This window comes from Flavobacterium magnesitis (assembly GCF_041729735.1).
GTDB lineage: Bacteria > Bacteroidota > Bacteroidia > Flavobacteriales > Flavobacteriaceae > Flavobacterium > Flavobacterium magnesitis.
In genome coordinates this window covers 115343-173013 of sequence record NZ_JBCFQK010000005.1, presented here as the reverse complement: position 1 = coordinate 173013, position 57671 = coordinate 115343, and the positions used below count along the sequence as shown (strand labels likewise).

Below are 57671 nucleotides of genomic sequence, written 5' to 3'. Positions count from 1 at the left end.
TTTCTGCCTTTGACAGCTTTGTGAAATTAAAGCTAAATGTGTTTCGTGTAAATTGGTGTAATTCGTGTGTAAAACATAAAAATGTTTTTGTTTATATAAAAAGTTGTAATTTGGAGTTAGAATTCCAAATCATATTCTTTTTAAATTAAACAATAAAGCTATGTATCATTCAAAAATTTCGGGCTTAGGTTTTTATGTGCCTTCCAATGTGGTTACTAATGACGATTTGTCAAAACTTATAGATACCAATGACGAATGGATTCAGGAAAGAACCGGAATTCAGGAACGCAGACATATCATTCCAGGAGAAGATACCACCACTTCCATGGGCGTGAAAGCAGCTAAAATTGCCATTGAACGTTCCGGGATTTCCAATGGCGATATCGATTTTATTGTTTTTGCTACCTTAAGTCCGGATTATTATTTTCCAGGTCCAGGGGTTTTGGTACAACGAGATTTGGGATTAAAAACCATAGGAGCATTAGATGTTAGAAATCAATGTTCGGGTTTTGTTTATGCACTTTCGGTAGCCGACCAGTACATTAAAACGGGAATGTATAAAAATATTTTAGTCATTGGTTCCGAAGTACAATCTTCAGGATTAGACATGACTACTCGCGGACGCGGGGTTTCGGTGATTTTTGGAGATGGAGCAGGAGCAGCAATTTTAAGTCGCGAAGAAGATTTATCGAAAGGAATTTTGTCAACACATTTGCATTCCGAAGGAATTCATGCTGAAGAATTGGTATTGACAGCTCCAGGGATGGGCGGCCGCTGGGTGAATGATATTTTAGCTGATAACGATCCTAATGACGAAAGTTATTTTCCACACATGAACGGGCAATTTGTATTTAAAAACGCTGTAGTTCGTTTTGCCGAAGTCATTAATGAAGGTTTAGAAGCTAATAATTTAAAAGTTTCCGATATTGACATGCTGATTCCGCATCAGGCTAATTTGAGAATTTCGCAGTATATCCAGAAGAAATTCGGTTTGAATGACGATCAGGTTTATAATAATGTTCAAAAATACGGTAATACAACTGCCGCTTCGATTCCTATTGCATTGACTGAAGCTTGGGAACTTGGCAAAATAAAATCAGGTGATACTGTTGTTTTGGCTGCTTTTGGTAGCGGATTTACCTGGGCAAGTGCTATTATTAAATGGTAGAAGATGGAAGTTGGAAGTAGGAAGATGGGAGTAGGAAGACAGAAAGCAGTTGATTTTTAGATAAAAAAGAAAGCCCCAATTTTGAAAATTTAAAATTGGGGTTTCTTAATTATTTAATGTTTTGGCTCATAAATTAATCTCAAGAAAGAGCTAAATCGTTCGTTTTCTCTACTAATAGGAATTCCCGTAACAATACCAACCAAAAGATGATCAGTGACTTCTACTCTCATTTGTGGTCTTATGGTCATTTCAAAATCATTGGATGTTACTTCTTTGTTGAATTCCAAACCAATAAAATTTCTAGTTCCTGGAATCATATAGTGAAAATTGCTGTTGATTTGCCATGATGTAGTGGTTGACTGATGATCGTCAAAGTGATGCTGGATAGCAGGGCCAGTGTACAAAAGGGTGTGGAAATTATTTCCCCAACGTTTTGCCACTACAAAGAAAGGATTATAAATGTTTCCAGTAAAAAGTTTACTACTGTTATAATTATTGAAGGCAGTTAATTCAAATTCATGAATATAACCTATTGCCATGGATGTTTTTAGTTTTTCGGATACAAAAAAGGAATATTGAGTGGCCAGTTTTAGGCCATTAAGTTTACTGCTTGGTACGTTTGTTGAATTAGCCGAAGGATAAAAAGTAAAAGGAAGTTCTACTTCTAATCCCAGTCGATCGATGGGTGCCCATTCATATTCTACTAAGGCTAAATATTCGTCATAAGTGTTATTATCAGTAAGTCCAAGACCAACATTCCATTCTCTTTCCCCTTTTCGGGCACCAAGATCTCGTATTAAATCAATATATAAGGGTTCGGCATGTAAAACTTTGACTAGTTCGTGTTTGTTTTCTACTTCTTGAATATAAAGACTGTCAAGAGTAGCTTTTTTTGACTCCCTTTCTGTTTGAGCGTTAGTATTGAAAATAATTAAGAGTAGGGCTAATAGTGAAAAAAAAGCCGTTTTTAAAGTGTTGTTTGTCATTTTAATTGGTTTTATTTTGTTGAATATTATACCAATATTGATGATGATTTAGTTCTAATCACTATGGTACAAAAAATGCTTTGTTTTCTAAAAAAAGAAAACAAAATCGCATAAAAACATGAAAAAACAAATTAAATTTCGGGTGGAGGAGAGTAAATTTCGAAATAAGGTTTCAGTACAAGGGTCTCGTTATAATTTATGTTACCTGAATTGGAATCGTAGATTTCTTCGTTGTTATTTATTTTAAAACTGGGTAGAATATAAAAAGCACTGGAGATTGTTTTTTTTAAAATGTGGTTGTTTTCGGTATCAGTATCTTCGTTTTCAGGTATTGCATTTTCAAACTTAAAAACTTTTTCGACAATAATTTCGATAAGACTTTCTTGGTCGTTAAAACTTAAATCCTCAGGAACATAACTTGGACGAATGTCACTAGTATCCACACTACAATTCAGTAGGTAGAGTGCCATAAAAGCACAAAATAAACGAAGTCCTTTCTTGTTTCTGATTGTGTTTAACATAGCACAAAAGTAATATTTTTTCATTCAATAGGCGTTTTGTTAGCGTTTTATTATCATAATAATTAAATATGATATAATGTGTAATTTGCTATACCAAAATTCACGAATTAGAATTATATTTGCCCACCTAAAAACAACATAATGACATTATCACAAACGCTTACGCCATCTATAAAAAACGCAATTCAGGTTTTATTTGATATTTCGATTGATAAAGTTGAATTTCAGGCAACACGTAAAGAATTTGAAGGCGATATTACGATGGTAATTTTCCCTTTGTTAAAAATCACAAAGAGTAATCCGGTTGAGTTAGGAAATAAAATAGGAAACTATTTGGTTGAAAATGTAGTTGAGGTAAGTGGTTTTAATGTGGTTTCAGGTTTTCTGAATATTGTTATTTCTGATGCTTATTATTTGAATTTCTTCAACGGAATTAAAGATAATGAGCAATATGGTTTTGTGACTCCAAATCCAGAAGACAAGGCGGTAATGGTAGAATATTCTTCGCCTAACACGAATAAACCTTTACATTTAGGTCATGTTCGTAATAATTTATTGGGTTATTCGGTAGCTGAAATTATCAAAGCTTCGGGTAAAAAAGTCTATAAAACTCAAATCATTAACGATAGAGGAATTCATATTTGTAAGTCGATGTTGGCTTGGCAAAAATTTGGAAAAGACCAATCACCGGAATCAACGGGATTAAAAGGAGATAAATTAGTTGGAAATTTTTATGTGGCTTTTGATAAGGCTTACAAAGAAGAAATCAACCAATTAATCACTCAGGGAAAAACGGAAGAAGAAGCTAAAAAACAAGCGCCAATTATACTTGAAGCCCAGGAAATGTTGTTAAAATGGGAAGCAGGGGATGAAGAGGTTATAGCGCTTTGGAAAAAAATGAACCAATGGGTTTATGATGGATTTGCTGCCACTTATAAAAGTATGGGCGTTGATTTTGATAGCTATTACTACGAAAGCAACACCTATTTGTTAGGGAAAGATGTAGTCCAAATGGGATTAGAGAAAGGAATCTTCGAAAAAGATCCTGACGGTTCAGTTTGGATTGATTTGACAGATGAAGGTTTAGATCGAAAAATTGTATTGCGTTCTGACGGAACTGCAGTATATATGACGCAAGATATTGGAACAGCAATTCAGCGAGTGAAAGATTACCCGGATGTAGGCGGAATGGTTTACACCGTAGGAAATGAACAAGATTATCACTTTAAAGTTTTGTTCTTAATTTTGAAAAAGCTAGGATTTGACTGGTCTGAAAATTTATTTCATTTGTCTTACGGAATGGTAGATTTGCCTTCTGGAAAAATGAAATCTCGTGAAGGAACTGTAGTTGATGCTGATGATTTGATGCAGGATATGACCGATACGGCTCAAAAAATCTCAGAAGAATTAGGGAAATTAGGCGGTTATTCAGACGAAGAGAAAACTAAATTGTACAAAACTATTGGTCTTGGAGCCTTGAAATACTACATTTTGAAAGTAGATCCTAAAAAACGTATTTTGTTTAATCCAGAAGAATCAGTAGATTTTGCTGGAAATACAGGACCGTTTATTCAATATACTTATGCCCGAATCCAATCGATTATAAGAAAAGCGGATTTTGATTTTTCGAATGTTTCAACAGTAACGACTTTGCACGAAAAAGAAAAAGAATTATTGAAACAATTAGAGTTGTTTCCAGAAGTAATTCAAAACGCAGCACAAAATCATAGTCCGGCTTTATTGGCTAATTATACTTATGATTTGGTAAAAGAATACAATTCCTTCTATCAGGCTGTACCAATTCTAGGGGAAGCCGATTTAGACATTAAAATATTCAGAGTGCAACTGTCCAAAAAAGTAGCCGATACTATTGCTGCTTCGTTTAAATTGTTAGGAATTAATGTTCCTGAGCGAATGTAAATTGCGGTTTACAACTTATAGTGAGCACCTTAGAAAAGCGTTGAAAGTTCGTGATAACGAATAGGTATCGACCTTTTCTATGGTGTTTAAATTGTTGTTGATTCTAAAGTTTTGATTGATATTGTTTTTGGTATCAAAAATATTTTGAACCGATACGCCTACTGTCAAGACATTGTTTTTATTGAACTTAAAACTTTTACTTCCTGATACATTAATTTGAAAATAATTAGTCAAATTTGAGGAATTGGGCAAATCGTAAGCAATTTCAGGTTTGTCCAATGTAGGAAAAATAGCTGTTGTGCTGAGTGGTAAAGTATTCGGTTTCCCAGAAAAAAAAGTACTGCCAAGTGCTAATTTCATTTGGTTATAGTCATAAATCAATGCTGTGGTCAAGTTGTGATTAATTTCAAAGTTACTCGGAAAAATGCTAGGATTAAACGATTCAAATTCGTAATCGTTTCTTAAAACGGAATAACTCATCCAAGTTGTAAAATGATGAATTCGCTTTTGAACCAATAATTCGGTGCCTAAAACGGTATAATTTCCATTAATTCTCAAAAACTCTAATTGGTTTTGAAATCCTTGACTTTTGCTAGTGATTCCCGATACTTGCTTGTAAAAATTATCTAAAATAACCAACCATTGATTTTTTTTAAAAGTAAATCCAACAGACCATTGATTGCTAAACATGACAGGAATATCCGCATCATTGGCCAACACCCATCGGCGTTTTTCGATACCTAAAAAATCTTGTTGTAAATCAATTACTTGGGAACTTAACTGGCTTTTTCTTTCTCCTTGAATTTCTGTCGAAAATGAATCTGAAAAGTTGTAGTGAAATTGCAGCCTAGGTTCCACGCTGTTTTTAGACAATGAAGCCATGTAATTATTGCGAACTCCAAGAGTAGTTTTGATTTTATTATTGTTTGATTGGTACGAAAGCTCACCAATCAAGGCATGCGAAATGAGTACTTCTTTTACACTTCTAAAAAAAGCAGGAATATTAATTTGGTCAAAATTTCGAATCCCAATTTCATTAAACTGATAACCTGACTGAAATTTTAGAGTATTGCTGATGGTATTGTAGTTTTTAATTCGAATTCCAGTATCAACAATCGTATTTTCTTGATTTAGATTTCTATTATTTGTAATAGATTCGTTGGTGGAATTGATATTGTAAACAGAAGCATAAGCCTCTAACTCGGTTCTAAAATTGGAGTTCCAATAGCTGTTGACGCTAAGTGCTCCTGCATAAGTGGCTTGTTTTAAACTACTATTTTTGGTCACAAGAATGTCGTTTTCGGTTTTAAACTCGTTCAATTCGAGTGAATTAGAAATGGCAATCAAGGATAGATTTGCTTGCGTTTTAGAATTTATTTTTTGTGTAATCTGAGCAGTAGCGTCATAAAAATAAAAATTTTCTTTGTTATTATAATCCACTATTTCATTGTTGGTTACATTCGAAATAGCCGTGTTTTGAAATATTTTTTTGTAATAACTTTTATAAGTTGGCGATTGGAATGCGTCGGTATGCGAGCGTCGGGCACTGATTTCGACAGCTGTTTGAGGAGCTATTTTTATTTGGGTAAAAAAATCAGCACTAATTAAATTGGCACCAATGCTGGTGGGGTCTTTTTCGGAATCTCGGTTTTGAGTAGCGATATCGACTACGCTCGAAATGCCTTCTCCATAAAAAGCAGAACTTCCATTTTTAAATATCTTAATATTGTGAGCCAGATTAGGATTTAAGGCCGAAATTAATCCAAAAAAATGTGCTGTTTGAAACAAGCGAATACCATTCCATAAAAATAAATTTTGATCATGGGTTCCGCCTCTCACGTTGAGGTTGGATAAAGTTTCATCGGCACTAACGATTCCCGGAATTTGTTTTAAAGTTTCAAAGACATCAGGTTCTACTAAACCAGGCAACAGACCAAATTTTTTAGGTTTGATTTCTAAGCTCCCGTCTGTTTTTTTTGAAATTCCGTTGGTTAATATGTTTGCTGTTACGACTTCTTTTAACTCGTTGACTAAAGGATATAAGTAGATGATATTTAGTGGTTTTGCTGTTTCGTTTGTGTTAATTGTGATTCCTTTGCTGAGATAGTTTATGTGTGAAATTTCAATTTGAAAAACGGTTTTTGGGTCTATTTCAAATAGTCCTTTGGCATCACTGGTAATAGTATTTTTGCTGCCGTTAATTTTTATAGTTGCCGCTTCAATTGGTATTGTGTTTGTTGCATCTTTCAGTTGAAACCGAATTGTTGTTGTTTTGGATTTGTGACTAATAGCGATGTAATTGCTAGTGATAAATTCAAAATTTAACTCAGTTTCTTGGATTAAAAAATCGATTTTACTCTCAATTGTTTTTTCTTTTGCTGGCGATTGTACAGAGACTCCAGCAACATCTTTTTCGAGGTAGCTAAAATGAACTTGATGTTGTTTTTCTATTTTTTTTAATACGGTTTTCAAGTTTTCGAAAGCCGCTTTGTTTTGGGCTTTGGCATCAAAAAAAATAACTAACAGCAAAAAAAGTGCAGCAATCGATTTATTTACTTTCAAAAGATTCAATGAGTTGGTAGTTTTTATCGTCTTTTTTGTTGATGCTTACTCCATAAGTACTACTAATCATCTGGAGCGCCACTTTGATGTTGTTAGCAGGTATTTCTCCAGTAAATAATTGGTTGCTTATGTTGGTATTGTACGTAATTGTTATGTTGTATTGTCGTTCTACTTCTTGCAGTATGTCTTGTAAACGAGCTTGTTCAAAATGTAGTTTTTGGGTTAGCCAATAGGGTTGCTTTTGGTAGGTAGCTGTAGTAGTTACTTTTTGATTGTTTAGTATTGTTACTGATTGTCCTTTTGTTATTTTTTCGATTTTATCACTATAAGCAACAGCTACTTTTCCTTCAAAACAACTTACATCAAGTCTTTTGTTTCTGGATTTTACGTTAAATTGTGTTCCTAGAACCGATACGTTTCCTAATGCGGTGTGTACCGTAAATTTTTGTCCTTTAGCGACTTTAAAAAAAGCTTCTCCTTTTAAATCAAGATTTCTATTCGAATTCCAGTTCCATTTGGTGTAGGTAATTTGAGAACCAGCATTTAAAATTACTTGAGAATGATCGGGAAGAACAAAACGGGTTTGTTGGCCGTTAGTAGCAGTATATGTTACCGGATTGGTCGCATCATACGTCAACCAGATCCCTAATACTATTACTAAAACCGCAGCTATTTTTAAAAATAGGGCAAAAGGATTTTTGCTAACATTTTGCTGTTGGATTGGAATTACCGTTTCTTTAGCATCCAATATGCTTTGCAACATAGCCTCAGGATCGAAGCCTGTGGTTTGTAAATTTGCCGAATGCTTTTTTATTTTCTCAAGTACCAAGAAATCTTCTTCTAGCTTCAATTGTGCTAAATCTTCGTCAGCTATTGTACCGTCTAGCCATTTTGCTAATGTAAAGTTTTCTTTCATGTGCTTTGCTTTCTACTATAACAATTGAGAGTGTAATTACCCTACTTAAAATTTTTAAATTCTTTGCGTAATTCGGTTAATGCTAAATGAATGCGTTTTTCAACTGCTTTGACAGAGATGTTTAATATTTCGGCTATTTCGGTATATTTTTTTCCGTCAATTCGATGCATTAAAAAAGCAACTCGCTGGGTTTCATTAAGGCGTTCGATAGCGGTTAGTAATTGGTTTTTAAACTGCTCTTCTTCTAAAATATATTCAGGGTTTTTGTACTCTATTTCGGCATTTGAGTGTGTGTTGCTGTAATTTAATTTTACTTTTTCATGTGCTATCACATTAAGCGAAGCATTATTGACTAAGGTGTACAAATAAGATTTGGCTTTATCAATAGGCACATCAGCACAATTTTGCCAAAGTTTGATAAAAGCATCTTGTACCAAATCTTCTGCTTGCTCTGTTTGACCAAATTTGTATATTAAAAAATTGCGTAGCGAAACAACATGCTTTTTAAAAAAAGCTGAAAAAATAGATTCTTGACAAATTTCAGACATACTAAATCGAATAAAAATTAACGTAAGGGTAGGGTAAGCTGCTATTCATCTGTTTACTGTATATACAAATATACACGAATTCAAAAAAATAGTGCGAACAGTGGTGTGATTTTTTTGAAAATAAAGTCCTTGTATTAGGAACTTTTAGAGTGTATTTGAAAAAAAATGATTTTTGATTTTACGTTTAAGTTTGATGTAGCCTTTAGTAAAATAGACTAAATTTGTATGTTTAATGAAACGTAATTTACTTTGTAATTCCTTTTATATCATGAAAGTAAAACTTCTGTTTTTGGTTATTTTATCTTTTGCATTGTTGATTTGCTGTCAACGTGAAGAAGAAATAATAATTGGTGGTGCCAATGACCCAGCGCCTAATGCTTTGGTTGCTAATTCTCCCCTGACTCAACTTATTGCTAGAATGACTCAGGTTCCTACTTTTTTAGACAATGTTTTGGATGGAACGAGTTGTTTTGCAGTGCAATTGCCCGTTACTGTTATAGTAAATTCCCAAACAATTGTTGTCAATACTAGTAGTGATTATCAAACCGTACAAGATAAGAAGGATGTTTCCACTACTGATGATGATATAGTTAATTTTGTTTATCCCATAGCCATTGTGTTTAAAAATGGTACTGTAAAAAACATTAATACATCGCTTGAGTTTCAGAATGCGAAAAACAACTGTACTCCAGAATCGAATTTAGCCGAAATAAGTTGTGTAAGGATCGTGTATCCAATAACCTTGAACTTGTATGATGTGAATAATCAATTGGCCAGTACGCTTGTTTTACGAAATAGCAGTCAGTTTTTTAGTTTTGTAACTAATTTAAAAAAAACAGATCTTACTGAAATCACGTATCCTATAATGGGAGTTAATGCCCTAGGAAATTCAATTAGTATAGCTGACAATAACGCTTTGGAGAATTTTATCGAAAGTGCCATTCCACAATGCAATAGCGGTAGTACAGCTTCTTTTTTAGAAATATTAAAATCAGGTTCATGGCGTGTAGGTTATTTTTATGATGATGATGACGATGAAACCGATGAGTATGCAGGATATTCTTTTGTTTTTAATGCCAATAATACGACTTCTGTTATAAAAACGAATCAAAATTCAACGGGATCATGGTCTTACACAACAATTGCTTCTGGAGATTTTATAGACTTTTCTTTTATGGATGATGATTTGTCTGAATTAGAGGAAGATTGGAAAGTCATAGAATTTTCTAATAATTCTATTCGATTTAAAGAAAATACCGATGATGACGATCCGAGTTATTTGACTCTTTCAAAAAATTAACCCGTTATCAATAGCAATATTAAAGATACATTCTGCCCAAAGGCGATTGACTTTTATTAAGCAAGCTTTATCTCTAGGCTTGCTTTTTTTTGGCTTGTATTATTTAGAATTGATTGTTGGTTACAATAAAGTTTCCATTTTATTAGCTTGTCAAAGGAGTTTTTCAAAAGTCTTGCTTTTTTTTGGCTTGTATTATTTAGAATTGAATGTTGGTTACAATAAAGTTTCTATTTGATTAGCTTGTTATAGGAGTTTTTCAAAAGGCTTTTTTTTGACCCTTTGTTATGCTTTTTTTAAGCCAATGTATTCCTAATCAAAACAACAGTTTACATTTAAAATTACTTCATATTTATGCAATGAACGGAGTAGTTAAATCTTAATCGATTAATGAAAAATCATCTCGTATTGATTAAAATGTTTCTTCCAACTTTTGGAAACAAAAAAAACCGTGCTATTAAGCAACGGTTTTTTTAAGGTATAACATTAAGTTTTTGGCAGAAAATTTTAGTCTTCTAGATCACAAAAATCTTTAATTTTATCTTTTATTTTGTTAGCCAATGAGCGATTTCCATCAGGATCATTTGGGCTAATTTCAATGATACCATCTTTGTTCCCATCAACGGCACTGCTTAAATCAACGTTGGCAAGTACTGCGTTCAAATCAAAATCAAAGACCACATTTACTTTTGCATTTTCGGTTACTACTAGCTGTTGATTGGTGTCTTCGTAATCAATTTCAAAATCTTCTTCTACATTATGCCAAAAAATAAACGGAACAGCATTTATAGTTCCTTCCATTTTTATTGATTTGTTAAACATATCACTGGAACTATTGTTGCTTTTGTGTATTTTAAATTCAACTTCTTCATAAACTCCATTCGGAATATTTAGACCTACAATTTCTGTTGCTCCACCAAGAATACTCAATTCAAAAGGTCCTTTTAATTCGATGTCATCATCATCATCATAAAAACCATCTCCTGAAGAAAAGTCATCGTCCATTTCAAATTCGATTTCTTTGATGTTAATTTTAAAGGAAGTTACCTCTACAGTCGAGTTGTTTTTTGCAGTTGTTTTGGCAGTTTTTACACTATTGCTCCCATAGGTTGATTTAGCAATAAGTTTGACATTCTCTCCTTCATTTTTTGTGTCATCGTTGCTACAAGATACAGTGCATAAGGAAAGTCCTAAAATGGCGAGTAATAAATTTTTGTTTTTCATTTTTTTTAAATTTAAATAGTTATCGTTTGTTAATGAAACATTTTGAAAATCATTTACCCTACCAGATTTTTATTTTTTTTTAAATAATTAAGTTTTCTGTTTTTAATTAGTTGTAATTATGTGTTTTAGGGAATATAAAAAGCCAAATAAAATACTCAGTATTTATTTAGAATAAATAAAAATAGTTATATATTTGTTTCACTTTTAAGAATTGAATTAGCGTTTACGCTTTGGTGTTCCTATCAACAAAGTGTTCATGAACTTAATTACTTGGTTTTTTTATTTTTTTGTCAAAAAGAGGTTGGATTTTTCCAGCCTCTTTTTAGTTTGGGCTCGAATAGAAAAAAATAAGAGAAGTCTAAAAAACTTTGAACTTTAAACTTTTTAACTTTAACCGTTTATCTTATATTTGCAACTCCAAAAAAAACAATACTATGTTTGATAATTTAAGCGAAAAATTAGATAAAGCTTTTCATATACTAAAAGGTCACGGTAAAATTACCGAAGTAAATGTTGCCGATACTTTGAAAGAAGTGCGTCGTGCGCTGTTGGATGCCGATGTGAACTTTAAAATTGCCAAAGATTTTACTGCCAGAGTAAAAGACAAAGCCATAGGTCAGGACGTGTTAACTACTTTACAACCAGGACAGTTGTTAGTAAAGTTGGTTAAAGATGAGTTGACTGAATTAATGGGAGGTGATGTAGCAGGAATTAATTTGCAAGGAACTCCCTCTATAATTTTGATGTCTGGTTTACAAGGTTCTGGAAAAACTACTTTTTCTGGAAAATTGGCTAATTATCTTCAAACAAAAAAGAATAAAAAACCACTTTTGGTTGCCTGTGATATCTACCGTCCAGCGGCTATTCAGCAGTTGTATGTTGTAGGAGATGCTATTGGTGTTGAAGTATATTCAGAACCAGAGAATAAAAACCCAGTTGAAATTGCACAAAATGCAATTAAGCATGCTAAAGAAAATGGTTTTAATGTAGTAATTGTCGATACTGCGGGACGTTTAGCAGTGGATCAGGAAATGATGGACGAAATTGCTCGTGTTCACGCTGCAATTAAACCACAGGAAACCTTGTTTGTTGTGGATTCGATGACAGGACAAGATGCGGTAAATACTGCAAAAGCGTTTAACGATATCTTGAATTTTGATGGAGTTATTTTAACCAAATTAGATGGTGATACTCGTGGTGGAGCTGCTTTGTCTATTAAATCGGTGGTTAATAAACCAATTAAATTTGTAGGTACTGGTGAGAAAATGGAAGCTATTGATGTTTTCTATCCAGATCGTATGGCGGAACGTATCCTTGGAATGGGAGATGTTGTTTCGTTGGTAGAAAGAGCACAAGAGCAATTTAATGAAGAGGAAGCTAGAAAATTACAAAAGAAAATTGCTAAGAATGAATTTGGTTTTGATGATTTCTTAACTCAAATTCAACAAGTAAAGAAAATGGGTAACATGAAGGATTTGGTTGGGATGATACCAGGAGCTTCAAAAGCCATGAAAGATGTAGAAATCGAAGATGATGCTTTCAAGCATATTGAAGCTATCATATATTCGATGACTCCAATTGAGAGAAAAAAACCAGCTTTGATTGATGTAAAAAGAAAAGCAAGAATTGCTAAAGGTTCTGGAACTAAGATTGAGCAAGTAAATCAGTTGATGAAACAGTTTGACCAAATGAGTAAAATGATGAAAATGATGCAAGGGCCAGGTGGAAAGAACCTGATGAAAATGATGGGCGGAATGAAAGGAATGCCAGGAGGTATGCCGGGGATGAAGTAAAAAAGTATTCAGATTTTAGATTTCAGTGAGCAGTTTACAGAATTCAGATTTGAAATTACATCAAAAACAACAAACTAAAAACGATAAACAACAAACTGTTCTTATGCAAATATTAGACGGAAAAAAAACTTCGGAAGACATTAAAAAAGAAATTGCTGTCGAAGTACAACAAATGAAAGCCAATGGAGAAAAAGTTCCTCATTTAGCTGCAGTAATAGTGGGAAACAACGGAGCTAGCTTGACTTATGTAGGAAGTAAAGTGCGTTCTTGCGAGCAAATTGGTTTCGATTCTACTTTAGTGGCTTTGCCAGAAGAAACAACAGAAGGGGAATTATTAGCAAAAATCAAAGAATTGAATGAAGATGATAATTTAGATGGTTATATCGTTCAGTTGCCTTTGCCAAAACACATTGACGAAGAAAAAATATTAATGGCAATTGATCCCGATAAAGATGTTGATGGTTTTCACCCGGCTAATTTTGGAAAAATGGCTTTGGAAATGGAAACATTTTTACCAGCAACACCATTTGGAATCATGCAGTTGTTAGAAAGATACAAAGTAGAAACTTCAGGAAAACATACTGTAGTTATTGGACGTAGCCACATTGTGGGTCGACCAATGAGTATTTTAATGAGTCGCAAAGGATATCCTGGAGATTCAACAGTAACATTGACACACAGTAGAACTAAAAATTTAGAAGAATACACTAAAAATGCTGATATTATTATTACGGCTTTAGGAGTTCCAGAATTTTTAAAAGCCGATATGGTAAAAGAGGGGGTAGTTATTATTGATGTGGGAATTACTCGTGTGGATGATGCATCAAATCCTAAAGGTTATGTTATAAAAGGAGATGTTGATTTTGATGGAGTAAGCAAAAAATCATCTTTCATTACTCCCGTTCCAGGAGGAGTGGGGCCAATGACCATTGCTATGTTATTACAAAACACACTTTTGGCTAGAAAAATCAGAAGTAGAAAATAATACAATCAAAAATTGTGTAGAAAGCCTTAAACGAAAGTTTAGGGCTTTTTTTATGTCTGTCTCGTCTGAAAAAGTATGATTTTAATTTTTGGATTAAAATAATCCAATTTTTTTTCTCTTGATTTCCCCAGTAAATTATAGGTTTTTGTTCTTTTAAGTAAAAATAAGTAAGATTTTTTATCGAATCACTTGTTTCGTATTTACTTTTTTCATTCTTTTGTGTACTAGAAAACCAGTACACTAATAAAATATATGTTATGATAAGCATTCAACACTTAACGTTTCAGTATAAAAAGCAGGACGCTTTGTTTACTGATTTATCTTTTGAGCAGCACAATGGAAGTATTGTAGGGCTGCTGGGGAAAAATGGAGCTGGTAAATCAACTTTTTTGAAGTTAATTACAGGCTTACTAAAACCTCAAACTGGAGCATTGAATATTAATGGTTTTAAACCTTTTGATCGATTGCCTGATTTCTTGTCAGATACTTATATGGTTTCTGAGGAGTTTTCCTTTCCTTCCATTACTATTGGTTTGTATATAAAGGCAACAGCTCCTTTGTATCCCAAATTCGATTATGAAAAAATGAACCGCATTTTGCAAGAATTCGAATTAGACGCTAAAAAAAGTCTCAACGGACTTTCGCATGGACAACGCAAAAAGTTCCTGATTGCTTTTGCACTATCAACAAATTGCAGTTTATTAATTCTGGACGAACCCACAAATGGTTTGGACATTCCGTCTAAGAGTTTATTTCGAAAAATCTTAGTTAGTTCGGTTTCCGATGAACAGTTGGTTTTAATTTCAACGCATCAGGTAAAAGATATCGAAACTATAATTGATACCATTGTAGTTTTAGACGAAGGTAAAATGGTTTACAACGAAACTATTTTTGAAATTAGTAAACAACTGCAATTTAAAACCGTGACTAGTTTAGCGGGAATAGAAAATCCAATTTACCAAGAGAAATGTTTAGGCGGATATCGAATTATTGCAGCAGCAAATGAACTGGAAGAAACCGAAATAGACATTGAATTGCTCTTTAATGCTATTATCAATAAAGTAATCTTAAAACCAGAAAGCCATGCCGTTTAATAACCATTTTAATTTGAAACGATTCGTTCGTTTATTCCAGCAAGACTTACTTATTAATAGAACCAAATATCTTTTGTCTTTACTAGGATTAGTATTGATAACTTATTTATTATCGTATTGGTTTCTTAATGCTGCTAAAGATAGTATGATTAAATATGAAAATTCTATTTATAATAATTATATGATCTGTTTTGTGTTTTTTATGATGGCAGTTGGAATAGTTGTGGGAACGGCGTTTCCTGATTTGACGGATAAAATTAAGACGGCAAATTATTTACTAAGTCCAGCTTCTACTTTTGAAAAATTTTTAGCTCAATTTTTATTAAGAATGGGTTTCTTTATTCCTATTGCATTGGGAATATTCTGGATCGCTATTCGTTTAGCAAAAGCCTCTTTAATCCCAGGAGATTCAGGATTAGATCCGTCTTTAATTCCTTATTTTGAGTTTCGTTTTTTGATAACAAGAAATATTGATAAAATGTGGAGTATTCCAGAGATACTTATTATGATTTTTGGCTTTTTCTCTTATGGAGCCTATCTTTTTGCTGGGGCAACATACTTTAAGCGTTATGCTTTGATAAAAACGGTTGTGGTTTCTGGAATTGCATTTGGAAGCTGTATTTTATTTTCTATGTTACTTTCCCATATTTTTTACCCTCAGGAAACGAATGATTTTGAAGTTAAATTTAAAGATTTTTTAGTTTTAGATAATGTGCATAGCGGGGAATTTTTCATTTTATTACTCTCACTATTTTCTTGGTTATTTTTTCTGCCCATTACTTATTTTAAATTAAAAGAAAAAGAAGCTTAATATGGATTTTAAATCAACCAAAGGGATTTATCTGCAAATAGTAGATAATCTCTGTAGGCAAATTTTAGAAGGACAATTGCAATCGGGTGATCGGGTGGCTTCGGTACGGGATCTGGCTGCTGAGTTTGAAGTGAATCACAATACCGTCATGCGTGCTTATGCTAATTTGCAAGAATCTGGTATTTTTGACAACAAGCGAGGCATTGGATTTTTTGTCTCCGAAAAGGCTTTAGAACTCATCAAGCAAACTGAAAAAGAAAATTTTTTCAATCAGGATTTACCTGATTTCCTACTTAAAGTTCAATTACTCCAATTAAACTCTGCCGACTTAAACGAATTACTAACGGTTATTAAAAATAACGACTATGAAAACAAGTAACATCCTATTTATTTCTTTTTTAATTTTTCTATTTGGAGGAATAATCTTTTTATGTGTTGGCTCAAAATATTATGAAGTTATTAATGATCCAGCTAATTTTTCCAGAAAAGAAAAAAAAATAGCCACTTTCTCGGTCGTAGTTGCTGAACCTGGTGCTTTTTTTTATTTGCGGAATGCAAAAGAAAACAAGATAGTACAGTCTTCTAAGAAAGGTTCTGTTGCTAACTTTCCTACTTATATCGTAAGAAATGATACGCTATTTGTTTCTTCACGCAAACCAATTAAAGATTTAGCTGAAAATTACAGCGTTGCAACAGATATTTTTTGTGTTGCTCTAAAAAAAATTGTAGCGAAAGAGAATTCAAATGTTAACCTGATGGATTTTAATGCTGATACCTTAAATATTAGTACAATCAAGTCCAGATTGGATTTGAGATTTAAAAACATCTCTTGTATTTCGCTACAATCAAAAGATTCTGATATTTATCTTGAAGGAGAAAAACTGGAAAAGTTAGTGGTTAACTTAGATAAGACAAAACTAAATGCTCCGATTAAAAAAAGAATTGAAAATTTGTCTGGAAGTTTAAAAAACACTTCTGATTGTACTTTTTATTTAAGTAATAAAATTATTCTTGATGTAGATAAAACCAGTACTTACAATTTTTATAATTTTTAAACCCAATTATAAGTGTGATTTTAACATTTAGTTGTGTTCTTTTTTCATACAATTGATTATGTTTGAAAAAGATTAATAAACTTACAAATAATACGTTCTTATATTTTCTACTCACCGTTGAGGGCAGGGTGATTATAAAGATGTAACTCACAAGAGTAATTTTGCAGTTCATCAGAAATTGATGGCTTTTAAATTGATTCAATAGTTCATTTGTGTAATATTTTTATTCTCTCAACAATTATTAACGCAACCAACCCAAAAAAACATGAAAAAAACTTTAATGCTTTTTGTAATGCTTCTGCTGAGCACTGTGATGTTTTCACAGAAAACAATTGATAAACCAGACTATGGTTTAAGTAATCTTCCGGGGAAATTAACTAAAATTGAATTGACTGATTCGGAGACAATCATTCATTTCTATATTAAATATTCTCCGGGACAATGGATTTTTATTCCTAAAGAATCTTTCATACAAGATGTTAATGATGGTGAAAAGATTTTTGTAACAAAAACGGAAGGTATTCCCATAGCCGAAAGATATATCATGCCCGAAAGTGGAGAAGTGAGTTATAAATTGTATTTTCCTAAATTAGATAATACGGTAAATAAAGTAGATTTTGGTGAGGCCAATGAAGGTGGTGATTGGTCCATCTATGATATTGTAATTAACGAAAAAGATTCGGAATCGTTAATACCTAAAGCCTTACAGGGTAATTGGTTTCAAACCGATGGAAGTAATCAATGGGATTACGGATTTTATACGAATCAGGCAGTTGTTGATCAAGCAGTTTGGAAATATAGAACAGTAGAAAACAGAAAAAATAATTTTACTATTGTACTTGAAAACACTGGAAAAGAAAAGACTATTTATGCACAAATAGATAAAAAAGGAGCGGTAAAATTTGGAACAAATAAAGAAAATTTAACAACTTATAGTACTGAAAAAATAGATAATCCAAACTATAAATTAGCTAATGACGATGTGTATTCATCAAATATTTTTAAGTCAGATTCAGCTACTTATTCTGGTTTTATAAAAGGATATACTACTAGAGCGGGTAGAAAAACTGGCAATGTGTATGTAAATAATGTTTTTACTGGAAATCAAGATTCTCATTTGGTTAAAATTGCTGAGGATGGTAGCTTTTCGGTAAAGTTTCTATTAGAGCACCCACAATTTATATTTGTGCGTTTGTCGGGAGTTAATACATTGGTCTTTGTAGAACCTGGAAAAGAAACCTTTCAGGTTATCGATAGAGATACTCCATTGTTTATGGGCGATTGCGCCAGAATAAATAATGACCTTATGACTTTAGAAAAGGTTGGATCTTATGAAGAGTATCAAAAACTGAGAAACTCAATTTCAACACTCAATCCGGAAGCCTTTAAAAAAGTTTGTTTGGAGATAAAAGACAAACAAATGCAAACTTTGAATGAACTGGCAAAAAAGCAATTGATTAGTCAGAAAGCATTTCAAATAAAGAAATTGGATGTTGAATATATGGCTTTTCAGAATATTCTAAGTTATGATATGTATAGCGAAATGGCAAAAAGAAGTATATCTTCAAAAGAAACTCCGTCAGAAAATATAACTGTACAAGATTATAAAGTAGAGGCATCTTATTATGATTTTATTACCGAAGCTATTTTGAATAATGAATTGGCAGTACTATCGGCTAATTATAGTTCTTTTATAAATAGGTTGAGGTTTGTTGATATTTTTAGAAATAATGGAGTTAGTTATTCTTATAATTCAACTTCCGAAACAGCCGAGTCACTTGAGAAATCAGGTATTGCATTATCTAAAGAGGAGTTGGAGATGGTGGCAGCCAGTAAAAAAATAGAAAAGATCAGTACCAAGGAGTTTGAATTTTATATTGCAAATCTGAGTAAAATTCAAAAATTTAAAGAAAATCACAATGAGGCTCATACTAAATTACAAAAGGATAATCCAAAGGTGGGTGTTTCGGTAATAGCTTTGGCAGATTATTTGAAAACTCAAGGAGTATCTCTTACTGCGGAAGAAAAAGAATTGGTTACTGGTACAAAATTGGCTCAATTGACCAAAGAAGAAATAGCAATTCAAAAACAATTTTATGATAAATATGGTGAAAGTTTAAAGGCTTTTAATGAAAAGTACAAGGATAATATTCAACAAATAGCCGATGAAAGAGAATTTCAAAAGTTGAATGATAAACTCAATAAAGTCTTTGGTGTAAAGGAATCATTTGTATATGATGTGTTTACTTTGCAACAAAAATCAGGATATTTAGACAGTAATTTTACTCCATATACTGATAATCAATTAAAATGGATACAGGGAAAAATAAAGCATCCTTTTTTATCCCATTATATTGTTGTTGAAAACAATAGGATTGTTTCAAAGATAGAATCCAATAAGACACAAACGGGTTTTGTAATCAATACGGTTAAGAAAACAGAAGGCGATGAATTATTTGATTCGATGTTAGCTAAGTTTAAAGGCAAAGTAGTTTATGTCGATTTTTGGGCAACCTGGTGCGGCCCATGTATGCAAGGAATTAAAGAAATTGCGTCTCTAAAAGAGGAAATGAAAGGTAAAGAAGTGGTTTTTTTGTACATAACAAACCAAAGTTCTCCTGAAAAAACATGGAATAACAGTATTCCAAATATAAAAGGGGAACATTATAGAGTTTCAGAAGATGAATGGAATTATTTGTCTCAAAAGTTTAATATTTCAGGTATTCCACATTATGTTTTGGTCAACAAAAAAGGAGAAGTAGTTAATCCTAAATTAGGGCATCACTCTAATGAAGGTTTAAAGAAAATTCTAGAGAAGGAGATGTAATTTTATAAAAACGGCTTCGATTTTTTAAAACTGAAGCCGTTTAACTTTATATATTAGCTAAATTTATTCTTTAGCTTCTACATTTTCATTAGATTTAGCAGATGCTCTGTTAATTCTATACATGGTAGCAAATTTTATTTTGAGACCAGCAATTTTGATGTTGTTTTTTGAAGATAAGCCTTCTTTTTCAACTGTGTTTTTTCTAGTATCTAATGCTTCATACATTAACTTGATTTCATCCCAATTTTCTCTAGAATAAGAATCTTTGTTTTTCTCAGCAGTATTTACAAAATTTTCATAAACGTCGGCAATGTTATCTTTGTTTACCCACTCAAATTTCATATCGTCATTTACTTTTTCAGTAAAGAAGCTATTTCTGAAATTATCACGTACCATAGCATCTTTTTTCAACATTACGTTAGCTTTGTACTCTTCGTATTTATTATCAGCTTTAACGATAACGGAATCCATTTCCATTTTGTTTTCTAACTGTTCAATAGCTTCTTGAGCTTCCATTTTAGTTGTAGCATATCTTGCTTCAACAGCTTCCCAGTTTTCGGAAGTTTTTTCAGCAGTAACTTCACTAACGGAGTCAACGTACATTTTAAAATTATCTACTTTTTGTTTTGCCATTTCTTGTTTTTCATCTTTACATGAAGTTACAATTACGGCTAGGGCTATTACGGCCAGACATTTATTTAAATTTTTCATAATTTGAGAATTTTTATTGATAATAGTATTTAAAGCACGAGTAGTATTCATAAAAATACTACTCGCTCATTTTTTACAGTTTAAAACCGTAAGCAAGACGTAAGGCAACTTGACCTAAGCCTTTGTCAACAGTATTTTTTTCTAATGTTGGAAAATCAGGAAGGTATTCATAGCGAACACTGATATCAATATATTTTGTAGCATATCCAATGCTTGGGCTTAATAAAAGAGAAGTTTGATCATAACCATTTGTTACTGCAAAAGCAGCTCCAGCTTCACCCATTAAGTAAAATTGATCTTTTAAAACAAAGGCTTTAAAACCCAATTTAGCAGGTATATATCCTAAATCGTTATCATCTCCGCTAACAAATAGGTTATTAAAACCTGTTGTTGCTGTAAGCGAATATCTTTTTGATAAGTCATATTGTAATCGAACATCACCACCAACATTTATGTCGTAAGGATCTTCAAATGGATAACCTACTGTAGCACCAATACCAAGTCTAAATTTTTGTTCGTAATTATCATTAGAAAGGTCTTGAGCCTTAGCATTAGCAGTTCCTAAGATTAATAAAGCTAGGATAGCTAGATTTTTGATTGTATTTTTCATATCTACAATTATTGTGTTCTATTTTTTATTCTTTTGCAAAAAGATTACCGTCTCGTGTAAAAAAAAGCTTAGTTTTTCTTAGCAATTTCATTTTCGATTTTTGCTTTTCCTTCATGCAAAAATTTATTTGCAGTTTCAGAAACAGATTGGTATTTCTCATCTAATTTTTGCATCAATTTGTCTAAATCCTTTTTTGTGTTGTCTTTAAGGGTTTTAGATTTATCCGCAATTTTTTTTCTTGTGTTTTTTCCACTATTTGGTGCAAAAAGAACTCCTAAAATTGCTCCAGTTGCTAATCCACCGATTACTCCTAATATTACTTTGTTCGTTTTCATAATTTTCGAATTTTAGTTATTATTTATTTTAATTTTAAAAAACTTTAATTTATAGGCGTCTTCCGCTAATAATTCTCATTAATATTGCTATAACAGCTATTACTAATAAGATATGTATTAAACTTCCAATGCTATATACAAAGAATCCTAAAGCCCAGAATATTACTAATAATACTGCGACTAGATAGAGAATGTTTCCCATGATTGTGTTTTTTTAGATTAATGAATATTAAAGTTTGAAACCAACATACACACTCAAAGCACTATTTTTTGAGTCTGGAAATGTGTAGCTTTCTCCTGCAAAAGTTCTTTCTTTACCAATGGTTTGCAATCCATAGTTATAACGAACACCTAATGAAGTTGAACCAAAATCAAATCCAACACCTGCTGCTAAACCATAATCCCATTTGTTTAAATCATCATTATCAATGTTTTCTTCAAAATTGAAAGAACCACCATCAGTTTCATTAGTAGCTTGTCCATCTATTAAATAAGCTACATAAGGACCAAAATGAACATTGAAATTAGGTGTTACATTAAGTTTTAATAAAACTGGCATTTCTAGATAATTCAGTTTTAATTTTGTTGTTCCAGAAGCAAAAATATTGTCATAAACTAATTCAGATCCTTTTCTAGAAAAGTTAAGCTCGGGTTGGATCGATACTGCTGACGAAACAGGAAAGTTAGCAAATAGACCCGCATTAAAACTTGTTAATACATTGTTGTCATCAACATCTTCAGTGTAAAGATTAGTAAAGTTAACTCCTCCTTTAATACCTACTGAAGGGCTTAATTCTTGCGCTTTTGTAAAACTTACAAATGAAAGGCAGATAATTCCAGATAAAAATAATTTTTTCATAAAGTGTCTATTTTTTTAATGATTAATTGTTAAACTATAAATTAGATTTAGAGTAGTTCCTAGGCTACATTACAAAGGTGCGACATGTTTGCTTTAAAAATATTACAGGATATTTTGAGACTTTTATACAATTTCCATTAACAGTTATAAACAAAAAAACACCTTGATATAAGGTGTTTTTAATTCATTTCTATTTCTCGAAAGTATATTGTGACTGATTATAAGAATTATAATTTTATATGTTGTTTAGATACTTATTGTAGCTGCTTTTGTTCTTTATTTACTGCAGCAATGTTCTTCTTAATAATTGGCATTGCTTGCTCGCACAATGTTTTTAAATCTTTGTTTAAAATAGTTGTATTTATTTTTTTGTAAAGCTCTAATTCTAAATTCAATGAGTTTTCTAATTTTTTCAGGTATAAACTAGTACTCATTTCATCAATAAAGTTTTTTAAAATTGAGGTATCGTATAAGGTATTCGGGATAATGATGAAGTTGTCTTTTGCAATTTTTCTAATCTTATTTTTTATCTGAATATGATTTTCTTCAACTTCTTCTAATGCGTTTCGGGTGCTCTTTTTTAATTTACCTTCTTGCGCTTTTTGTGCAATTGCTACAACTTTTAAATTAGATTCGGCAATTTGGATTAATATTTGTTCACTTACTTCGGTTGCTTCAATATTTGTACCAACTACTTTTTTGTCTTCAGTTTTTTGGAGCTTTATTGTCTCTTTAGTTGATTTATTTTTTTTCTCGCAAGAAATAAATATCACACTGTAGATAAAAGACAGCAAGAAAAGTAAAAGATAATGTTTGCTTCTTAGAATTTTCATTAGGCGCATTTTGGGTAAATATAAATAAAAGATATTTTTTTCTTTTTATATTATTTTTAGAAAATGTTATATAGTTTTAATTTAAAATAGGAAGGTACACTTCAAAAGTTGCACCTTCATTAGGTTTTCCTTTTGCAAAAATACAGCCTTTATGATTTTCGACAATTTTTTTACAAATTGCTAATCCCACACCTGTTCCAGGGAATTCGTTTTTAGCATGTAATCTATTGAAAAGTAAAAATATTTTTTCGGCATATTTTTGTTCAAAACCAAGTCCATTGTCTTTAAAAGTGATTTTTATATATTCTCTTTTCGAATTGTCTTTTAGTTTAGGATATTTAGAACTTTTCACTTTTTTAGTTGTGATAGTTACTACAGTAGGTTCGTCTGGTTTTGAATATTTTAGCGAATTGCTAATGATATTGATAAAAAGCTGCTCCAGTTGAAATGAGATACCATCTACTTTGTGCAGGTTTTCAAAATTAATTTGAGCTTTTTTCTCAGCAATATTTTCCGAAAGTTCGATTATTGCATTATTTGCAACCGTATTCAAATCGGTAATTTCGAATTTCTTTTCTGATCGATTGGTTCTGGAATATTGTAATAAATCATCAATCAAAATACGCATTCTATTAGAAGCTTCTTGAATTTTTTCAAAATAACCTTTTGTAGTTGCAGATAATGTTTCTTTTTCTCTATCCTCAATTCGAGAAATAAAAGTTTGAATTTTTCGAAGAGGCTCTTGTAAATCATGACTGGCAACATGATTGAATTCAGTCAATTCTTTATTATTTTGTTCTAACTCGTTATTTCTTAGTTTAATTAACTGGGTTTTATTATAATCTTCGGTAATATCCTGTGTGGTACCAATTATGTTTTTATTTTCTAATCGGTCAATAAATATTTTAGCGGTGGTTCTAAAATGGCGTATTTCGAGCGTGTCTTTTTTAATTATTCTATAGCGAATAAGAGGAAAACTTTCGTCTTTTTCCATTTGCTCAAAAGCATCAGCAAGAATTTCTTTGTCTTCAGGATGAATATTATCTAAAAGATTTTCAAAAGTAGGAAGGTAAGATTGCGGTTCTGAACCTAACAAACGAAATTTATTGTCAGAATAATTAAAAGTTTTGTCTTCAATATTAAATAACCAGCTTCCGTATTTTCCAAGTATTTCTGCTTGTTTGCTAGATTCATCAAATATTCTCAACCTAATGTTTTGATTCATTAGATCCTTGTAGTTTTTAATTATTTGTAAATAACCCAAGCCTAAAATCAAAATAGAAATCAGGAAAGTAGAAAATATAATTAGCGGTGTATTAGAATTATTGTATTTATAAAGTTTTCCTTTTAAATTTAATAGTTTGTTCTCGGTGCTGAGCATAGTATTGATTTCATTTCTCAAAACATCCATAACTATTTTTCCATCTCTAAAATCCCTGTTGAATTCTTCTTTGTTGGAAAAATTGTTTTTAAAATAAGAAAAACGTTTGTCTACTAAATCATAAATTCTATGTAGTTTTTGTTCTTTTATGGAATCACCATTTATTAAATTATTTAGGGACTGGAAAGAATGATTAATTTTTCTTCGTGCACTAGTAAATGGTTCTAGATAAAGCGAATCATTAGTAATAATATAACCACGATGCCCTGTTTCGGCATCTTTTATATGCGAAATAAGTTGACCTAATTCTATAGAAATTTCATAAGTTTTAATAATTGAATCGGTTATTTTATCTAATTCTTTTATATGTCGGTAAGTGACAGAGGCTAAAAAAATTAAAATAAAAAAAGCGATCAAAAATACAGCTCTGATAAAATTTATGGAACTGAATAACTGGGTTTTTAGCATAGTTTACATTCGTAATAAAAAATTATCTTTATTTAATCCTGAAGTGATATATTGCCAGTTTATGGTAACAACTTCAGATAAGACGTCTTTTAGTTTTCCAAAATTATTTGGCTTTTTTATATAAATATTTGCTCCTAATACAAACGTATTTTCGATGTCTTCTTCAGAAGAAGAAGTTGAGTAAATAGCAATAACAATATCACTAAATTTAGGATTTTCTTTAATTTCTTTTAAACATTCTATGCCTGATTTCAATGGCATATTTAAATCCAGAAAAATAATATTTGGCAAAATACTTTCGGGAGCATTAAGGAAATTCATTAAGGCTACACCATCATTTACAGTATTTACTACAGTGTTGATTTTTAATTCATCAAAAGCTTCTGTAAAAAATAATCTGTCGTCTTCGTCATCATCTGCAAGCGTAATTAAGATGAAATCTTTTTGCATAGGTAGGTTTGGGGTTTAATTTATATTCTGATTGGTGATTTCGGTGCGTTTTTTAAGGATGCGTTGGAATGCCGAAGGCGTAATTCCAGTTGTGTTTTTAAATTGCGAACTCAAATGCGCGACACTAGAATAATTGAGTTTAAAAGCAATTTCGGTTAAAGTCAGGTTATGGTGGACAATTAGTTTTTTTACATATTCAATTTTTTGAATAATAATAAAATTTTCAATTGACGTATAAGTAACTTCCGAAAATATATTCGAAAGATAACCATAACTATGGTTGAGCTTTTCAGCAAGGTACACTGAACTTTTAACCGCTGGGGCTTGGTCGTTAAAAACCATTTCGATAATGGTTTCTTTTATTTTTTGAACAATAATATTTTTTTGGTTTTCGATAATCTCAAAACCATACTCGTTCAATACCGAAGCTATTTTATTATAAGTTGCAGTATCAATAGTCTCTAAAAATAAAATTTCATTGGTGTTAATTAGATTGTATTTTATATAGAATACATCTAATTTTTCTTCTAATATTTTTTTGATTAGAAAATGGGTGTCTGTCTTTAAAAATAATTTCAAGGTTATTATTTTAATGTTTTAGTAAAAGTAATAAAATAAATCAATAATTTTCCAAAATTAGTGGAGCACCATCTTCATTCTTTTATAGAATTTTTATAGAAACTTATATAATTCTTATATAAATTAGGAATGGCTTTGTAACTTTGCGTTTTGTAAAATAAAATCAATGACTACACAACAGCTAATTGAACAAATTAAGATAAAAAAATCCTTTCTATGCGTAGGATTAGATGTCGATTTAAATAAAATTCCTCAAAGTTTTTTAACGCTAGAAGATCCTATTTTTGAATTCAATAAAGCCATAATTGATGCAACTCATGATTTAGCTGTTGCTTACAAACCCAATACTGCTTTTTTTGAAGCTTATGGAATAAAAGGCTGGATGTCTTTGCAAAAAACGATTAATTATATCAACGAAAATTATCCAAACATTTTTACAATTGCGGATGCAAAACGTGGCGATATTGGAAATACTTCTTCCATGTATGCCAAAGCTTTTTTTGAAGATTTGAACTTTGATAGTATTACTGTTGCACCTTACATGGGAAAAGATTCTGTAGAGCCTTTTTTAGCTTTCGAAAACAAACACACCATCATGTTAGCTTTGACATCTAATGAAGGTGCTTTCGATTTTCAAACACTTGATGTAGATGGAACAGAATTGTATAAACGTGTTTTAGAAACTTCAAAAACATGGAAAAACAGTGCTAATTTGATGTATGTGGTAGGAGCAACCAAAGCAGAATATTTTACCGAAATCAGAAAAATAGTTCCCGATAGTTTCTTGCTAGTTCCAGGTGTTGGCGCTCAAGGCGGAAGTTTATCTGAAGTTTGTAAATATGGTATGAATGCCAATGTGGGATTGTTAATTAACTCGTCCAGAGGAATTATTTATGCTTCAAAAGAAGCTGATTTTGCTGAAAAAGCAAGAGCAGAAGCTTTAAAAATCCAACAAGAAATGGCGGCAATATTGGAGTCTAAATAATGAAAAATAGTTTCTAATTTATATAGAACCATTAAGAAGCAATGCTTTTTAGTGGTTTTTTTAATTTCAATTTTAAATCAAATCCATTGAAACAATATTCTTTAGTTGACGACATTGGAACTTTGCATACTTTTAATAAAGTACCGCAGCGAATTATTTCTTTGGTTCCTTCACAAACGGAATTATTGGTTGATTTGGGTTTAGAATCAAAAATTGTGGGAATCACAAAATTCTGCATTCATCCAAAAGAATTGAAAGCTAATAAAGCAATTGTTGGAGGAACAAAAAAAGTAGATTATAATAAAATTAAAGCGCTAGCTCCTGATATTGTTATTTGCAACAAAGAAGAAAACACCTTAGAAATAGTAGAAAATCTTCGAGAAATAGTTCCGGTTTGGGTGACTGATATTATTACCATCGAGGATAATTTAAAAATGATAAACGATTTTGGAATTTTATTTGATTGTGTTGGAGAAGCGAATCAATGGAATTCTAATTTAACTTTTGCCTTGAGCGATTTCAAAAAGTTTATCGAAAGTAAACCCATTCGAAAAGTGGCTTATTTTATTTGGAAAAATCCTTATATGGTGGCAGGTTCAGGTAATTTTATAGATGAATTATTGCAATTTAATCGTTTTGAGAATGTTTATGACAATCAATCGAGGTATCCTGAAATTGAACTTGAAAAGATAAATGAAAACGGAAATTTAGATTTTGTTTTTCTGTCTTCAGAACCTTATCCTTTTAAAGAAAAAGACGCTTTAGAAATGCAGGATTTTTGTGGTCAGGCCAAAATAATTCTAGTTGATGGTGAAATGTTTTCCTGGCATGGAAGCCGCTTGTTAAAAGCTTTGAATTATTTTAAAGAATTGCACCAAAAACTATAATTCGCATTCTTCCAGAACCAATTCTTCTTCTTTCTTTTTAGTTTTAGAAGTGTCTTTTTGTTTTATTCCAGTAAGGATTTTAAATTCGTTTTGTAATTTTTTAATTTCATTACTCTCTTTCAGAATTCCTTTCATAGCAGTGATTTTTTTGCAAATTTACATTATCATAACATTAAAAACCTAGTTTTTTGTGTTAAGTTTAGCTTTTTTTGGTGCTTTTTAAAGTAAATTCTTCTATTCTAAAAGAGTTAGAAATGTCCTGAAATAAAGAAGTGCTAGTATCCGAAAATACTAGCACTTGTTTTAACTAACCAAAACCAAATATAATAAATAACCAGTTCATTACATTGCAAAGATGCTATATAAAGGCGGTATAAGCTGTTAAGGATATGTTATTACTTTGTTGGTTATAAGTTAAGGTTTAAACGTCTATTTAATATGGGTAAAATGGTTTTAAGAGAAAATTACCGTCTTGTTATTGTAAACCATTGTTTTACGTTCTGCATGCAGTTTTATGGCTCTTGCCAATACGCTGCGTTCTAAGTCGCGACCCTTTACAATAAAATCTTCAATGGAGTGACTATGAGAAACTCGAGTGATATCTTGTTCAATAATTGGTCCTTCATCTAATTCTTCGGTTACATAATGGCTTGTAGCGCCAATAATTTTAACGCCACGGGCAAATGCAGAATGATACGGTTTTGCGCCTGGAAATGCCGGTAAAAACGAATGATGAATGTTAATAATTTTGTTTTTGTACAATGCTATCAAATTTGGAGTGATAATTTGCATGTAGCGTGCTAAAACAATAAAATTGATTTTGTATTCTTTCAGCAAGGCAATTTGTTGTTTTTCTCCTTCTTCCTTGATGCTCTTGTTAAACGGAACATGATGAAAAGGAATTCCAAAACGGTCAGCAACTCCTTTTAAATCTTCGTGATTACTAATAATCAACGGAATTTCTAAGGGCAATTCACCAGCGCTATAGCGTCCTAAAATGTCGTATAGACAGTGATCGTATTTAGAAATAAAAAGTGCCATTCTGGGTTTGTATTCTTGGGTGTAAATTTCCCAAGACATATTAAATTTATCAGCAAGATTAGTCTGGAAATCTTTTTTAATTAATTCTAAATCCCAGTTTTGAGTACTGAATTCGCATTCTAAACGCATAAAGAAAACATTTTCATTGGCATCAACGTGCTGATCCAGATAAATAATATTTCCCTCTATTCCGGCAATATAGTTAGTTACTGAAGAGATAATTGCTTTTTGATCCTCGCAATGAATCAATATGGTTATTTTTTGCATTTTATAATTATTTCATTCTTTCGACAATGGATTTTTTAGCTAATTATCGAAATTAATTTTATTATTTGTGTTCTAAAGAAATCAAAACTAATCTTATTTTTTTATAAAACAAATGGCTTGAAAACTATTTTATTTCTTGTCTTGCATAGCAAAAACTTTTTGTAATAAAGGCGATGTTCTGGCGCTGATATTAGTTCGGATGTTTTTTTCTTCAACGGCTACCATTTTAAATACACCATTCATGGCTTGTTTAGTAACATAATCAGTCAAATTAGGATTGACTTTGGGAACAAGCGGAATGCTGTTGTATTTAGTGATAATATTTGCCCAAATTTTATCGGCACCAACTTTGGTAAAAGAATTTTGGATAACAGGATTGAATTTTGAATATAAAGAATTAGAAGTGCTATTTTCTAAATAATTAGTAGCCGAAGTATCATTACCCAGTAAAATCCCTCTAGCATCGGCAAAAGACATGTTTTTTACTGCATCAACAAATATTGGTGTAGCTTCTTTTACGGCATCTTCGGCAGCGCGATTCATTACTTTTAAACCTTCGTCAGCTAAAGCACCTAATCCAATTCTTCTCAAACCCGTATCTACTTTTCTTAATTCTTCTGGGAGCAGAATTCTCACAACTTCATTTTTATAAAAACCATCTGTTGCTGTCAATTTGCTAACTTGTTTTGTAATACCGTTATTTAAGGCTTCTTTTAGTCCGCTAGCAATGTCAATAGTTCCCGTAGTTCCTGTTAGAGGGATTTGGCTTAATACTTGTTGCATTTCGGCACAACCAAAAAGACTGAATAAGATAGCTAAAGAGAATATTTTTTTCATTTTGTTTTATGTTTTGTTTGCTGCCAAAAATACTATTTAATTCAAATAGTAATGCTATTTATTGTAATAACTACTTGGTTTGAATCTATATTAGATTGTAGAGCGGTTTATTACGTGATATATTTTAAGGCTTCACTGTTTTTATGGACTTTATTATTTAAATTTACTTTTCCTCTCACTTGAATAATAAAAAATGTACATTTGTTTAATATTATTTAAAAATAAATGAACAATATAAAAAATGTTTTTAGCATAAAAGATCTTGAGAATCTTTCAGGAATAAAAGCACATACCATTCGTATCTGGGAAAAAAGATATCAAATTCTTGAACCCATGAGAACCGATACTAATATTAGGTTGTATGATTTATCCAATTTGCAAAAACTATTGAATATTACTTTTTTACACGAATACGGTTATAAAATTTCTAAAATAGCGTCTCTTGCAGAAGCAGAAATACCAGTTCTTGTAAAACAAATTATATCTACTAAAAATTCTAAAAATCATGCTATCAATGCTTTTAAAATGGCAATGATGAATTTTGATCAACAGCTTTTTTTTAATACTTATAATTGGCTTGAAGAGGAAAAAACTTTTAAAGAAATTTTTCATCAGGTGTTTATGCCGCTGTTGGAGGAAATAGGTTTGTTGTGGCAAACGGATACAATTTCGCCAGCACACGAGCATTTTATCAGTTATTTGCTTAGGCAAAAAATAATTTTAAACTCCGAAAAATTACAGGTTTTGCCTTCTACAAGACCCGATAGAGTTTTTGTGTTGTCGCTTCCTTTAAACGAAATCCACGAGTTAGGATTGATGTATTTGCATTATGAGATTCTTTTAGAAGGTTATAAAAGTATTTATTTAGGCGAAAGTATGCCAATCCATAATTTAAAAGATTTAAAAAAACATTTCAGCTCTATTGTATATGTTTCCTGTTTGACTGTAAAGCCAGATCGGGATGAAGTCAATGCGTATGTACAAGAAATGGCGGATGAATTATTAGACGATTCAACAGAATTATGGTTTACTGGAAGATTAGTTTCTTGTATTAATTCAGAATCACTTTTAAGTAAAGTGTCTGTTTTTAATTCAATAGGAGAATTAACATCAAGACTATAGTTTTGTTTAATATTTTTGTATATTTGTTAAACAAATGAAAAGAAAAATTACAATCATAGGTTCAGGGTTTTCTGCTTTGTCTGCGGCTTGTTATTTAGCGAAAAGTGGACACGAAGTTTTAGTTTTTGAAAAGAACGAAACAATAGGAGGTAGGGCCAGACAATTGAAAAAAGACGGTTTTACATTTGATATGGGACCGAGTTGGTATTGGATGCCAGATGTTTTTGAACGTTTTTTTGCTGATTTTGGAAAGAAAACAAGCGATTATTATGAGCTTATAAAATTGTCACCCGCTTATCGGGTGTATTTTGGAGTGAATGAATTCATTGCAATTGCAGATAATCTGGATGAAATAGTGGCAACATTTGAAGCGATCGAAAAAGGAAGTGGTAAAATTCTTCGTGAATTTATGGCTGAAGCGCAAAGCAATTATGACATTGCAATCAAAGATTTAGTTTACAGACCAGGAGTTTCTCCATTAGAATTAGTCACAATTGAAACGACTAAGAAAATAGGACAATTTTTTAGCAACATCAGTCGGGATGTTCGCAATAAATTCAAGAACGAAAGGTTAATCCAAATTTTAGAATTTCCCGTTTTATTTCTTGGAGCCAAACCATCTGATACGCCTTCGTTCTATAGTTTTATGAATTATGCCGACTTTGGACTTGGGACCTGGCATCCTAAAACAGGAATGTTTGATGTGGTTCGGGCTATGGAAAGTTTGGCAACCGAATTAGGAGTTCAGTTTTTTGTCAATTCGAATATTGAAAAAATAATTGTCGAAAATAAAACAGCCAAAGCTATTGTTGTCAATGGAGAAAGGATTGAATCGGATTTAGTTTTAAGCGGTGCCGATTATCACCATTCCGAAACGTTATTGGATAAGGAACATAGAATGTATTCGGAACAATATTGGGAATCTCGTGTTTTTGCGCCTTCGTCGTTGTTGTTTTATGTAGGTTTTAATAAAAAAATTGAAAACATTTCGCATCATGCCTTATTTTTTGACACCGATTTTTACCAACACGCAAAAGATATTTATGACGAGCCACAATGGCCAGCCGAACCTTTGTTTTATGCTAATTTCCCATCATCGACGGATATAACTGCAGCACCGGAGGGAATGGAATCGGGATTTTTCTTAGTGCCATTAGCGCCTGGAATCAATGATTCCGAATCCTTAAGAGAGGAATATTTTGATAAAATAATACAACGTTTTGAGACTATTACACAACAAAATATAAAAGAGAATATTATATTTAAGCAATCTTTTTGTAAGAACGATTTTGTAGAACAATACAATTCATATAAAGGAAACGCATACGGAATGGCAAATACATTATTACAAACTGCTTTTTTAAGGCCAAAACTAAAAAGTAAAAAAGTTCGTAATTTATATTTTACAGGACAGCTAACCGTTCCAGGGCCTGGAGTTCCACCAGCTTTGATTTCTGGAAAGTTAGTATCTAATTTGATAGACAAACAATTTCTAAAAGTATAGTTATGAAGCAGTTATTTGATGATGTTTCTTTTAAATGCAGTAAATTAGTTACTAAGGACTACAGTACTTCATTTTCATTGGCGGTATATATGCTTTCGCCAAGTATTAGAGATGCTATTTACAGCATCTACGGTTTTGTTCGCTTTGCTGACGAAATTGTGGATTCTTTTCATGGTTTTGACAAAGAAAATCTAATTAATGATTTTGAAACCGATTATTATAAAGCCTATAATTCTGGGATTAGTTTGAATCCTATTTTGAATTCGTTTCAGCAAACCGTCAAGAAATACAATATTTCGGACGATTTGATTCAGGCTTTCCTAAAAAGTATGAAAATGGATCTAATCAAATTAGATTACAATTCTAAAGCGGAATACGAAGAATACATTTACGGTTCGGCTGACGTTGTGGGTTTGATGTGTTTGAAAGTTTTTGTAGATGGGAAAGATCATAAATATGAAGCTTTAAAAGCCGAAGCCATGCGATTGGGTTCTGCTTTCCAAAAAGTAAATTTCCTTCGGGATTTAAAAGACGATAATTTGATTCTGAATCGAAATTATTTTCCAGGAGTCGATTTAAATTCTTTTGATGAAAATGCAAAAAAAATGATCATCAATGAAATCCACGAAGATTTTAGAATTGCATATCAGGGAATTGTGAAATTGCCTATCGAAGCTAAATTTGGCGTTTATACCGCTTATGTATATTATAAAAAGTTGCTTAAAAAATTAGAAAATACGCCTTGTAAGGAAATTGGAAATACAAGAATCCGTGTTTCTAATTATACTAAAGCCACACTTTTAGCACAATCTTTCGTTACGTATAAGTTGCGATTGGTAGAATAAAAACGATTTAAACCCTAAAAAATGATTTCATTTTTAATTACAATAGTAGTTTTTCTTTTAATGGAAGGTGTCACTTGGTTAACACACAAATATGTCATGCACGGTTTAATGTGGTATTTCCATGCTGATCATCACCAACCTAAATACGAGCATGTTTTTGAACGCAACGATATTTTCTTCGTCATTTTTGCCATTCCTAGTATCGTACTTTTTTATTATGGATCGCAAGGCGGATTCAATTATTTATTTTTCATAGGTCTCGGAATAACCATTTACGGATTCTGTTATTTCATGATTCACGATGTCTTAATTCATCAGCGTTTCAAGTGGTTTAAGAACACTAAAAACAAATATTTGATAGGTTTACGCAAAGCACATAAAGTACATCACAAACATCTAGGGAAAGAAGATGGTGAATGTTTCGGGATGCTGTTTGTGCCTTTTAAATATTATAAAATGTGACACTTTTTAGAATTTAAAATAATCTATTTTTCTTGGCTCCCTCTCCTTTGGAGAGGGTTGGGGTGAGGATAAATAAGAAAAATATTTTTAAAAAGGTCGGGCTATCCGTTACAATCTTTATGTTTTTAAAGAAAAAACATAAAGGATTTTCACTGCTATCCCTTACGCAACTCCACTTGATCTAAAAATAAACTCATGAAAGTATATTCAAAACAAACTGTTCAACACGTCGATGCTTCTATCGAGGAATGTTGGGCATTTTTTTCCAGTCCACGCAATTTGCAAAAAATGACACCTCAATCCATGGGATTTCAAATCACCGATTTTGATGAGAAAAACATGTATGCAGGTCAAATTATCCAATATAAAGTCACACCGCTTTTAGGAATTAAATTGACTTGGGTTACCGAAATAACCATCGTAAAAGAAGGAAGTTATTTTATAGACGAACAACGTTTTGGACCGTATGCTTTGTGGCATCACAAACATTTTTTTGAACCAACAGAAAACGGTGTGAAAATGACTGATTTAGTTCATTATGCTGTTCCATTTGGTATTCTTGGACGATTAATGAATACTTTGATTATTAAAAACAAACTCAAAGAAATATTCGAGTATAGAGAAAAAAGGGTAAACGAAATTTTTAACTCTAAGTAATGGCCAAAACAGCAGTTTCGTTTTTTTGGTTTAGACGTGATTTACGACTCGATGATAATGTAGGTTTATACCATGCTCTAAAATCAGAATTTCCAGTAATTCCATTGTTTGTTTTTGATGAAGCTATTCTGGACAGTTTGCCTAAAGACGATGCAAGAGTTGGATTTATTCATGAATCGCTTTCGGAGATTAATGCTCAGCTCAATAAATTAGGTTGTTCGCTTTTAATAAAAAAAGGACAAACTTTAGATATTTGGAAAAAGCTTATTGAAGAATTTGATGTTAAAGAAGTTTTTTTCAACAAGGATTACGAACCTTTTGCCATTCAACGTGACGAAGCTATTTGTCAATTATTAGAAACCAATAAAAGTATTAGCTATTCTTTTAAAGATCAGGTTTTATTCGAAGAAAAAGAAATCACAAAAGCTGATGGTTTACCGTACACGGTTTATACACCTTATAAAAATAAATGGTTAGAAAAGTACCATCAAAACCTACCGATTTTAGAATTTGATTCTTCCGAATTGTTTTCTAATTTTCATAAAAGTCAGTTTGCTTTTCCTTCATTGGAACAAATTGGTTTTGTAAAAAATAGTATAAAAGTAAAGCCTTACACTTTTGGTACTTTGTCCAATTATCAGGATACCCGCGATTTTCCTGCAGTAGATTCCACATCTTATCTTTCGCCACATTTGCGTTTTGGAACCGTAAGCATCCGAAAAATGATCCGTTTTGCAGCTAGAACGAATGCGGTTTTTTTGAGCGAATTAATTTGGAGAGAGTTTTTTATGCAAATTTTGTATCATTTTCCTAAAGTGGTGACACAGAATTTCAAATCAGCTTATGATGGAATTCAGTGGCGTAATAACGAAGAAGATTTTAAACGCTGGTGTTCCGGAACTACTGGTTATCCAATGGTGGATGCGGGAATGCGACAACTCAATGAAACAGGTTATATGCACAATCGTGTTCGAATGGTGGTAGCGAGTTTTTTATGCAAACATTTATTAATTCAGTGGCAGTGGGGCGAAGCTTATTTTGCCGAGAAATTACTGGATTATGATTTGTCAGCCAATGTTGGAAACTGGCAATGGGCAGCTGGAACAGGTTGTGATGCCGCACCTTATTTCCGGGTTTTTAATCCAGATATTCAGCAAAAGAAATTCGATGAAAAAGGAATTTACATTAGAAAATGGATTCTCGAATTTGATTTAGGTTATGGAGAACCAATGGTCGATCATGCGATGGCAAGAGATAGAGCAATTGCAACTTACAAAGCAGGAATTTTAAAGTGATTTTAAGATAAAACCATTAAGAAGTTAAGTTTCATTTAGCCTTTTGTGACTTAATTTCTAAATGGTTTAAAAAGCTTATATGACTTATGTGTTAAAAAAAACTTAGCGAATCAATCTTCGCAGCATTCCCTTAAAAATAAATCCATGAAATGGTAAAACAGAATACCAGTATAATTTTCCCCAAATTCCTCTTGGTCTAAATGTCGCCGATTGATAAAGAGTATTTCCAATAATTTTGAATTCGAGCCAGGCTTCTCCAGGCAATTTCATTTCTGCAAAAAGCACCAACTTCCCTTTTTCTTTATCGGCATATAAAACTCTCCAGAAATCCAAAACATCGCCAGAGCGAATACTATGCTTGTTGGTTCGTCCTCGTCTTAATCCGACACCACCAAATAATTTATCGATAAAACCTCTGATATTCCACAGCCAATCGCCGTAATACCAACCCGTTTCACCACCAATAGACCAGATACGTTCAATAGTAAAATCACGATTTATAATTTCCATTTTTCGTCTATCAATGAAACAATCTTTTTTAGGAATTTTCAAGTATCCCGAAATATTGTTGTTAAACCGTCCGCTAATTAAGGAATCTTTCCAGCTTGATGCCACTTGATCTTCTTCTACTTTTACTAAAGCTCTAGATAAAGCTTTCTCGTAAGACATGGGCTGAACTCCTAATAATTCATTGATTTTGGAATCTCTGCAAACTACTTCTACTTTCATACTGCTGACCAATGCTGTAGCGAGTTTATAAGAAGTTGAGGTAACAAAATACAACCAATAAGAAGATAATTTGGGCGTCATTACTGGAACTGTAAAAATCCATCGTCGCAGTTTTTTTGCTTTGGCAAAAGCCAAAAGCATTTCTTTATACGTTAAAATATCAGGGCCACCAATATCAAAACTTTGATGATAAGTAACTGAGTTCAATAATGATTTGGTCAGGAATTCCAAAACATCGTTGATAGCAATAGGTTGGCATTTTGTATTCAACCATTTTGGAGTAATCATAATAGGAAGTTTGTTGATTAAATCCCGAATGATTTCGAAAGAAGCACTTCCAGAACCCACAATAATTCCTGCTCTTAAAGTTGTGGTGGCGTAATTTCCAGTATTTAAAATAGTTTCAACTGCTTTTCTGGAAGACAAATGTTTGGAAAGGGATTGGTCGTTTACTATTCCGCTCAAATAAATGACTTGTTTGGCAGAAGTTTGATTCACTCTTTCTACAAAATTTTTAGCCGAAAGACTTTCTAATTCATCATAATTTGAAGCCGCACCAGACATCGAATGAACCAGGTAGTAAGCCGCATCAATGTCGATTGGTATTTCATTTAAACTCTCCCGATTCAGGAAATCAACTTCTATAACGCTTACGTTATTTTCAAATTCTTTTGGACAGTAAAACCTGTTTTTATCTCTTACACAGCAAATAATTTCGTGTCCCTGAGCCACCAAAATTGGCAAGAGCCGTTTTCCGATGTAGCCTGTTGCACCTGTTAAGAGAATTTTCATTGCTATTAAATCTTAAAAGTTACAATTCCATAATCCATTTCGAAAATTTGTCCCGAAATAGATTTTGCCTTTTCAGAAATTAAAAAATCAGCCATTTCTGCTACTTCATTAGCTTTTAAATAGCCTTTCATCGGATGGCGTTCTATCATATTTTCTTTCATTCGATCATTTCGCAAAATATTTGCCGAAAGTGAAGTTTCAGTAATTGTTGGAGCAATAGCATTGATGCGAACTACCGAAGCCAATTCGGCTCCCAATGATTTTACCAATCCTTCAACCCCAGATTTTGCAGTTGCAATACTAGCATGAAAAGGCATTCCTAATTTGGCAGCCACAGTGCTAAACAGTACAATGGATGGTTCGTCACCTTTTTTTAGAATAGGTAAATATTTCTGAATGGCTTTTACTGCACCAATCACATTTATTTCGAAATCATTTCTAAAATCGTCAACATTTAAATTTCCAATAGGTTTCAAGTTGATAGAACCTGGACAATAGATAAGCGAATCGATATTTTCAATTTCAGGAAGGGAATCATTTAGTACGTCAACGCTAAAATGTTTAAGGTTAGGATGGGTAACATCAGGTGCGGTTCTGCTGATATTGTAAACAAAATTAGTTTCTAATTGTTGTAATAAAATAGCACTTCCAATTCCTTTACTACCTCCAATAATGACGATATTTTTCATGTTTCAAATCTTTTTTTGAATTATCTTTTCGAAATTTTATTGTTATTAATTTGTCTTTGTCTGCTGCATTTAAAACGACCTTCACTAAAAACTCTCAATTTTTCATGCTTTGTTTTTCGACCTTGTACTCTTTCACGCCACATTTTAAAACTTGAGGCTTTCATTTCAATACGCATTAGATCGATGACTTCTTGTTCTTTTAATCCAAATTGTAGCCGAATTGCATCAAAAGTGGTTCGGTCTTCCCAGGCCATTTCTATAATACGGTCTTTGTCAAGATCAGATAATTCGATTCTCATTTCTAATATTTTAAATAATTATTTACCACAATTTTAGATTTCAAATCAAACATTAAATTGTACAAACCAAAAAACGTTCGGTTCATGTAAATAAAATGTTTCGAACCTCGATTGCCATTCATTTTTTTGAGATTGGTATCTTTAGAAAAACGTTCGCCTAATTGTGCTATGTTTTCAAAGAATACTTCGTCCGAAAAATCGAAAGTTTCTGTTTGAAAAGGTTTTGTGAAAAGTGATAATAAATCATAGAACATTTGCGTGAAATAAGCAATTTCTTCGGGAGAATCATCTGCTCTAAGAATTTCTAATTCGAATAATTTTTCTCTAAAAAGAGTTTCGTCGTCAATTATTTCTTTGTTGATTAATTCAAAATACGGAATGTAAAAATCATTCGGAATTTGTTTCATACAACCAAAATCAAGTGCAACCAATTCGTTTTTATCGTTAATCAGAAAATTTCCAGGATGCGGATCGGCATGAACTTTTTTCAGAACATGAATTTGGTACATGTAAAAATCCCAAAGTGCCTGACCTATTTTATTAGCAATTTCAGGATCTGATTTTTTAAATTCTGATAAATGAACGCCAGTCATCCAGTCCATCGTGATGATTTTCTCAGAAGAAAATTCAGGATAATACTCAGGAAAAACCAGGTTTTCAATTTTTCGGCAAGCATCAACTACTTCCTGACTTTGTTTGAGTTCCAATAAATAATTGGTTTCCTCAATCAGTTTGTCTTCGACTTCTTTAAAATACTTATCCGAATCTTTTCCTTGCAGATTGAACATTCTTATGGCTATTGGTTTTACCAGAGCCAAATCAGATGAAATACTATTCGCAACTCCAGGATATTGGATTTTAACTGCTAATTTTTTATTGTTTTTTACAGCCAAATGGACCTGACCAATACTCGCTGCGTTAACTGAATTTGGATTGAATTCGTCAAAAATTTCATTTGGCGTTTTACCAAAATTATTTTTAAACGTTTTCAATACCAATGGAGCCGAAAGCGGAGGAACTGAAAATTGCGACAATGAGAATTTCTCCACATAAGCTTGTGGAAGGAAATTTTTGTCCATACTTAGCATTTGAGCTACTTTTAGCGCACTTCCTTTCAAACTTTTCAGTCCGTCATAAATGTCTTCGGCGTTGTCTTCATTTAACTTATCACGGGTCAAATCAGAGTTTACTATTTTTTCGCCATAATATTTCAGGTAATTTACGCCTACTTTAGCACCAGTTTGCACCAGTTTTGTGGCTCGTTCAATTTTTGAAGTGGGGATATAGTCTATTGTTTTCATTAGTTTTTTTGCATTTTTTCTTTAAAAATAAACTTCCCAAAATCGATTAAACTATTAATTGGGGCTACGTTCATTAATTCGAAACTTAATTTTACTGATTTTTCGATAAAAATATCTGTTTTTTCAAAATTGGGAGATCCATCTTCAAGCCAAAATTTTAACGTAAATAGAAACTGAACCCAAGCGCTTTCCTCGATTGCTTTGTTTTGGAAATCCTGTACTTTTTCTTGTTGGATGCGAAATTCATCGGTAGTGATTTCTCCAATAAATTTTTTGAAATGCTGTCTCAGACTGGAAAGCTGCATCAGGTTTTTTAAATGGTTTTTATCTTCTTTCAGACTCAAGCTTACATAACTTCGATTAGCAGCGAGTAATTCGAAAAAAGTAAAATAAAAACTCAGCAATTTACTTTGCATATCGTATGATTCGTAATTCACATCTTTATTCAATAGTTCTATGGTTTTTTCTAAAAAGATGGTGTAAATTTCTTTTTCAATGCTTTCTAGATTTCCAAAGAAATTATAAAACTCCGTTTCCTCAAAACCGTTTGATTTAGAGAATAGATATACTGATTTCGGCTTTTCGTTGTGTTCTAATGTATAGTTCATATACATTGAAACAATCGCTTCTTTTGTTATTGGGGTTTTCTTAATTGCCATGTTTTTAAGTTTTTAATGGACTATAAAGGTAATGAATTGTTTAACTATTATATGTTAATGTTAAACAAAATTATCTTTGTATATTTGAATAATGACCAAAAATAAATTGTAATGAGAAAAAATGTTTTAATAACAGGCGGAACAGGATTTGTGGGAAGACATTTAACTGCACTATTAATTGCAAAAGGTTATTCGGTTTCTATTTTGACCAGAAATAAAAAAGAGAATACTGAGAATGTTTTTTATTATATATGGGATATTGAAAAGCAATTTATTGAAGACGAAGCAATTCAAAAAGCCGATTATATCATTCATTTGGCAGGAGAAAATATTGCAGCTAAACCTTGGACTAAAAAAAGAAAGGAAGCCATTCTATCCAGCAGAGCACTTTCGGCTCACTTACTTTATACTTCTTTACAGAAATCTAATTCCAAAATAGAAGCTTTTGTTTCCGCGTCAGCAGTTGGGATTTATGGCGCAATTAATGGTCGCGCAATTTGTACTGAAGAAATGCAGCCAGCAAATGATTTTTTAGGATTAACATGTCAAAAATGGGAAGCAGCAGCTCAGCCATTTGAGAATTTAGGAATTCGTACCGTTAAAATCAGAACTGGTTTAGTAATGGGGAAAGGAGATGGTTTTTTGAAAAAGTTACTTCCCGTTTTTAAATTAAGATTAGGAGCTGCCTTAGGTTCAGGAACGCAATACATGCCTTGGGTTCACATAGAAGATTTGTGTCGTATTTATTTGGAAGCCATAAAAAATCCTGAAATGCACGGTGCTTATAATGCTGCAATTACTGATAACACAACCAATCAATTGTTTTCTGTAAAATTAGCAAAAGTGTGTGGATATAAAATTTGGTTACCTAATGTTCCTTCTTTTCTAATCCAATTTGCTTTAGGCGAAATGTCAAAATTATTGCTGAAAGGCAGAAGAGTTTCGAATGCTAAACTCCAAGCTTTGGGTTTTCAATTTGACCATAAATATTTAGAAGCTACTTTAAAAGATTGCTTGTCTCAATAGGAATTATTGAAGTTCAGTATTCAATGTAACATTTACGTTTTGAGCTATTTTATTGCGTACAATAAATGGAATTTCAATTTTAAAATCCTCAGTGTTTAAAGTGAAAAAAGCGTGAATTACAATTGCATTTGAGGTTGTTTTAGAAATATTAGCGGGAACTCTGATGTTTTTAGTTACGCCGTGAATGTTGATTTTTCCTTTTATAAAATATTCCGTTGGAGTAGTGTTAATTTTAGCAATAGAAAATTTTTCAATTACTCCTTTAAAAGTCGCTTTTGGGTACTTATCACTTTCCATGTAATTAGCATTAAAATGATCTTCCATCAGGCTTCTTTTAAAACGAAAATTTTTAATTAAAGCTACAAAACTGATATTACCATTTTTAGTATTCAGTACTGTATAAACCTGATTGTTTTTGGCTTCAACAGCTTCGTAGAATGGAACGGAAGCTTCAAAATAAATGCTGCCATTAGTTGCTGTTTTCTTTTCTTGAGCAACTATTGGAATACTGAAAAAAAATAAAAGTAGGAGTATAGTTTTTTTCATGGCAACTTTATTTTCTACTTAAAGTTACGAAAAAAACAGCAAAAAAATCTAATAAAATCAGACTAAATAAATCAAAAAATAAGGTTTCTATTCCATTAAATTAGCGTCGTCTTTGTTTGCTCTGGCAATAATACTTTCGGGAAGTGCTTTTTTTGCTTTTGCTCCCATTTTCTTTAATTTTTCAACTCTTGTAATCAAGTTTCCACTTCCTTCAACCAGTTTATTCATGGCGCCGCTATATTCAATTTTAGTTTCATCAATTTTTTTACCAATTTTAATTAAATCGGCAACAAAACCTTCAAATTTATCATACAAAGCTCCCGCCTGACGTGCAATTTCAACTGCATTTTCTTGCTGTTTTTGATTGGTCCACATACTGTCAATGGTACGTAAAGTGGCTAATAAAGTTGCTGGAGTTACAATCACAATATTTTTTTCAAAAGCTTTATTGTACAATGCGGTGTCTTCGTTTAAGGCAATGGCAAATGCGGGTTCTATTGGGATAAAAAGCAATACAAAATCAGGACTTTCTATTTGGTACAAATCCTGATAACTTTTATTTCCTAATTGCTCCACATGACGTCTAATGGAACTAACGTGTTCTTTTAAATAAGCAATTTTTAAATTATCGTCTTCTTCATTGATGTATTTTTCATAGGCTGTCAAAGAAACTTTAGAGTCAACAATCATCTTTTTTCCGTCGGGTAAATTAATTACAACGTCAGGAAAAACACGATTTCCTTCTTCATTGGAAAAACTTTGTTGCACTTCATATTCACGTCCTTTTTCTAATCCTGATTTTTCCAAAACGCGTTCCAAAACTAATTCGCCCCAGTTTCCTTGCATTTTACTGTCGCCTTTTAAGGCTTTTGTTAAGTTGAGCGTTTCTTTGCTCATTTGAATATTCATTTCGCGTAAGCCCAGAATTTGTTGGCGTAAAGCCGCATGATAATCAATACTTTCTTTATGAGTATCTTCTACTTTCTTTTCAAATAATTGAATTTTATCTTGCAAAGGCGACAAGATGTTCTTCATGTTTTCCTTATTCTGCTCCGTAAATTTATTTGATTTTTCGTCTAAAATCTTATTGGCTAAATTTTCAAACTCTTTGGTGAATTTTTCCTGTAGTTTTTCGACTTCGTCTTTTTGCTCTTTGTTTCTTTCCCAAAGATTATCAAAATCGACTTCTTTTTTCGAAAGTTGGATTGCCAGACTATCTTTTTCGTTTCGAATCGTTTCTTTTTCCTGATTGCTAATAGCCAATTGTTTTTCGAATTGTATTTTTTCATTCGAAAGTTGTTCTCTCAATTGATTGATTTGTGAATTAAATGCAATTAATTTTTCTTCCAAACTTGTTTTTTCGGACAGAAAACGAGCAGAAAAAATCAATTTTCCAATGAAAATACCAATGGCAAGTGCAATGATAAACGAGAATAAAAAAGGAAGTAAATCGAACATAAATAGAGTTTAAAAGTAAAGTAAGCAAAAATAGAGATTAATGCCGATTTTTAATGCTTTTTTATTCGAATGGAATTGCTTTTTTTTAGTTTTCTTGACGCAACCTTTTCTTCTGTTATTAGTCTAGTTAGTATTAAGCAAATAGCATTATGCATAAACTAAGTATTCCTTTTTTAATCTTTTTTGTACTCTTTCTGACTTTTTGTTCGTTGAAAAATGATGAAAATAATACTCAAAATAGACTTGCTATTATGGGAACTTGGCATTGGCAAAAATCCATTGGAGGAATAACTGGAAACGAAATCATTACTCCAAAAAGTACAGGAGTGGATAAGAAATTAGTTTTTGGAACTGATAAAAAAGTTACGGTTTTTACCAATGACGCACAAACAGGACAGTATAATTATACCATAAAAATGGGAAACAGTATTTTTGACAATAAGCAACATTATTTATTAACTTTTAATGAGATGAGTTATGTAATTCAAAATCTTGATGACAAGAATTTGAGTATTCAGGATAATTTTAATGATGGTTATGTTTTGACTTATACAAAGTAATTATAAGTAATAAGAATGTTTTAAATTTGTTAACGTTAAACTGTTTTTAAGAGTTATTTTTTGAAAGAACCATTAGACCATTACATCCAGAAGTGTATCGAAAATGATAGAGGAGGGCAACAAAAGATTTATCAGTTGTTTTCTCCTGTACTGTATGGTCTATGCCTAAAATATATGAAAAACGAAGCCGATGCTCAGGATGTTTTTCAGGAAGCATTTATAATTGTTTTTCAAAAAATAGGCCAATATCGATTTGAAGGCAGTTTTGAAGGTTGGTTGAAGCGTATTTTTATCAATAAATTGATTGAAACGCTGAATAAGAGAAAAAGAGATTTTCTTTTTGTGGATGCAACGTATGAAGAAGATATAGTTGAAGAAGAGGAAGATGTGGATGCGTTTTCGCTGTCACAAGAAAAATTGCTAGAATGCATTCAGCAATTACCAGATCAGTACAGATTAGTTTTTAACTTGTATTTTTTCGAAAAAATGAAACACAAGGAAATTGCTAGTTTGTTGAATATAACAGAAGGTACATCGAAGTCTAATTTGAATCGGGCAAAGAACAATTTGCAAAAGAAAATATTAGAAATTAAGGCTTCAAAAAAGGTATAAAAACAAAATTTAGATTGCAAATATTAAAATGCGATAAGAAGATATTATGAAAAAAGATGACATAGAAAAATTATTTTCTTCGTTGGAAGATTTTTCTAAAACCCCTCCGGATAATTTATGGGCAGGGATTGAAGAGAAATTAGATTTTCCAAAAAGGAAAAAAAGAGCAGCATTCTGGTGGCCATTGGCCGCATGTTTAGTTGTTGGCTTAGGACTTTTAGGAACTTTTTATTTTCATTCGAATTCAGAAAATTCTTTGATAAATGCTCCTATTCAGCAAGGAAATGGAGTGGTGAATCAATCCAGATCTACGGATAGTGTTGTTGAAAAAGATGAAAAAGATGAAAACCATCAGGAAATAGTAATCCCAAACAAAAAAGCTGATAGCCGAGTTGTTAATTCTGATTTATCAGAAAAAGAAAAGGAAAAAGAGAACAATAGAGCTACTATAAAAAGCCCTGTTTTTCATTCGAATAAAGGCCAATTTACAACTACAAATAAAGATGCTCTGGCAACAATGGGAAACAAGAATAATACTATTGTAGAAAATAAATTTGAAAATAAATCGCAAACGGAAATAAAAAATAACGAGCATTTGGTGCAGGAAAATAAAATTGCAGCAACTGGTAAAACCGAAAAAGAGAAACCGCTTGACAATTCTAAAATAAAAGAAAATACAACTACAAGTGATTTAGAAGAAAATGCTTTAGCCGCTTTAGTAAAAGAACAGACAAAAAAAGAAAAAGTAGCTGTGGTCGAAGACAAATGGTCGTTACAGGTATTTGCGGGAGTTAATAGTTCGCAGAATTTAAAAAATCAAAAAACACTGGGAAATACAATTGAATCTCAAAAAGGGCATAGCTATGGGGTAAAAACAAATTACAAACTCAATCGCCGTTGGGCAGTAAGCACAGGTTTGAAAGTAAGTGAGTTGGGGCAGCAAGTAGCTAATGTTTCTTATGTGAATTCGGCTAAAAGTTTGGTGAATATTTCTAAAGAAACTTTAAGTGCACCTCAGGAAAAAGGGGATATTGTTAACAATGCTAATTATCAGTTTATCTCTAATACAAACAATAGCAGTGCTAAGAATATGATAAGTAGTACTTTTTATGAAACGGGTAATTTATCTCAAAAAGTACAATATTTAGAAATGCCAATGGAGATTTCTTATGCTCTTTTAAACAAAGGAAAAGCTCGTATTAATATGAATACGGGTGGATTTGTGGGGAAAGTAATTTCGAATCAAGTATTGCTTAATGATAGCTCGATAGGCGAAAATTCAGATGTTAATGATGTTATTTTTGGAACATTATTCAGCAGTACTTTGCAATACGAATTATTCAAAAAAACAAAAGTATTTGTGGAGCCCGGAATGAATTATTACACACAGCCTGTACAAAATCAGAATTTCAATCAATTTCAATTGATTTTTAATTTTGGTTTGAATGTGTCTTTTTAATTCGTTTCGAAATAGTTTAAGACTGCGCTGATTTGTGTATTTTTGCGCAAATTTCACTTCAAGCCATGTCGCATCAGCATTTTATTCTTCATAAACCGTATGGTTATTTGAGTCAATTTATATACGAATTGAAACGAAAAAAGAAACTGCTGGGTGAGTTGCACCCTTTTCCTGAAGGAACAATGGCTATCGGACGTTTAGATGAAGATTCGGAAGGCTTATTGTTGCTTACCACCGATGGAAAAGTGAGTGAACAAATTCGTTCCAAAAAAGTTGATAAAGAATATTATGTTCAGGTGGATGGAATTATTTCCCAAGAAGCCATTGATAACATAAAAAAAGGAGTCGAAATAGGTTTTAATGGAACTAAATACATTACCAAACCTTGTGAAGCCCAATTAATTTCAGAAGTTCCTAACTTTGGAGAAAGAGGTAAAAAAATCCGTGATGAACGTCATGGACCCACTTCCTGGGCATCGATAACGGTCAATGAAGGAAAGTTTCGTCAAGTGCGAAAAATGACTGCTGCTGTTGGATTTCCTACGTTGCGTTTAGTGCGTGTTCGAATAGGAAATGTACATTTGAATGACTTACAATCAGGAGAAGTGATTGAGGTTCAGAATTTCAATGGCAATAGCAATGACAATATCAATGGCAATTTCAATGAAAATAGACAAATAACCGAATAAACAAATCAATAAGAATGTTAAACATTGTTTTAGTAGAACCTGAAATCCCAAATAATACTGGAAATATTGGTCGTTTGTGTGTAGGAACCGAAAGTCGTTTGCATCTGATTCATCCGTTTGGGTTTGTTATCAACGATAAAAACCTGAAACGTTCTGGTTTGGATTATTGGGTACACCTTGATGTAACCGAATATCAAAATGTAGCCGAATGGATAACGCAAATTCCAGATCAATCCCGTGTTTTTATGATGAGTTCTCATGCTGAGAAATCCTATTTAGAAACTGAATTTCAGGATGGAGACTGGTTGGTTTTTGGTAAAGAAAGTGTAGGATTAAGCCAAGAATTTTTGGCATTGTTTGATAAAAATAATCAACTAAAAATCCCAATGTCTTCTTTAATCAGAAGTTTTAATATTGCTAATTCAGTGGCTTTTGTAGTTGGTGAAGCGAAAAGGCAGATTTTTTTGAAGTAATCAGTATTCAGTTAGCAGAATTTAGATTTTAGAAAATAGAATTTAGAAAACAGATTTTAGAAAATCTTAGTGTTCTTTGCGAAAAACTTTGTGCCCTTTGTGGTTAAGAAATTACAAATTTTCCTTTTGTAGCATCAAAAACAATATGTTCGTCTTTAAACAAGGTATTGAAACTTCCTTTTGAAATAAAATTACAGGGTTCATCTTGAACAACCGTTTCGGGAGTCATGATAATCATTTCATCACTCAATTGAATAGCCATATCAATATCGTGAGTAGAAAACAGGATGCATTTTTGGGTTTCCTGAGTGAGTTTTTTCAAAAGTTTGAACAAGGCTACTTTATGTAGTAGATCCAAATGTGTCGTGGGTTCGTCTAAAATAATAAGCGGTGTATCCTGTGCCAAAGCTCTTGCTACCAATACTTTTTGCAATTGTCCATCGCTAATTTCGTAATGTTTTTTGGAAGCCAAATGTTCAATTTGTGTCAGCGCTAAAGCCTGATTTACTTTTTCGATGTCTTCATCGGCTAAGGTGCCAATCCAATTCGTATAAGGTTGTCTGCCTAAGGCGACTAGTTCAAAAACCGTTAGATTACTCGGTGGTAATTTTTCGGTTAATACTAGACTTAGGTTTTTGGCTAAAGCCAAAGCATTCATTTCGTGAATATTTTTTTCGTTCAAAAATACCGTTCCGGAAATTGTTTTTTGAATTCCAGTAATGGTGCGTAATAAAGTCGATTTTCCAATACCATTCGCACCAACTAAAGCAATGAGTTTTCCTTTTTGTAAGGTCAAATTAATATTAGAAGCAACAGTGTTTTGTTCTTTTTTATGAATGTAGCCAATGCTAATTTTTTGGGCTTGTAATATGATGTTGGAAGTACTCATTTTGATTATTCTACCAATGAAAATTGAGAATCGTATAGGTTTTTATAGAAACCAGATTCTTTATTAATCAGTTCTTGGTGTTTGCCTTCTTCAACAATTAAACCTTTGTCCATGACCACAATTTTATCTGCATTTACAATGGTTGCCAATCGATGCGCAATAACAATCGAAGTTCGTCCTTTAGTAATAGTTTCGGTAGCACGCTGAATTAATTCTTCCGAATAGGTATCAATAGAGGAAGTGGCTTCGTCCAAAATCAAAATACTTGGATTACTCACATAAGCTCTTAAAAAAGCAATTAATTGACGTTGTCCGGAAGACAACATGACACCGCGCTCTTTTACATCAAAATCATAATTATCAGGTAAACTCATGATAAAATTATGAACACCTATTTCTTTTGCGGCAGCATAAACATCTTCTCGGGTAATTTCAGGATTGTTTAGTGTAATATTATTATAAATAGTATCAGCAAATAAGAATACATCCTGCAATACAATAGCAATTTGTTTTCTTAACGAACTCAACGTGTAGTTTTCAATGTTTTCGTTATCAATACAAATAGTACCACTTTTTATTTCGTAAAAACGATTCAATAAGTTGATAATGGTTGATTTTCCTGCCCCAGTAGAACCTACAATAGCTATAGTTTCACCCGAATTAACGTTTAAATTGATGCCTTTAATGACTTCTTCGTCCTGAATATAACTGAAATGAACGCTTTTAAAAGTAATGTTTCCATCAAAAACAGGCGCTTCAACTTTTCCTGTATCCTGAATTTGATCTTGTGTATCAATAATTTCAAAAACTCGGTTGGCAGCAATCATCCCCAGTTGCATCTCGTTGAACTTATCTGCAATTTGGCGTAAAGGATTGAACAACATTCCGATGAACATCGTGTACGAAAACAAATCTCCAAAAGTGGTAAAATTATCGCCATTTAGAATTTTGATTCCTCCGTATAATACAATAAATCCCAGTGTCAGCGACGAAATAATATCGGCAATAGGGAAGAAGATGGAGTTATAAAGAATGGTTTTTATCCAGGCATTTTGGTGCTTTTCATTAATATCTTTAAATTTTTCCGATTCGATTTCTTCCCGGTTGAACAATTGTACAATCTTCATTCCAGTAACACGTTCTTGTACAAAGGTGTTCATATTGGCAATTTGCGTTCGTACTTCTTCAAAAGCAACTTGCATTTTGCGTTGGAAAATTCGAGTAATAAAAACTAAAATTGGCATTGCTACAATTACAATCCACGTCAGTTTCCAGTTCATGTAAAACATAAAAATAAGCACGACAAACATTTTCATTAAGTCACTGATGATCATGAATAAACCCTGGCTGAAAATTCGGGCAATGGACTCAATATCAGAAACCGAACGAGTTACGAGTTGGCCAACAGGAACCAAATCAAAATATTTCATTCGGAAACTTAAAATGTGTTTGAACAATTTAATTCGAATGTCTTTTACAATATCTTGTCCCAACCAGTTTGCCCAATACACAAAATAAAATTGTGAAAAAACCTCTAGCAAAAGTACTATTCCCATCAAACTGATGTACAGTAAAAGTCCGTTAGCATTTTCGGTTTGAATGTAATCGTCAACCGTTTGTTTCAATAAATACGGGCGTAAAGCCGCAAAAAGGGATAAGGAAATGGCGAAAATAACCACGCCATTAAAACGCCATTGGTAGGGCTTTGTATATTGTAATATTCGTTTGAATAATCGTGTGTCGAATGCTTTTGCTTTCATTTTTTTATTTTAGTCCTTTTTTAGTCCTTAGTCCATAGTTTTTAGTCCTTAGTATTTATTTGTGAAATGAATTTACTAAGGACTAGGAACTAAGTACTAATCATCTAGATAAGGATATTCAATTTTAGTCAGATACAATCCGTGTGCTGGTACTGAAAAACCGGCTTTATTTCTACTTTTACTTTCGATAATAGCGTTAAAATCGGCTAATGTTATTTTGTGTAAACCAATATTGACCAATGTTCCCACAATAGAACGCACCATATTTCTCAAAAACCGATTAGCAGAAATGGTGAAAATCAGTTTGTTTCCTTCTTTTTCAGCTCCGCTCTGTTCGGTTTCGCCTCGAGTCCAATAGGCCTCAAAAATAGTACAATCAAACGTATTTACATCAGTATTTACCTTAGAGAAACTTTGAAAATCAGTGTGATTGAATAATAATTTGGCTGCTTGATTCATCAAATCCACATCCAAATCCTGAGTGAAATACCAACTTTGTTCTTGTAAAAAAGCATCTTTAAAAAGATGAATATGGTATTCGTAAGTTCTCTTAGTAGCATCAAAACGAGTATGCGCTTCGCTGTCTACTGGGAAAATTTGATAAATAACAATGTCTTTTGGAAGATAGGAATTGAGTTTATGAACTAATTTTGGAATATCAAAAGGATTTTCAAAATCAAAATGAGCATACATTTCTCTAGCATGAACGCCAGTATCTGTACGTCCAGCACCCATCAAGTTGATCTCAGAATTTAACAAAACCGAAAAAGCTTTATTCAGTGTTTCCTGTACCGAAGCGGCGTTAGGCTGAATTTGCCAACCATGATAAGCGGTTCCGTTGTAGGCTAATTTTATAAAATATCTCAAGTTTTTAATCTCAAAGTTTCAGAATTTCAAATGTACAAAAAAGAAGCTAAGGTACTGAGTTGCTAAGATACTAAGTTTTTGTTAAGAGATGGCTGATGACACATTTGATAACAGGACATTCGGTTTTAAAAGTTTTCGCTGATTTTTACCTAAAACTTTGAAATCATCTTTTTTTGAACCTAAGAAAAACCTAAGTAACTTAGCATCCGAGAATCTTAGACTCAAAAAAATGAAAAAAATCCTTTTACTTTCAGACACCCACAGTCATATTGACGATACCATTTTAAAATATGTTCAACAAGCAGATGAGGTTTGGCATGCTGGAGATATTGGTGATTTGAAAGTAACGGATACTTTAAAAAAACTTAAACCATTGCGAGCTGTTTATGGTAATATTGATGATGCTCAGGCGCGTTTAGAATTTCCGTTGCACAATCGTTTTATGTGCGAAGATGTTTCGGTTTGGATTACACATATTGGCGGCTATCCTGGAAAATACAATCCAAATATAAAGGCTGAAATGACGGCAAATCCTCCTAAGTTGTTTATTTGCGGCCATTCGCATATTTTAAAAGTAATGTTCGATAAAAAACATCAACTTTTACACATGAATCCTGGTGCTTGCGGGAAAAGTGGTTTTCATCAAGTGCGTACGATGTTGCGATTTGTAATTGAAGGCGATAAAATTAAGGATCTGGAAATTATAGAAATTGAAAAAAGAGTTTGATTAAACTGCAGGTTTTGCTTTATATTCAATAGGAGCAATTATTTTAATTGTAGTTCCTTGTTTTGGTTTCGAAATTACCGTAAACTTTCCCTCCATTGTATTGATGCGGGCTTTAATTTGGTTCAAACCAAAACCTTCAATCGTTGGGTATTGCTTGATTTCAAAACCAACTCCATTGTCTTCTACCAGAATATGAAGTTCTGAATTGATTTCTTTCAAATTTATTTTAGCAATACTGGCTTGACTGTGTTTGATAATGTTATTTAATAATTCGCTAATTATAAAATACATTTTCATCTCATAATCCTCATTATAACGTGTTTCGGCAGAAACATCACTCGAATATTCGAAAAATATATTCGAATTAGAGTTCATTTCGCATAAATCGTTCAGCGCATAAAACAATCCAAAACGTGCCAATAAAGAAGGTAAAAGTTGGTGTGATAAGTCACGAATTTTATAATGAGTTTGTATTAAAATAGCTTTTGTTTTTGTGATTTCTACCGAATCATTATTGTTTTTTGTAGAAAAAATAGTCAAATGTAAAGCTGCCGAAGAGAGTAATGCACTAATGTTGTCATGTAGAAATGAGGCGATTTTTTTTCGTTCCATTTCCTGTCCGTTTATCGAAGCTGTAATTATATTTTCTTGAATTTTACTCTCGATATTTTTGAGTTTATTGGTCTGTTTTAGTTGTTTGTTTTGAAAATGAAAATAGGAAAATACAATAATTAAAAGCAAAATAGATATAATGACAATGCTAATTAGTTTGTTTTTAGATTGTTTTTCTAATAAGATTTGTTGATCTGATTTATACTTCGTTTTGATGTCATCAATTTCTCTTTTGTATTCGTCAATTTCAAGATTGATTCCGGCAATGTTGAGTTTTTTTAATTTTTCCTCGGTGTTCAATTCATCTGTAATTTGGTTGTAAGCATGAAGATTTTCATAGGCTTTTTTATAATTTTTGATTTTGAATAAAAACTTAGAATACTCTTGATGGCTAAATGATAAATCCGATTTTTCATTGCCATTTTTCCCTAATTTGATGGCTTTTTCAAAATAAAAAGTAGCTCTTTTTGTGTTGTTTAGATGTGCATGATACATTCCGTTTAGCATATTTAATGCTACGATGATAGATTCATCTTCGTATTTTTTATAGTGTTTATTGATGTAATTTAAGTAAGGAAGTCCCAAATTAAATTTTCCAATATCAAAATAAGCCCATGTAATATTGAGTTTCGTAAAAGCAATTTCGGAAGAATCGGCAATTTTTATACTGTACTCTAGTGATTTTTTATAATAGTAAATCCCTTTGGAATATTCTCTTTTATCAAAACAATAGATGTTTCCTAAGTTGTTGCTTATCCAGTTTTTTAGATGATAATTATTGGTTTTATTAGCATAAATAATTGCTTTTTTATAATAGAATAAGGCTTTTTCGGATTCGGCTAATTGATCAAAATTAGCAGCAATGTTGTTGTAAGATAATGCAATTAGGTTGTCATCTTTTAAGCTAATTGCTTTACGTAAAGTATGGCGAGAAAGAATTAATGATTTTTCGTAATTCTCAGCTCTCATTAATTTAGTTGCTTCTTGTGTTAGAGCTGTAATTTTATTTAGTTCTGAACTTTTTGTTTGGGAAAACAATAAATTCGTACTACAAATAAGGAGCACTAATAATAAGCTGTAAATGCGTTGGTAAAGCATAATGAAATTTAAGATGACTATAATTTAAGGATTAATCAAATTGTTTTTCAAAGCAAATTTGACTAAGCTAATGGTGTTTTTAGCTTTTAATTTTTTTAGAATATTTTTTCGATGTGTTTCTACCGTATTAGAACTGATGAAAAGTTTTTCAGAAATTTCTTTACCACTATATTCTAACGCTATTAAAGTGATAATTTCTATTTCCCGACCTGTTAATTGGTATTCGGGATCAATGATTGTTCTGTTTAATTTTGGACTTTTCTTAGTTGCCGATGTAAATATGGTTTCTCGCACCTGATTGCAAAAATATTCTTCACCAGTACTTACAACTTGTAGGGCTTCAACAATATTTTCTCCAGCGCATTGTTTAGTCAAATAACCGCTAGCACCTAATTTCATGACTTCTTTGATTAGTTTAATATCGTCATAAGTAGAAAGTACAATCACTTTGCACGGAAAACCTTTTTTATGAAATTCTTTCAGTACTTCAATACCATCTTTTTCAGGCATACTGATATCTAAAACTAAAATATCTGTAGCATTGTTAGTTACTTCTTCATAAAGTGCGGTTCCTTTTAAAGAAAAGCCTACCACATTAAAGTTAGGAATTGAATTCAATAAAGTACGCATGCCATCAATAAGTACTTTATGATCGTCGGCTAGGTGAATTCGTATTGTGGTTTTCATAATTACATTCTAATATTCCCAAATGTATAAAAAAAATAACACAAAAAAACCCGAATTTTCATTCGGGTTTCCTTCGCACTAATAAATTAAAATTTATAGGTTTACCTCAATCGGTCCACAGATTTTACAAGATCTTCATCCTTTTTGATCGCTTTATTAGCTAAAACTAACGCTGCGATAGCAATAATAGGTAGAAACATCCCAATACCTTTCTCAGAAACTACAAGGGCTTCTCCAGATAAATTTAGTGAATGATATAAAAACAATCCTAATAAAATCAAATTTAATATGATATTCAATCTGCCAATGACAAATTGATTTTGTCTTTTCTTATAGGATAAAATGCTCAATACTGAAAGAGTAGTACTCAATCCAAACAAAACAGCATAAATTTGGTTTTCCATAAAAAAGTATGATTTGCCGTCACTCAAAGTCCATAGAGGAAATATAAAAGGCAAAACTCCTGTAATTATAAAAGCAATAAATAAATATATTGTTTGAATTCGTTGTATCATTTTCTATTCATATTGTTCTACAAAAATATATTTTCTTTTTTTAAAATACTATTGTATGATTAAATTTTATTCGTATTATTGCAATACAATACCGTAAGCACTTCATACTGCGGTGAATTCAAAGTGAAAAATACACCCAATCTTTTCAAGATTCCCCAATTTAATTAAATTCATAGAACATTCATGTTTGATATTTCTGCATTAAAAGAAATGAAGCTTTCTGAGCTTCAACAAATAGCTAAGGCTGCTAAAACAATAAAATTCAACGGTGTAAAAAAAGATGCCTTAATTGCAAGTATTTTGGATTTTCAAAATGCTACTGCATCCTCTACTGTAGTTGAAGAAAAGGCGATATCAGCTAATGTTGATGATAAGTCTAAAAGAACACGCATTGTTCCCGTAAAAAAACAAGCGGCTCCAAAAAAGCCAAATGTTTCTAACAATAAAGAAGAACAATTAGAACAAAATAAGGCTGAAAAACTTGATTTTCCTAAGGAAACCATTGCAGATGGAGAATTAAAACAACAAAAAGAGGAAGCAAGTCAAGAAGCTGCAACTGAAAAAGCGAAGGTGGTAAAATTTAACAAAGCCACTTACGAAAAGAAAATTGCTTTAAAAAAGAATAAAGAAACTACAGATGAAAATTCTGTTGCTGTAGAAGCAAAACAAGAGGAGGCAGCTACTGAAGTTGTTGTTCCTGCTGCTCCGCAAAAGAAAATCAATCCGAATCAACAAAACAAGCAGAATCAGAATCCAAATCAAAACGGAAATCAGAACCAAAATCCTAATTTTAAAAACAAGAAAAATAATTTTAGAGACTCTGACTTTGAATTTGATGGAATCATTGAGAGCGAAGGAGTTCTTGAAATGATGCCTGATGGTTATGGTTTTTTGCGTTCTTCAGATTATAATTATTTAGCTTCTCCAGATGATATTTATTTGTCAACGTCACAAATTAGATTATTTGGTTTAAAAACAGGAGATACTGTAAAAGGAGTGGTAAGACCTCCAAAAGAAGGAGAAAAATTTTTCCCTCTAGTTCGTGTTCTTAAAATTAACGGACACGATCCACAAGTTGTTAGAGACCGAATTTCATTCGAACATTTAACACCTGTATTCCCGTCAGAAAAATTCAAATTAGCCGAAAGAGAAAGTACGATTTCAACTCGAATTATCGATTTGTTTTCTCCAATAGGAAAAGGACAACGTGGTATGATTGTAGCCCAGCCAAAAACGGGTAAAACCATGTTGTTGAAAGAAATAGCAAATGCCATCGCAGCCAATCATCCCGAAGTTTATCTTATTGTTTTATTGATTGATGAACGTCCTGAAGAGGTAACTGATATGCAACGTTCTGTGCGTGGTGAAGTAATTGCATCAACATTTGACAGAGAGCCGCAAGAGCACGTTAAAATTGCTAATATTGTTCTTGAAAAATCAAAACGTTTGGTAGAATGTGGTCATGATGTAGTAATTCTGTTAGATTCTATTACGCGTTTGGCAAGAGCTTACAATACCGTACAACCTGCTTCAGGAAAAGTATTGAGTGGAGGTGTTGATGCTAATGCGCTGCAAAAACCAAAACGTTTTTTTGGAGCGGCTCGTAATGTAGAAAAAGGTGGTTCTTTGAGTATTATTGCTACCGCTTTGACTGAAACAGGTTCAAAAATGGATGAGGTAATTTTCGAAGAATTCAAAGGAACAGGTAATATGGAGTTGCAATTAGATAGAAAAATTGCCAACAAACGTATCTTCCCGGCTATTGATTTGACTTCATCAAGCACCAGAAGAGATGATTTACTTCTCGATAAAGATACGCTACAAAGAATGTGGATTATGAGAAAATACCTTTCTGATATGAATCCAGTTGAAGCAATGGAATTTATCAATGATCGATTCAAGAAAACTAGAAATAATGAGGAGTTCTTGATTTCAATGAACGACTAATTCAGTTTGCAGTGTTCAGAAGGCAGAATTCAGAATTCTGTAAAATATATAAAAAAAGCGATTTTCAATTGAAAATCGCTTTTTTTATGTCTGGAGTCTATATTCTGCTTTCTGCAGATTGAGAACTATGCTTTTCTTTCCAACAATGCCATATAAAATCCGTCAAACCCAGATTCTGAAGCTAGAATTTTATGGTCTTTTATAAAAGTGAATTGTTTTCCAATATCAGTAGTTAAGAAACGTTCTACTTGTTCTTGATTTTCCGAAGGAAGAATAGAACAGGTTGCATAAACTAGTTTTCCGCCTGGTTTTACAATTTTAGAATAGCTTTCTAAAACTTCCGATTGTACTTTTCGAATATTATCAATAAACTCCGGTTTTAGTTTCCACTTGGCATCTGGATTTCTTTTTAAAACTCCTAAACCACTACAAGGTGCATCAATCAATACGCGATCTGCTTTTTCATGCAGTTTTTTGATCACTTTTGTGGTGTCAATAATGCGGTATTCAATGTTGAAAGCACCATCACGTTTGGCTCTTAATTTTAATTGCTTCAATTTACTTTCGTATAAATCCATTGCAATTAATTGTCCTTTGTTTTCCATTAAGGCTGCCATGTGCAATGTTTTTCCACCAGCACCAGCACAAGTATCTACCACACGCATTCCGGGTTTTACATCAAGAAAAGCCGCAACTAATTGGGAGTTGGCATCCTGAACCTCAAAAAAACCTTGTTTGAAAGCATCGGTCATGAAAACATTTGCTCTTTCTTTTAAAACCAAAGCATCTGGTTGGTCTTTTAGATATTCGGTTTCGATATCTAAATCCATCAAAATAGCTCTTAAAGCTTCTTTAGTTGTTTTTAAAGTATTAGTTCTAAGGATTACTTTGGCAGGTTGGTTTTGAGCAGCAATTTCTTTAGCCCAAACTTTTTCGCCTAACTCTTTTACACCTAATTCGTCCATCCAGTCTGGAATAGACTCTTTAAGTGCTCTGTTTTTTGAAAGTTCATCAAAACGTCCTTTGATTTTTCTTTCAGGCGTTCCTTCCAGTTGGCGCCAATCTGGAATTGGGTATCCTCTTAAAACAGCCCAAACTGAAAACATTCTCCACAGGTTATCTCTGTCAAAAGGTTCTTTTACTTCGGCAATTTCTGAATATAATCTTTTCCAACGAACAATTTCGTATATGGTTTCAGCGACAAATTTCCTGTCGGAACTTCCCCAACGCTTGTCTTTTTTTAGTGCTCTTGCAACTACTTTATCTGCGTATTCTCCTTCGTTAAATATTGCATTTAGAGAATCGATAGTAGTGTATACTAAGTTTCTGTGTAATCTCATTTTAATTATTTGAACTGCAAAGGTACTATTAAATGATTTGAAAGTTAAATTAAAATTTCAAATTGTAATTTCGTTTTATTTTAAGTGTTCTTTGAAAAAATC

General features: G+C 32.2%; 59 protein-coding genes (1 of these 59 cut by a window edge). 26 read left to right on the top strand and 33 right to left on the bottom strand.

The window, feature by feature from the left end:
* Positions 1 to 160: 160 nt before the first annotated feature.
* Positions 161 to 1168: a 3-oxoacyl-ACP synthase III family protein gene (locus tag AAGV33_RS05870; RefSeq protein ID WP_373391024.1), complete on the top strand. Its 1008-nt coding sequence runs from the start codon at positions 161 to 163 to the stop codon at positions 1166 to 1168.
* 113 nt (positions 1169 to 1281) lie between these two features.
* Here the strand turns inward: AAGV33_RS05870 and AAGV33_RS05865 are convergent, their stop codons facing one another.
* Both AAGV33_RS05865 and AAGV33_RS05860 read right to left on the bottom strand, forming a co-directional pair.
* Complete coding sequence (locus AAGV33_RS05865) at positions 1282 to 2154, bottom strand: HAEPLYID family protein (RefSeq protein WP_373391023.1); 873 nt, start codon at positions 2152 to 2154, stop codon at positions 1282 to 1284.
* A gap of 131 nt (positions 2155 to 2285) precedes the next feature.
* Positions 2286 to 2699, bottom strand: a complete 414-nt coding sequence (locus AAGV33_RS05860) for a hypothetical protein (protein ID WP_373391022.1) — start codon at positions 2697 to 2699, stop codon at positions 2286 to 2288.
* Between the two features lie 117 nt (positions 2700 to 2816).
* Between AAGV33_RS05860 and argS the strand changes: the two genes are divergently transcribed.
* Positions 2817 to 4595, top strand: a complete 1779-nt coding sequence (argS, locus tag AAGV33_RS05855; protein ID WP_373391021.1) for an arginine--tRNA ligase — start codon at positions 2817 to 2819, stop codon at positions 4593 to 4595.
* A gap of 15 nt (positions 4596 to 4610) precedes the next feature.
* Here the strand turns inward: argS and AAGV33_RS05850 are convergent, their stop codons facing one another.
* Genes AAGV33_RS05850 through AAGV33_RS05840 form a run of 3 tightly spaced genes read right to left on the bottom strand, consistent with a single transcriptional unit; the run spans position 4611 to position 8621 of the window.
* Positions 4611 to 7166, bottom strand: a complete 2556-nt coding sequence (locus AAGV33_RS05850; RefSeq protein ID WP_373391020.1) for a TonB-dependent receptor — start codon at positions 7164 to 7166, stop codon at positions 4611 to 4613.
* A complete protein-coding gene (locus AAGV33_RS05845) occupies positions 7144 to 8073 on the bottom strand; it encodes a FecR family protein (RefSeq protein WP_373391019.1) in 930 nt (309 codons plus the stop codon). Before AAGV33_RS05845 ends, AAGV33_RS05850 begins: the two co-directional genes overlap by 23 nt.
* Positions 8074 to 8114: 41 nt before the next feature.
* Entirely contained in the window at positions 8115 to 8621 is a 507-nt protein-coding gene (locus tag AAGV33_RS05840) for an RNA polymerase sigma factor (protein ID WP_373391018.1), read from the bottom strand.
* 232 nt (positions 8622 to 8853) lie between these two features.
* Between AAGV33_RS05840 and AAGV33_RS05835 the strand changes: the two genes are divergently transcribed.
* Positions 8854 to 9921 (top strand): hypothetical protein, encoded by a 1068-nt coding sequence (locus AAGV33_RS05835; protein WP_373391017.1) that lies wholly within the window; start codon positions 8854 to 8856, stop codon positions 9919 to 9921.
* Between the two features lie 504 nt (positions 9922 to 10425).
* On the opposite strand, the gene AAGV33_RS05830 is transcribed toward AAGV33_RS05835, so the two are convergent.
* A complete protein-coding gene (locus AAGV33_RS05830; RefSeq protein WP_373391015.1) occupies positions 10426 to 11142 on the bottom strand; it encodes a hypothetical protein in 717 nt (238 codons plus the stop codon).
* A 434-nt stretch (positions 11143 to 11576) separates the two neighbouring features.
* On the opposite strand from AAGV33_RS05830, the gene ffh reads away from it, so the two are divergent.
* The 7 genes from ffh (at position 11577) to AAGV33_RS05795 (ending at position 19707) form a co-directional block, all read left to right on the top strand.
* Positions 11577 to 12935, top strand: coding sequence for a signal recognition particle protein (gene ffh, locus AAGV33_RS05825; RefSeq protein ID WP_373391014.1), 1359 nt, complete (start codon positions 11577 to 11579; stop codon positions 12933 to 12935).
* A gap of 103 nt (positions 12936 to 13038) precedes the next feature.
* On the top strand, positions 13039 to 13920 hold the full coding sequence (locus tag AAGV33_RS05820; RefSeq protein ID WP_373391013.1) for a bifunctional 5,10-methylenetetrahydrofolate dehydrogenase/5,10-methenyltetrahydrofolate cyclohydrolase: 882 nt from the start codon (positions 13039 to 13041) through the stop codon (positions 13918 to 13920).
* A 257-nt stretch (positions 13921 to 14177) separates the two neighbouring features.
* A complete protein-coding gene (locus tag AAGV33_RS05815) occupies positions 14178 to 15014 on the top strand; it encodes an ABC transporter ATP-binding protein (RefSeq protein ID WP_373391012.1) in 837 nt (278 codons plus the stop codon).
* Positions 15004 to 15825: a hypothetical protein gene (locus AAGV33_RS05810; RefSeq protein ID WP_373391011.1), complete on the top strand. Its 822-nt coding sequence runs from the start codon at positions 15004 to 15006 to the stop codon at positions 15823 to 15825. The genes AAGV33_RS05815 and AAGV33_RS05810 overlap by 11 nt, the downstream gene beginning before the upstream one ends.
* Before the next feature lies 1 nt (position 15826).
* Positions 15827 to 16204: a GntR family transcriptional regulator gene (locus tag AAGV33_RS05805; protein ID WP_373391010.1), complete on the top strand. Its 378-nt coding sequence runs from the start codon at positions 15827 to 15829 to the stop codon at positions 16202 to 16204.
* On the top strand, positions 16191 to 16880 hold the full coding sequence (locus tag AAGV33_RS05800; protein ID WP_373391009.1) for a hypothetical protein: 690 nt from the start codon (positions 16191 to 16193) through the stop codon (positions 16878 to 16880). Before AAGV33_RS05805 ends, AAGV33_RS05800 begins: the two co-directional genes overlap by 14 nt.
* A gap of 265 nt (positions 16881 to 17145) precedes the next feature.
* A complete protein-coding gene (locus tag AAGV33_RS05795) occupies positions 17146 to 19707 on the top strand; it encodes a TlpA family protein disulfide reductase (RefSeq protein ID WP_373391008.1) in 2562 nt (853 codons plus the stop codon).
* A 63-nt stretch (positions 19708 to 19770) separates the two neighbouring features.
* On the opposite strand, the gene AAGV33_RS05790 is transcribed toward AAGV33_RS05795, so the two are convergent.
* The 9 genes from AAGV33_RS05790 to AAGV33_RS05750 all read right to left on the bottom strand — a co-directional run bounded on the left by AAGV33_RS05790 (position 19771) and on the right by AAGV33_RS05750 (position 25933).
* Positions 19771 to 20418: a hypothetical protein gene (locus AAGV33_RS05790; protein ID WP_373391007.1), complete on the bottom strand. Its 648-nt coding sequence runs from the start codon at positions 20416 to 20418 to the stop codon at positions 19771 to 19773.
* 73 nt (positions 20419 to 20491) lie between these two features.
* Positions 20492 to 21028 (bottom strand): hypothetical protein, encoded by a 537-nt coding sequence (locus AAGV33_RS05785; RefSeq protein WP_373391006.1) that lies wholly within the window; start codon positions 21026 to 21028, stop codon positions 20492 to 20494.
* 68 nt (positions 21029 to 21096) lie between these two features.
* Complete coding sequence (locus tag AAGV33_RS05780) at positions 21097 to 21363, bottom strand: YtxH domain-containing protein (protein ID WP_373391005.1); 267 nt, start codon at positions 21361 to 21363, stop codon at positions 21097 to 21099.
* Between the two features lie 49 nt (positions 21364 to 21412).
* Positions 21413 to 21565, bottom strand: coding sequence for a lmo0937 family membrane protein (locus AAGV33_RS05775; RefSeq protein WP_373391004.1), 153 nt, complete (start codon positions 21563 to 21565; stop codon positions 21413 to 21415).
* Positions 21566 to 21592: 27 nt separating this feature from the next.
* Complete coding sequence (locus AAGV33_RS05770; RefSeq protein WP_373391003.1) at positions 21593 to 22222, bottom strand: porin family protein; 630 nt, start codon at positions 22220 to 22222, stop codon at positions 21593 to 21595.
* 254 nt (positions 22223 to 22476) lie between these two features.
* Complete coding sequence (locus tag AAGV33_RS05765; protein ID WP_373391002.1) at positions 22477 to 23055, bottom strand: hypothetical protein; 579 nt, start codon at positions 23053 to 23055, stop codon at positions 22477 to 22479.
* Positions 23056 to 23131: 76 nt separating this feature from the next.
* Positions 23132 to 24904 carry a sensor histidine kinase gene (locus AAGV33_RS05760; RefSeq protein WP_373391001.1) on the bottom strand — a complete coding sequence of 591 codons (1773 nt, stop codon included), beginning with the start codon at positions 24902 to 24904 and terminating at the stop codon, positions 23132 to 23134.
* 3 nt (positions 24905 to 24907) lie between these two features.
* Positions 24908 to 25354, bottom strand: coding sequence for a response regulator (locus AAGV33_RS05755; protein WP_373391000.1), 447 nt, complete (start codon positions 25352 to 25354; stop codon positions 24908 to 24910).
* 15 nt (positions 25355 to 25369) lie between these two features.
* Positions 25370 to 25933 carry a helix-turn-helix domain-containing protein gene (locus AAGV33_RS05750; RefSeq protein ID WP_373390999.1) on the bottom strand — a complete coding sequence of 188 codons (564 nt, stop codon included), beginning with the start codon at positions 25931 to 25933 and terminating at the stop codon, positions 25370 to 25372.
* A gap of 166 nt (positions 25934 to 26099) precedes the next feature.
* Between AAGV33_RS05750 and pyrF the strand changes: the two genes are divergently transcribed.
* A complete protein-coding gene (gene pyrF / locus AAGV33_RS05745; RefSeq protein ID WP_373390998.1) occupies positions 26100 to 26918 on the top strand; it encodes an orotidine-5'-phosphate decarboxylase in 819 nt (272 codons plus the stop codon).
* 86 nt (positions 26919 to 27004) lie between these two features.
* On the top strand, positions 27005 to 27805 hold the full coding sequence (locus tag AAGV33_RS05740; RefSeq protein ID WP_373390997.1) for an ABC transporter substrate-binding protein: 801 nt from the start codon (positions 27005 to 27007) through the stop codon (positions 27803 to 27805).
* Here the strand turns inward: AAGV33_RS05740 and AAGV33_RS05735 are convergent.
* From AAGV33_RS05735 to AAGV33_RS05725, 3 genes are all read right to left on the bottom strand, one after another.
* Complete coding sequence (locus AAGV33_RS05735; protein ID WP_373390996.1) at positions 27800 to 27940, bottom strand: hypothetical protein; 141 nt, start codon at positions 27938 to 27940, stop codon at positions 27800 to 27802. The genes AAGV33_RS05740 and AAGV33_RS05735 overlap by 6 nt on opposite strands.
* A 318-nt stretch (positions 27941 to 28258) precedes the next feature.
* Positions 28259 to 29113 (bottom strand): formyltetrahydrofolate deformylase, encoded by an 855-nt coding sequence (purU, locus tag AAGV33_RS05730; RefSeq protein WP_373390995.1) that lies wholly within the window; start codon positions 29111 to 29113, stop codon positions 28259 to 28261.
* Between the two features lie 129 nt (positions 29114 to 29242).
* On the bottom strand, positions 29243 to 29950 hold the full coding sequence (locus AAGV33_RS05725) for a DUF4197 domain-containing protein (protein ID WP_373390994.1): 708 nt from the start codon (positions 29948 to 29950) through the stop codon (positions 29243 to 29245).
* A 225-nt stretch (positions 29951 to 30175) separates the two neighbouring features.
* Here AAGV33_RS05725 and AAGV33_RS05720 point away from each other — a divergent pair, with 225 nt between their 5' ends.
* The 6 genes from AAGV33_RS05720 to AAGV33_RS05695 all read left to right on the top strand — a co-directional run bounded on the left by AAGV33_RS05720 (position 30176) and on the right by AAGV33_RS05695 (position 35835).
* The gene (locus tag AAGV33_RS05720) at positions 30176 to 31072 is read left to right on the top strand and encodes a MerR family transcriptional regulator (RefSeq protein ID WP_373390993.1); all 897 of its coding nucleotides are present in this window, start codon (positions 30176 to 30178) and stop codon (positions 31070 to 31072) included.
* A 34-nt stretch (positions 31073 to 31106) separates the two neighbouring features.
* Positions 31107 to 32576 carry a phytoene desaturase family protein gene (locus AAGV33_RS05715; protein WP_373390992.1) on the top strand — a complete coding sequence of 490 codons (1470 nt, stop codon included), beginning with the start codon at positions 31107 to 31109 and terminating at the stop codon, positions 32574 to 32576.
* Between the two features lie 2 nt (positions 32577 to 32578).
* Positions 32579 to 33421: a phytoene/squalene synthase family protein gene (locus tag AAGV33_RS05710; RefSeq protein ID WP_373390991.1), complete on the top strand. Its 843-nt coding sequence runs from the start codon at positions 32579 to 32581 to the stop codon at positions 33419 to 33421.
* 21 nt (positions 33422 to 33442) lie between these two features.
* Positions 33443 to 33883 carry a sterol desaturase family protein gene (locus AAGV33_RS05705; protein ID WP_373390990.1) on the top strand — a complete coding sequence of 147 codons (441 nt, stop codon included), beginning with the start codon at positions 33443 to 33445 and terminating at the stop codon, positions 33881 to 33883.
* Between the two features lie 195 nt (positions 33884 to 34078).
* Positions 34079 to 34540 carry an SRPBCC family protein gene (locus tag AAGV33_RS05700; RefSeq protein WP_373390989.1) on the top strand — a complete coding sequence of 154 codons (462 nt, stop codon included), beginning with the start codon at positions 34079 to 34081 and terminating at the stop codon, positions 34538 to 34540.
* A complete protein-coding gene (locus AAGV33_RS05695) occupies positions 34540 to 35835 on the top strand; it encodes a cryptochrome/photolyase family protein (RefSeq protein ID WP_373390988.1) in 1296 nt (431 codons plus the stop codon). The genes AAGV33_RS05700 and AAGV33_RS05695 overlap by 1 nt, the downstream gene beginning before the upstream one ends.
* 102 nt (positions 35836 to 35937) lie before the next feature.
* On the opposite strand, the gene AAGV33_RS05690 is transcribed toward AAGV33_RS05695, so the two are convergent.
* From AAGV33_RS05690 to AAGV33_RS05670, 5 genes are read right to left on the bottom strand one after another with little or no spacing between them, the layout of a single operon-like run.
* The gene (locus AAGV33_RS05690) at positions 35938 to 37356 is read right to left on the bottom strand and encodes an SDR family oxidoreductase (RefSeq protein ID WP_373390987.1); all 1419 of its coding nucleotides are present in this window, start codon (positions 37354 to 37356) and stop codon (positions 35938 to 35940) included.
* Positions 37357 to 37361: 5 nt separating this feature from the next.
* On the bottom strand, positions 37362 to 38045 hold the full coding sequence (locus tag AAGV33_RS05685) for an SDR family NAD(P)-dependent oxidoreductase (RefSeq protein WP_373390986.1): 684 nt from the start codon (positions 38043 to 38045) through the stop codon (positions 37362 to 37364).
* A 20-nt stretch (positions 38046 to 38065) separates the two neighbouring features.
* On the bottom strand, positions 38066 to 38344 hold the full coding sequence (locus AAGV33_RS05680; protein ID WP_373390985.1) for a TIGR03643 family protein: 279 nt from the start codon (positions 38342 to 38344) through the stop codon (positions 38066 to 38068).
* 2 nt (positions 38345 to 38346) lie between these two features.
* The gene (locus tag AAGV33_RS05675; protein WP_373390984.1) at positions 38347 to 39645 is read right to left on the bottom strand and encodes an ABC1 kinase family protein; all 1299 of its coding nucleotides are present in this window, start codon (positions 39643 to 39645) and stop codon (positions 38347 to 38349) included.
* Positions 39645 to 40304, bottom strand: coding sequence for a TetR family transcriptional regulator C-terminal domain-containing protein (locus tag AAGV33_RS05670; RefSeq protein WP_373390983.1), 660 nt, complete (start codon positions 40302 to 40304; stop codon positions 39645 to 39647). The genes AAGV33_RS05675 and AAGV33_RS05670 overlap by 1 nt, the downstream gene beginning before the upstream one ends.
* Before the next feature lie 111 nt (positions 40305 to 40415).
* On the opposite strand from AAGV33_RS05670, the gene AAGV33_RS05665 reads away from it, so the two are divergent.
* Positions 40416 to 41330: a TIGR01777 family oxidoreductase gene (locus AAGV33_RS05665; RefSeq protein ID WP_373390982.1), complete on the top strand. Its 915-nt coding sequence runs from the start codon at positions 40416 to 40418 to the stop codon at positions 41328 to 41330.
* 3 nt (positions 41331 to 41333) lie between these two features.
* On the opposite strand, the gene AAGV33_RS05660 is transcribed toward AAGV33_RS05665, so the two are convergent.
* Together AAGV33_RS05660 and AAGV33_RS05655 are read right to left on the bottom strand one after the other, a co-directional pair.
* The gene (locus AAGV33_RS05660) at positions 41334 to 41876 is read right to left on the bottom strand and encodes a YceI family protein (RefSeq protein ID WP_373390981.1); all 543 of its coding nucleotides are present in this window, start codon (positions 41874 to 41876) and stop codon (positions 41334 to 41336) included.
* A gap of 87 nt (positions 41877 to 41963) precedes the next feature.
* Complete coding sequence (locus AAGV33_RS05655; RefSeq protein ID WP_373390980.1) at positions 41964 to 43334, bottom strand: DNA recombination protein RmuC; 1371 nt, start codon at positions 43332 to 43334, stop codon at positions 41964 to 41966.
* A gap of 149 nt (positions 43335 to 43483) precedes the next feature.
* Between AAGV33_RS05655 and AAGV33_RS05650 the strand changes: the two genes are divergently transcribed.
* From AAGV33_RS05650 to AAGV33_RS05630, 5 genes are all read left to right on the top strand, one after another.
* Positions 43484 to 43894 carry a hypothetical protein gene (locus AAGV33_RS05650; RefSeq protein ID WP_373390979.1) on the top strand — a complete coding sequence of 137 codons (411 nt, stop codon included), beginning with the start codon at positions 43484 to 43486 and terminating at the stop codon, positions 43892 to 43894.
* Between the two features lie 60 nt (positions 43895 to 43954).
* Positions 43955 to 44506, top strand: a complete 552-nt coding sequence (locus AAGV33_RS05645; RefSeq protein WP_373390978.1) for an RNA polymerase sigma factor — start codon at positions 43955 to 43957, stop codon at positions 44504 to 44506.
* A gap of 46 nt (positions 44507 to 44552) precedes the next feature.
* The gene (locus tag AAGV33_RS05640) at positions 44553 to 45965 is read left to right on the top strand and encodes a hypothetical protein (RefSeq protein WP_373390977.1); all 1413 of its coding nucleotides are present in this window, start codon (positions 44553 to 44555) and stop codon (positions 45963 to 45965) included.
* A gap of 65 nt (positions 45966 to 46030) precedes the next feature.
* A complete protein-coding gene (locus tag AAGV33_RS05635) occupies positions 46031 to 46654 on the top strand; it encodes a pseudouridine synthase (RefSeq protein ID WP_373391032.1) in 624 nt (207 codons plus the stop codon).
* A 14-nt stretch (positions 46655 to 46668) separates the two neighbouring features.
* On the top strand, positions 46669 to 47127 hold the full coding sequence (locus AAGV33_RS05630; RefSeq protein WP_373390976.1) for a tRNA (cytidine(34)-2'-O)-methyltransferase: 459 nt from the start codon (positions 46669 to 46671) through the stop codon (positions 47125 to 47127).
* A gap of 103 nt (positions 47128 to 47230) precedes the next feature.
* On the opposite strand, the gene AAGV33_RS05625 is transcribed toward AAGV33_RS05630, so the two are convergent.
* From AAGV33_RS05625 to truA, 3 genes are all read right to left on the bottom strand, one after another.
* Entirely contained in the window at positions 47231 to 48016 is a 786-nt protein-coding gene (locus AAGV33_RS05625; protein WP_373390975.1) for an ABC transporter ATP-binding protein, read from the bottom strand.
* A gap of 5 nt (positions 48017 to 48021) precedes the next feature.
* Positions 48022 to 49776 carry an ABC transporter ATP-binding protein gene (locus tag AAGV33_RS05620; RefSeq protein WP_373390974.1) on the bottom strand — a complete coding sequence of 585 codons (1755 nt, stop codon included), beginning with the start codon at positions 49774 to 49776 and terminating at the stop codon, positions 48022 to 48024.
* Positions 49777 to 49872: 96 nt separating this feature from the next.
* Entirely contained in the window at positions 49873 to 50643 is a 771-nt protein-coding gene (gene truA / locus AAGV33_RS05615) for a tRNA pseudouridine(38-40) synthase TruA (RefSeq protein WP_373390973.1), read from the bottom strand.
* 229 nt (positions 50644 to 50872) lie between these two features.
* On the opposite strand from truA, the gene AAGV33_RS05610 reads away from it, so the two are divergent.
* A complete protein-coding gene (locus AAGV33_RS05610) occupies positions 50873 to 51370 on the top strand; it encodes a metallophosphoesterase family protein (RefSeq protein ID WP_373390972.1) in 498 nt (165 codons plus the stop codon).
* Here the strand turns inward: AAGV33_RS05610 and AAGV33_RS05605 are convergent, their stop codons facing one another.
* From AAGV33_RS05605 to AAGV33_RS05595, 3 genes are all read right to left on the bottom strand, one after another.
* Complete coding sequence (locus AAGV33_RS05605) at positions 51371 to 52951, bottom strand: tetratricopeptide repeat-containing sensor histidine kinase (RefSeq protein ID WP_373390971.1); 1581 nt, start codon at positions 52949 to 52951, stop codon at positions 51371 to 51373.
* Between the two features lie 153 nt (positions 52952 to 53104).
* Positions 53105 to 53767: a response regulator gene (locus AAGV33_RS05600; RefSeq protein ID WP_373390970.1), complete on the bottom strand. Its 663-nt coding sequence runs from the start codon at positions 53765 to 53767 to the stop codon at positions 53105 to 53107.
* Positions 53768 to 53868: 101 nt separating this feature from the next.
* Positions 53869 to 54282, bottom strand: a complete 414-nt coding sequence (locus AAGV33_RS05595) for a DUF4293 domain-containing protein (RefSeq protein WP_373390969.1) — start codon at positions 54280 to 54282, stop codon at positions 53869 to 53871.
* Between the two features lie 183 nt (positions 54283 to 54465).
* Here AAGV33_RS05595 and rho point away from each other — a divergent pair, with 183 nt between their 5' ends.
* Positions 54466 to 56229, top strand: coding sequence for a transcription termination factor Rho (gene rho, locus AAGV33_RS05590; RefSeq protein WP_373390968.1), 1764 nt, complete (start codon positions 54466 to 54468; stop codon positions 56227 to 56229).
* 125 nt (positions 56230 to 56354) lie between these two features.
* On the opposite strand, the gene AAGV33_RS05585 is transcribed toward rho, so the two are convergent.
* Positions 56355 to 57569 carry an RsmB/NOP family class I SAM-dependent RNA methyltransferase gene (locus AAGV33_RS05585; RefSeq protein ID WP_373390967.1) on the bottom strand — a complete coding sequence of 405 codons (1215 nt, stop codon included), beginning with the start codon at positions 57567 to 57569 and terminating at the stop codon, positions 56355 to 56357.
* Positions 57570 to 57644: 75 nt separating this feature from the next.
* Positions 57645 to 57671, bottom strand: the 3' portion of a protein-coding gene (locus AAGV33_RS05580) for a dienelactone hydrolase family protein (RefSeq protein WP_373390966.1). The gene runs 861 nt beyond the window's last position; only the last 27 of its 888 coding nucleotides appear in the window; its start codon lies off the right edge, out of view — the gene reads right to left on this strand; it ends in the stop codon at positions 57645 to 57647.

Excerpts from the sequence above, each read along its gene's own strand:
- AAGV33_RS05695 (WP_373390988.1), top strand. The coding sequence starts at position 34,540 with ATGGCCAAAACAGCAGTTTCGTTTTTTTGGTTTAGACGTGATTTACGA.
- AAGV33_RS05795 (WP_373391008.1), top strand. The coding sequence starts at position 17,146 with ATGAAAAAAACTTTAATGCTTTTTGTAATGCTTCTGCTGAGCACTGTG.
- AAGV33_RS05785 (WP_373391006.1), bottom strand. The coding sequence starts at position 21,028 with ATGAAAAATACAATCAAAAATCTAGCTATCCTAGCTTTATTAATCTTA.
- AAGV33_RS05770 (WP_373391003.1), bottom strand. The coding sequence starts at position 22,222 with ATGAAAAAATTATTTTTATCTGGAATTATCTGCCTTTCATTTGTAAGT.
- AAGV33_RS05835 (WP_373391017.1), top strand. The coding sequence starts at position 8,854 with ATGAAACGTAATTTACTTTGTAATTCCTTTTATATCATGAAAGTAAAA.
- AAGV33_RS05690 (WP_373390987.1), bottom strand. The coding sequence starts at position 37,356 with ATGAAAATTCTCTTAACAGGTGCAACAGGCTACATCGGAAAACGGCTC.
- AAGV33_RS05595 (WP_373390969.1), bottom strand. The coding sequence starts at position 54,282 with ATGATACAACGAATTCAAACAATATATTTATTTATTGCTTTTATAATT.
- AAGV33_RS05860 (WP_373391022.1), bottom strand. The coding sequence starts at position 2,699 with ATGAAAAAATATTACTTTTGTGCTATGTTAAACACAATCAGAAACAAG.
- AAGV33_RS05585 (WP_373390967.1), bottom strand. The coding sequence starts at position 57,569 with ATGAGATTACACAGAAACTTAGTATACACTACTATCGATTCTCTAAAT.
- AAGV33_RS05665 (WP_373390982.1), top strand. The coding sequence starts at position 40,416 with ATGAGAAAAAATGTTTTAATAACAGGCGGAACAGGATTTGTGGGAAGA.
- AAGV33_RS05755 (WP_373391000.1), bottom strand. The coding sequence starts at position 25,354 with ATGCAAAAAGATTTCATCTTAATTACGCTTGCAGATGATGACGAAGAC.
- AAGV33_RS05845 (WP_373391019.1), bottom strand. The coding sequence starts at position 8,073 with ATGAAAGAAAACTTTACATTAGCAAAATGGCTAGACGGTACAATAGCT.
- purU (WP_373390995.1), bottom strand. The coding sequence starts at position 29,113 with ATGCAAAAAATAACCATATTGATTCATTGCGAGGATCAAAAAGCAATT.
- AAGV33_RS05700 (WP_373390989.1), top strand. The coding sequence starts at position 34,079 with ATGAAAGTATATTCAAAACAAACTGTTCAACACGTCGATGCTTCTATC.
- AAGV33_RS05610 (WP_373390972.1), top strand. The coding sequence starts at position 50,873 with ATGAAAAAAATCCTTTTACTTTCAGACACCCACAGTCATATTGACGAT.
- AAGV33_RS05815 (WP_373391012.1), top strand. The coding sequence starts at position 14,178 with ATGATAAGCATTCAACACTTAACGTTTCAGTATAAAAAGCAGGACGCT.
- AAGV33_RS05830 (WP_373391015.1), bottom strand. The coding sequence starts at position 11,142 with ATGAAAAACAAAAATTTATTACTCGCCATTTTAGGACTTTCCTTATGC.
- AAGV33_RS05780 (WP_373391005.1), bottom strand. The coding sequence starts at position 21,363 with ATGAAAACGAACAAAGTAATATTAGGAGTAATCGGTGGATTAGCAACT.
- AAGV33_RS05725 (WP_373390994.1), bottom strand. The coding sequence starts at position 29,950 with ATGAAAAAAATATTCTCTTTAGCTATCTTATTCAGTCTTTTTGGTTGT.
- AAGV33_RS05675 (WP_373390984.1), bottom strand. The coding sequence starts at position 39,645 with ATGAAAACAATAGACTATATCCCCACTTCAAAAATTGAACGAGCCACA.
- ffh (WP_373391014.1), top strand. The coding sequence starts at position 11,577 with ATGTTTGATAATTTAAGCGAAAAATTAGATAAAGCTTTTCATATACTA.
- AAGV33_RS05685 (WP_373390986.1), bottom strand. The coding sequence starts at position 38,045 with ATGAAAAATATCGTCATTATTGGAGGTAGTAAAGGAATTGGAAGTGCT.
- AAGV33_RS05640 (WP_373390977.1), top strand. The coding sequence starts at position 44,553 with ATGAAAAAAGATGACATAGAAAAATTATTTTCTTCGTTGGAAGATTTT.
- AAGV33_RS05660 (WP_373390981.1), bottom strand. The coding sequence starts at position 41,876 with ATGAAAAAAACTATACTCCTACTTTTATTTTTTTTCAGTATTCCAATA.
- AAGV33_RS05790 (WP_373391007.1), bottom strand. The coding sequence starts at position 20,418 with ATGAAAAATTTAAATAAATGTCTGGCCGTAATAGCCCTAGCCGTAATT.
- AAGV33_RS05800 (WP_373391009.1), top strand. The coding sequence starts at position 16,191 with ATGAAAACAAGTAACATCCTATTTATTTCTTTTTTAATTTTTCTATTT.
- AAGV33_RS05760 (WP_373391001.1), bottom strand. The coding sequence starts at position 24,904 with ATGCTAAAAACCCAGTTATTCAGTTCCATAAATTTTATCAGAGCTGTA.
- AAGV33_RS05625 (WP_373390975.1), bottom strand. The coding sequence starts at position 48,016 with ATGAGTACTTCCAACATCATATTACAAGCCCAAAAAATTAGCATTGGC.
- AAGV33_RS05680 (WP_373390985.1), bottom strand. The coding sequence starts at position 38,344 with ATGAGAATCGAATTATCTGATCTTGACAAAGACCGTATTATAGAAATG.
- AAGV33_RS05670 (WP_373390983.1), bottom strand. The coding sequence starts at position 40,304 with ATGGCAATTAAGAAAACCCCAATAACAAAAGAAGCGATTGTTTCAATG.
- AAGV33_RS05870 (WP_373391024.1), top strand. The coding sequence starts at position 161 with ATGTATCATTCAAAAATTTCGGGCTTAGGTTTTTATGTGCCTTCCAAT.
- AAGV33_RS05775 (WP_373391004.1), bottom strand. The coding sequence starts at position 21,565 with ATGGGAAACATTCTCTATCTAGTCGCAGTATTATTAGTAATATTCTGG.
- AAGV33_RS05635 (WP_373391032.1), top strand. The coding sequence starts at position 46,031 with ATGTCGCATCAGCATTTTATTCTTCATAAACCGTATGGTTATTTGAGT.
- AAGV33_RS05765 (WP_373391002.1), bottom strand. The coding sequence starts at position 23,055 with ATGAAAATTCTAAGAAGCAAACATTATCTTTTACTTTTCTTGCTGTCT.
- AAGV33_RS05735 (WP_373390996.1), bottom strand. The coding sequence starts at position 27,940 with ATGAAAGGAATTCTGAAAGAGAGTAATGAAATTAAAAAATTACAAAAC.
- AAGV33_RS05865 (WP_373391023.1), bottom strand. The coding sequence starts at position 2,154 with ATGACAAACAACACTTTAAAAACGGCTTTTTTTTCACTATTAGCCCTA.
- AAGV33_RS05620 (WP_373390974.1), bottom strand. The coding sequence starts at position 49,776 with ATGAAAGCAAAAGCATTCGACACACGATTATTCAAACGAATATTACAA.
- AAGV33_RS05715 (WP_373390992.1), top strand. The coding sequence starts at position 31,107 with ATGAAAAGAAAAATTACAATCATAGGTTCAGGGTTTTCTGCTTTGTCT.
- AAGV33_RS05600 (WP_373390970.1), bottom strand. The coding sequence starts at position 53,767 with ATGAAAACCACAATACGAATTCACCTAGCCGACGATCATAAAGTACTT.
- AAGV33_RS05805 (WP_373391010.1), top strand. The coding sequence starts at position 15,827 with ATGGATTTTAAATCAACCAAAGGGATTTATCTGCAAATAGTAGATAAT.
- AAGV33_RS05650 (WP_373390979.1), top strand. The coding sequence starts at position 43,484 with ATGCATAAACTAAGTATTCCTTTTTTAATCTTTTTTGTACTCTTTCTG.
- rho (WP_373390968.1), top strand. The coding sequence starts at position 54,466 with ATGTTTGATATTTCTGCATTAAAAGAAATGAAGCTTTCTGAGCTTCAA.
- AAGV33_RS05710 (WP_373390991.1), top strand. The coding sequence starts at position 32,579 with ATGAAGCAGTTATTTGATGATGTTTCTTTTAAATGCAGTAAATTAGTT.
- AAGV33_RS05630 (WP_373390976.1), top strand. The coding sequence starts at position 46,669 with ATGTTAAACATTGTTTTAGTAGAACCTGAAATCCCAAATAATACTGGA.
- AAGV33_RS05810 (WP_373391011.1), top strand. The coding sequence starts at position 15,004 with ATGCCGTTTAATAACCATTTTAATTTGAAACGATTCGTTCGTTTATTC.
- AAGV33_RS05820 (WP_373391013.1), top strand. The coding sequence starts at position 13,039 with ATGCAAATATTAGACGGAAAAAAAACTTCGGAAGACATTAAAAAAGAA.
- AAGV33_RS05655 (WP_373390980.1), bottom strand. The coding sequence starts at position 43,334 with ATGTTCGATTTACTTCCTTTTTTATTCTCGTTTATCATTGCACTTGCC.
- AAGV33_RS05840 (WP_373391018.1), bottom strand. The coding sequence starts at position 8,621 with ATGTCTGAAATTTGTCAAGAATCTATTTTTTCAGCTTTTTTTAAAAAG.
- AAGV33_RS05605 (WP_373390971.1), bottom strand. The coding sequence starts at position 52,951 with ATGAGAGCTGAGAATTACGAAAAATCATTAATTCTTTCTCGCCATACT.
- AAGV33_RS05720 (WP_373390993.1), top strand. The coding sequence starts at position 30,176 with ATGAACAATATAAAAAATGTTTTTAGCATAAAAGATCTTGAGAATCTT.
- pyrF (WP_373390998.1), top strand. The coding sequence starts at position 26,100 with ATGACTACACAACAGCTAATTGAACAAATTAAGATAAAAAAATCCTTT.
- argS (WP_373391021.1), top strand. The coding sequence starts at position 2,817 with ATGACATTATCACAAACGCTTACGCCATCTATAAAAAACGCAATTCAG.
- AAGV33_RS05705 (WP_373390990.1), top strand. The coding sequence starts at position 33,443 with ATGATTTCATTTTTAATTACAATAGTAGTTTTTCTTTTAATGGAAGGT.